The organism is Vreelandella hamiltonii (assembly GCF_014651795.1).
Taxonomy (GTDB): Bacteria; Pseudomonadota; Gammaproteobacteria; order Pseudomonadales; family Halomonadaceae; genus Vreelandella; species Vreelandella hamiltonii.
Genome location: NZ_BMXO01000002.1, coordinates 228,430 through 273,004, shown reverse-complemented (window position 1 = coordinate 273,004; position 44,575 = coordinate 228,430). Strand labels below are relative to the sequence as shown.

Annotated in this window: 40 protein-coding genes (1 of these 40 cut by a window edge); 16 read left to right on the top strand and 24 right to left on the bottom strand. The window is 59.8% G+C overall.

Features of this window, described 5'->3' with window-relative positions:
* Positions 1 to 109: 109 nt before the first annotated feature.
* Positions 110 to 244, top strand: a complete 135-nt coding sequence (locus IE061_RS18185; protein WP_268992385.1) for a hypothetical protein — start codon at positions 110 to 112, stop codon at positions 242 to 244.
* 39 nt (positions 245 to 283) lie between these two features.
* Here the strand turns inward: IE061_RS18185 and IE061_RS04625 are convergent, their stop codons facing one another.
* The 3 genes from IE061_RS04625 to IE061_RS04615 all read right to left on the bottom strand — a co-directional run bounded on the left by IE061_RS04625 (position 284) and on the right by IE061_RS04615 (position 3,237).
* A complete protein-coding gene (locus IE061_RS04625; RefSeq protein ID WP_081136178.1) occupies positions 284 to 934 on the bottom strand; it encodes a peroxiredoxin in 651 nt (216 codons plus the stop codon).
* A gap of 508 nt (positions 935 to 1,442) precedes the next feature.
* Positions 1,443 to 2,408: a CNNM domain-containing protein gene (locus tag IE061_RS04620; RefSeq protein WP_193461088.1), complete on the bottom strand. Its 966-nt coding sequence runs from the start codon at positions 2,406 to 2,408 to the stop codon at positions 1,443 to 1,445.
* 55 nt (positions 2,409 to 2,463) lie between these two features.
* A complete protein-coding gene (locus tag IE061_RS04615; RefSeq protein WP_230478375.1) occupies positions 2,464 to 3,237 on the bottom strand; it encodes a CobW family GTP-binding protein in 774 nt (257 codons plus the stop codon).
* A gap of 123 nt (positions 3,238 to 3,360) precedes the next feature.
* Here IE061_RS04615 and IE061_RS04610 point away from each other — a divergent pair, with 123 nt between their 5' ends.
* The gene (locus IE061_RS04610; protein WP_016916278.1) at positions 3,361 to 4,014 is read left to right on the top strand and encodes a DUF1826 domain-containing protein; all 654 of its coding nucleotides are present in this window, start codon (positions 3,361 to 3,363) and stop codon (positions 4,012 to 4,014) included.
* Positions 4,015 to 4,018: 4 nt separating this feature from the next.
* Here the strand turns inward: IE061_RS04610 and IE061_RS04605 are convergent, their stop codons facing one another.
* Positions 4,019 to 5,953, bottom strand: a complete 1,935-nt coding sequence (locus IE061_RS04605) for a diguanylate cyclase (protein ID WP_193461087.1) — start codon at positions 5,951 to 5,953, stop codon at positions 4,019 to 4,021.
* A gap of 356 nt (positions 5,954 to 6,309) precedes the next feature.
* Here IE061_RS04605 and IE061_RS04600 point away from each other — a divergent pair, with 356 nt between their 5' ends.
* Complete coding sequence (locus tag IE061_RS04600) at positions 6,310 to 7,581, top strand: methyl-accepting chemotaxis protein (RefSeq protein ID WP_039175558.1); 1,272 nt, start codon at positions 6,310 to 6,312, stop codon at positions 7,579 to 7,581.
* 79 nt (positions 7,582 to 7,660) lie between these two features.
* On the opposite strand, the gene IE061_RS04595 is transcribed toward IE061_RS04600, so the two are convergent.
* The 5 genes from IE061_RS04595 to IE061_RS04575 all read right to left on the bottom strand — a co-directional run bounded on the left by IE061_RS04595 (position 7,661) and on the right by IE061_RS04575 (position 12,526).
* Positions 7,661 to 8,128, bottom strand: a complete 468-nt coding sequence (locus IE061_RS04595; protein WP_039175540.1) for an S-ribosylhomocysteine lyase — start codon at positions 8,126 to 8,128, stop codon at positions 7,661 to 7,663.
* A 51-nt stretch (positions 8,129 to 8,179) separates the two neighbouring features.
* Positions 8,180 to 8,530 (bottom strand): putative quinol monooxygenase, encoded by a 351-nt coding sequence (locus IE061_RS04590; RefSeq protein WP_016916271.1) that lies wholly within the window; start codon positions 8,528 to 8,530, stop codon positions 8,180 to 8,182.
* 61 nt (positions 8,531 to 8,591) lie between these two features.
* The gene (locus IE061_RS04585) at positions 8,592 to 9,269 is read right to left on the bottom strand and encodes a haloacid dehalogenase type II (protein WP_096921391.1); all 678 of its coding nucleotides are present in this window, start codon (positions 9,267 to 9,269) and stop codon (positions 8,592 to 8,594) included.
* Between the two features lie 140 nt (positions 9,270 to 9,409).
* On the bottom strand, positions 9,410 to 10,843 hold the full coding sequence (locus IE061_RS04580) for an aspartate aminotransferase family protein (protein ID WP_039175536.1): 1,434 nt from the start codon (positions 10,841 to 10,843) through the stop codon (positions 9,410 to 9,412).
* Positions 10,844 to 11,029: 186 nt separating this feature from the next.
* Positions 11,030 to 12,526: an NAD-dependent succinate-semialdehyde dehydrogenase gene (locus tag IE061_RS04575; RefSeq protein ID WP_193461086.1), complete on the bottom strand. Its 1,497-nt coding sequence runs from the start codon at positions 12,524 to 12,526 to the stop codon at positions 11,030 to 11,032.
* Positions 12,527 to 12,890: 364 nt separating this feature from the next.
* Between IE061_RS04575 and IE061_RS04570 the strand changes: the two genes are divergently transcribed.
* On the top strand, positions 12,891 to 14,111 hold the full coding sequence (locus IE061_RS04570; RefSeq protein ID WP_193461085.1) for a GGDEF domain-containing protein: 1,221 nt from the start codon (positions 12,891 to 12,893) through the stop codon (positions 14,109 to 14,111).
* Here IE061_RS04570 and IE061_RS04565 read toward each other — a convergent pair.
* The 3 genes from IE061_RS04565 to doeA are packed head-to-tail and all read right to left on the bottom strand — an operon-like array spanning position 14,106 to position 16,855.
* Positions 14,106 to 14,588 carry an Lrp/AsnC family transcriptional regulator gene (locus IE061_RS04565; protein ID WP_096921394.1) on the bottom strand — a complete coding sequence of 161 codons (483 nt, stop codon included), beginning with the start codon at positions 14,586 to 14,588 and terminating at the stop codon, positions 14,106 to 14,108. The genes IE061_RS04570 and IE061_RS04565 overlap by 6 nt on opposite strands.
* A gap of 8 nt (positions 14,589 to 14,596) precedes the next feature.
* Positions 14,597 to 15,628, bottom strand: coding sequence for a N(2)-acetyl-L-2,4-diaminobutanoate deacetylase DoeB (gene doeB / locus IE061_RS04560; protein WP_039175530.1), 1,032 nt, complete (start codon positions 15,626 to 15,628; stop codon positions 14,597 to 14,599).
* Positions 15,629 to 15,655: 27 nt separating this feature from the next.
* Complete coding sequence (doeA, locus tag IE061_RS04555; protein WP_039175528.1) at positions 15,656 to 16,855, bottom strand: ectoine hydrolase DoeA; 1,200 nt, start codon at positions 16,853 to 16,855, stop codon at positions 15,656 to 15,658.
* A 296-nt stretch (positions 16,856 to 17,151) separates the two neighbouring features.
* On the opposite strand from doeA, the gene IE061_RS04550 reads away from it, so the two are divergent.
* The 4 genes from IE061_RS04550 (at position 17,152) to IE061_RS04535 (ending at position 21,166) form a co-directional block, all read left to right on the top strand.
* Positions 17,152 to 18,087 (top strand): 2-hydroxyacid dehydrogenase, encoded by a 936-nt coding sequence (locus tag IE061_RS04550; protein ID WP_193461084.1) that lies wholly within the window; start codon positions 17,152 to 17,154, stop codon positions 18,085 to 18,087.
* A 127-nt stretch (positions 18,088 to 18,214) separates the two neighbouring features.
* Positions 18,215 to 18,931 (top strand): hypothetical protein, encoded by a 717-nt coding sequence (locus tag IE061_RS04545; protein WP_373294941.1) that lies wholly within the window; start codon positions 18,215 to 18,217, stop codon positions 18,929 to 18,931.
* Positions 18,932 to 19,864, top strand: coding sequence for a LysO family transporter (locus tag IE061_RS04540; protein ID WP_096921398.1), 933 nt, complete (start codon positions 18,932 to 18,934; stop codon positions 19,862 to 19,864).
* Between the two features lie 72 nt (positions 19,865 to 19,936).
* Positions 19,937 to 21,166, top strand: coding sequence for a nucleoside recognition domain-containing protein (locus IE061_RS04535; protein ID WP_193461082.1), 1,230 nt, complete (start codon positions 19,937 to 19,939; stop codon positions 21,164 to 21,166).
* Between the two features lies 1 nt (position 21,167).
* Here IE061_RS04535 and IE061_RS04530 read toward each other — a convergent pair whose 3' ends face one another.
* The 5 genes from IE061_RS04530 to IE061_RS04510 all read right to left on the bottom strand — a co-directional run bounded on the left by IE061_RS04530 (position 21,168) and on the right by IE061_RS04510 (position 27,997).
* Positions 21,168 to 22,181: an asparaginase gene (locus IE061_RS04530; RefSeq protein WP_193461081.1), complete on the bottom strand. Its 1,014-nt coding sequence runs from the start codon at positions 22,179 to 22,181 to the stop codon at positions 21,168 to 21,170.
* A gap of 33 nt (positions 22,182 to 22,214) precedes the next feature.
* Positions 22,215 to 23,678, bottom strand: coding sequence for an alanine/glycine:cation symporter family protein (locus tag IE061_RS04525; protein WP_193461080.1), 1,464 nt, complete (start codon positions 23,676 to 23,678; stop codon positions 22,215 to 22,217).
* A gap of 227 nt (positions 23,679 to 23,905) precedes the next feature.
* Positions 23,906 to 26,089 (bottom strand): OsmC domain/YcaO domain-containing protein, encoded by a 2,184-nt coding sequence (locus tag IE061_RS04520; protein ID WP_193461079.1) that lies wholly within the window; start codon positions 26,087 to 26,089, stop codon positions 23,906 to 23,908.
* Positions 26,090 to 26,197: 108 nt separating this feature from the next.
* Positions 26,198 to 27,082: an alpha/beta fold hydrolase gene (locus IE061_RS04515; RefSeq protein WP_193461078.1), complete on the bottom strand. Its 885-nt coding sequence runs from the start codon at positions 27,080 to 27,082 to the stop codon at positions 26,198 to 26,200.
* Positions 27,083 to 27,112: 30 nt separating this feature from the next.
* A complete protein-coding gene (locus tag IE061_RS04510) occupies positions 27,113 to 27,997 on the bottom strand; it encodes a LysR family transcriptional regulator (RefSeq protein ID WP_193461077.1) in 885 nt (294 codons plus the stop codon).
* A gap of 119 nt (positions 27,998 to 28,116) precedes the next feature.
* On the opposite strand from IE061_RS04510, the gene IE061_RS04505 reads away from it, so the two are divergent.
* Positions 28,117 to 29,127 (top strand): zinc-binding alcohol dehydrogenase family protein, encoded by a 1,011-nt coding sequence (locus IE061_RS04505; RefSeq protein WP_193461076.1) that lies wholly within the window; start codon positions 28,117 to 28,119, stop codon positions 29,125 to 29,127.
* A gap of 106 nt (positions 29,128 to 29,233) precedes the next feature.
* A complete protein-coding gene (locus IE061_RS04500) occupies positions 29,234 to 30,037 on the top strand; it encodes a helix-turn-helix domain-containing protein (protein WP_193461075.1) in 804 nt (267 codons plus the stop codon).
* Here the strand turns inward: IE061_RS04500 and IE061_RS04495 are convergent.
* The gene (locus IE061_RS04495) at positions 30,034 to 30,636 is read right to left on the bottom strand and encodes a TetR/AcrR family transcriptional regulator (protein WP_081192566.1); all 603 of its coding nucleotides are present in this window, start codon (positions 30,634 to 30,636) and stop codon (positions 30,034 to 30,036) included. The genes IE061_RS04500 and IE061_RS04495 overlap by 4 nt on opposite strands.
* A gap of 191 nt (positions 30,637 to 30,827) precedes the next feature.
* Between IE061_RS04495 and IE061_RS04490 the strand changes: the two genes are divergently transcribed.
* From IE061_RS04490 to IE061_RS04465, 6 genes are read left to right on the top strand one after another with little or no spacing between them, the layout of a single operon-like run.
* A complete protein-coding gene (locus IE061_RS04490; protein WP_193461074.1) occupies positions 30,828 to 32,033 on the top strand; it encodes an efflux RND transporter periplasmic adaptor subunit in 1,206 nt (401 codons plus the stop codon).
* Positions 32,030 to 35,131: an efflux RND transporter permease subunit gene (locus IE061_RS04485; protein WP_193461073.1), complete on the top strand. Its 3,102-nt coding sequence runs from the start codon at positions 32,030 to 32,032 to the stop codon at positions 35,129 to 35,131. Before IE061_RS04490 ends, IE061_RS04485 begins: the two co-directional genes overlap by 4 nt.
* Complete coding sequence (locus tag IE061_RS04480; RefSeq protein WP_193461072.1) at positions 35,128 to 36,558, top strand: ATP-binding protein; 1,431 nt, start codon at positions 35,128 to 35,130, stop codon at positions 36,556 to 36,558. Before IE061_RS04485 ends, IE061_RS04480 begins: the two co-directional genes overlap by 4 nt.
* A gap of 13 nt (positions 36,559 to 36,571) precedes the next feature.
* Complete coding sequence (locus IE061_RS04475) at positions 36,572 to 37,276, top strand: response regulator (RefSeq protein ID WP_193461071.1); 705 nt, start codon at positions 36,572 to 36,574, stop codon at positions 37,274 to 37,276.
* 50 nt (positions 37,277 to 37,326) lie between these two features.
* Positions 37,327 to 38,010 (top strand): response regulator transcription factor, encoded by a 684-nt coding sequence (locus IE061_RS04470; RefSeq protein WP_193461070.1) that lies wholly within the window; start codon positions 37,327 to 37,329, stop codon positions 38,008 to 38,010.
* Positions 38,007 to 39,422 carry a sensor histidine kinase gene (locus tag IE061_RS04465; RefSeq protein WP_193461069.1) on the top strand — a complete coding sequence of 472 codons (1,416 nt, stop codon included), beginning with the start codon at positions 38,007 to 38,009 and terminating at the stop codon, positions 39,420 to 39,422. Before IE061_RS04470 ends, IE061_RS04465 begins: the two co-directional genes overlap by 4 nt.
* Here the strand turns inward: IE061_RS04465 and IE061_RS04460 are convergent.
* The 6 genes from IE061_RS04460 to IE061_RS04435 form a co-directional block, all read right to left on the bottom strand.
* Positions 39,364 to 40,383, bottom strand: coding sequence for an AbrB family transcriptional regulator (locus IE061_RS04460; protein WP_193461068.1), 1,020 nt, complete (start codon positions 40,381 to 40,383; stop codon positions 39,364 to 39,366). The two genes, IE061_RS04465 and IE061_RS04460, sit on opposite strands and share 59 nt — an antisense overlap.
* Before the next feature lie 19 nt (positions 40,384 to 40,402).
* The gene (locus tag IE061_RS04455; RefSeq protein WP_193461067.1) at positions 40,403 to 41,911 is read right to left on the bottom strand and encodes a tripartite tricarboxylate transporter permease; all 1,509 of its coding nucleotides are present in this window, start codon (positions 41,909 to 41,911) and stop codon (positions 40,403 to 40,405) included.
* Positions 41,912 to 41,930: 19 nt separating this feature from the next.
* Positions 41,931 to 42,383, bottom strand: a complete 453-nt coding sequence (locus tag IE061_RS04450) for a tripartite tricarboxylate transporter TctB family protein (RefSeq protein ID WP_193461066.1) — start codon at positions 42,381 to 42,383, stop codon at positions 41,931 to 41,933.
* Positions 42,384 to 42,450: 67 nt separating this feature from the next.
* On the bottom strand, positions 42,451 to 43,464 hold the full coding sequence (locus IE061_RS04445) for a Bug family tripartite tricarboxylate transporter substrate binding protein (protein ID WP_193461065.1): 1,014 nt from the start codon (positions 43,462 to 43,464) through the stop codon (positions 42,451 to 42,453).
* Between the two features lie 154 nt (positions 43,465 to 43,618).
* Complete coding sequence (locus IE061_RS04440; RefSeq protein WP_016916240.1) at positions 43,619 to 44,515, bottom strand: bile acid:sodium symporter family protein; 897 nt, start codon at positions 44,513 to 44,515, stop codon at positions 43,619 to 43,621.
* A 35-nt stretch (positions 44,516 to 44,550) separates the two neighbouring features.
* Positions 44,551 to 44,575: the final stretch of an AMP-binding protein gene (locus tag IE061_RS04435; protein WP_193461064.1), read on the bottom strand. It continues 1,727 nt past the right edge of the window; the window shows 25 of its 1,752 coding nt (coding positions 1,728–1,752); its start codon lies off the right edge, out of view; it ends in the stop codon at positions 44,551 to 44,553.

Below are 44,575 nucleotides of genomic sequence, written 5' to 3'. Positions count from 1 at the left end.
ACGACCGGGACGTGAATGCGGCCCGGAATATCCTCAGCCTCGGGGCAGGACGTTGCCCTCAAGAAGTTGGAATCCCCGTCCTTTAGGGCGGGGAGGACGTCAATAAAATATGCAGCAGGTGGTGGAACAGGGCCAGAATAGCCAGAACAGCGTGAAGGAGATCGAGGCGATCGTTAACGAGATATTGCAGGGAGCGCTAAGCGTATCTCACTCGATCGAGCGACTCGCGCTCGAAGCGAGCTGAGCTACCCCGCCAGCTCAGGCTGGCGGGGCGTGCTACGGTTTAGCGCAGTTTGGTTTTACGCAGGTACGGCAGTACCGCGTCGAATTCACCAAATTTCTGCTGAGCATCTTCATTGGAAACGCTGGGAGGAATGATGACATCCTGCCCTACACTCCAATCCGCAGGCGTGGCCACGCCGTGCTTGGCGGTGGTTTGCAGAGCATCCAGCGCGCGCAGGATCTCGGCAAAATTGCGTCCGACGGTCATCGGGTAGGTCATCGAGAGCTTCAGCTGCTTGTCCGGGCCAATGATGAAAACCGAGCGCACCGTCGCGCTATCGGCAGGCGTGCGGCCATCGGGCAAGTAGGCGTCTTCCGGCAGCATGTCGAACAGCTTGGAGACCTTGAGCCCTTCATCGGCGATGATAGGGAAGCTCACGGCACTGCCGCTGACGGTCTCGATATCGCCCGCCCAGCGCTTGTGATCCTCGACACCGTCCACGGACACCCCGATCACCTTGGTGCCACGCTTTTCCCATTCAGCGCTCAGGGTAGCCACCGCGCCAAATTCGGTGGTGCAGACAGGAGTGAAATCCTTGGGGTGGGAAAACAGAATCGCCCAGCTGTCGCCTATCCATTCATGAAAGCGAATCGGCCCCTGGCTGGTTTCCGCTTCGAAGTCAGGTACAACGGCATTGATACGTAGTGACATGGTGGCTCCTCAAGTAAGGGTATCCGGTTTTCATACCTTATATGACTTTACCGCCCTTCACTATAGAACTTTTTGAGCTAAGCAGGTAAACGGCGTTCATGATGGAAGCACACAAATGCCCGCGCTCACTTAGCTCTTTTGATCCAACGCTGCTTTGCGAAGTGGCGAAGGTTGGTAACGCTGTCTGTCTCATCCACAATATCCTGACCCAGGATAGTCTCGATGATGTCTTCTAATGTATTGACATCCTCCCCTCCCTCAGCTTGCGCTGCCGTCTAGCGACGGAAAGGAAGGGGATTCCCAGGTTGTTACCTTCCTGGTTTCTGCTTCCAAGACGATTGCCCGAGGGAATGGCTTGGTTATCGCCGTAAAAGTCCCACAGTGGGGATTTTTACGGTGGCGAACCAACTCATATCCCCCAGGTCTCACATCGTCTCCACAGACGTAACTTTCCGAGTGCCCCTCGGTAGGTCGTGTCGACGTGAGTAGTATAGCACTGTGCAAATCATCAGCAAGGGCATCCTGCGGATGCCGCGCTATCCATCCGCTCACTAAAAGTAAGCGGTTTTTCGCGCTGATTGATAAGACCCACGAACGTGCCATGCTCATCGTAAATCACACGCATGTGGAGGTGATCCTTGAGCATCGAGGTAAAGACCTGCTCCACGTTACTGGTGACATCAACGCTGCCAATGGGGCGCATGAGTTCACGCATCGTGCTGGCATCATCAGCATGGTACATGTCCGATTTATGTACATAGCCAAACGCCAGTTCACCTCCATCCATGACAGGAAAGCGAGTAAACGAAGACTTTCCATATTTCTTGTCGAATTCATGCACGGTCATACTTGGCGGCACGGTTTCACAGACCGTACGAGGCGTCATTGCTTGACTCACGGCAATATCATGCAAATTCAACATGTTGATAATTGTACGCGACTCATCGGCATCCAGTACCTTTTCTTCCAGCCCTATTTTAGCCAACACTTTAATCTCGTCGCGCAAATCGACATCATGTTCCGACTTGCCCAAGCGTCGTGTCATCAACTCCGACATCCAAATAAAAGGCAACAAGCCAACAATCATGACATTTAACAAACGAGGCAATAAAGGTGCGATATTGCGCCAATAAGTAGCGCCTATTGTTTTAGGGATGATTTCAGAAAGCACCAGGATCAGTAGCGTCATGACCGCCGAGACGACGGCGATGGATGCTTCACCAAACACGGTAGCTGCCTGAGCCCCTACGGCAGTGGCTCCAACGGTATGCGCTATGGTATTGAGCGTCAAAATAGCGGCAAGCGGGCGATCTATGTTGCCTTTTAACTTTACCAGCGCTGCATGCAAACGTGGTTTATGATCTTTTTGCTTGGCAATATAACTTGGTGTGATGGATAAAAGCGCAGCCTCTAGTATTGAACAAAGAAAAGAGACAGCAATCGCCAAGGTGGCGGTGATCAATAAGAGGAGCATGGCAGCCTGAGGCAGTGAGTGGTAGAGAACTTATATTCCCTCGAAGAGCAAGCTGTCAATAGATTAGCGTTTTTTGAGTCTCGGACTGGCGCCTAGCCCCGTATGCAATGTGATCGCCCTCAGTCTGCCCACTGGCCAGCAAGGTGATGTGATAGCTCGCCGACTTGAGCCAGCTTTCCACGTTATATCGACCTGTACCCGCCTGATAGAGCCCGGCGCCTACCAGCAGTTCAGGGTTCAGGTTGCCGGATAGCACCTGCCACTGCTCAGCCGCCGGATTTAGCGTGGCCAGCTGATTGGCCAGTGCCGAGAGATGATGTTCATCGACCAGATCGGTTTTGGTGATCAAGAGCCGATCAGCCACGGCCACTTGGCGCTGGGATTCGCGATGGGTGCGCAGCGTGGCATCACCGTTGGCGGCATCGATACAGCAGATCACGCTATCGAGCTGAAAGCGGTGCGCCAGCCAATGGTCCGTCATCATGAACTGCAATAACGGGGCAGGATCCGCAAGGCCAGTGGTTTCGATCACAACACGCTCAGGGGCAGGCTTGCCTTTTGCGGCCTGAGCATCGAGGGCCCGTTGCAGGGTTCGGCTCAAATCGCCCCGCAGCGTACAGCACAGGCAGCCGCTGCTCATCTCGACGACCGCCTGCTCATCACTATGGGTCAGCAACTGGTGGTCGAGCCCTATTTCTCCAAACTCATTGATCACCACCAGCGTATTGCGCATGGAGGCCTGACGAACCCAGCGATTGAGCAGCGTGGTCTTGCCACTGCCCAAAAAGCCCGTCAGGACGTTGACGGGGATCAGCGTCGTATCATGCATGGCAACCTCTTGCGTGTCTTGGCGGGCACCGAAGGGAAGCCCCTTGCCCTCTGTGGCCACTCATTAGAAATATGTTATAACATATCAACATGAGCACAAACAGATTTTACCGAGGAGCCCATCATGACGCCGTTGCTCTCAACGCCGACCCAGCCTCTACCCTCTCATGCCGCCCAAGGGCATGACATCAGCGTCCTGCCACAGATTTTTGAAGCACCTATCAATATTGCCATTTTTCAGCGCAAGCTACCCGCCGAGCTGGCAGTAAGCGCCAATGCACAGTCTCAGACCACCCGCGATTGGCACTATGCCTGGCTGGGAGCGCCGGAAGAAGCCTTCATGGCCGACCTAAAACGCAAGCTGCCCTCCCCTGAGGCAGGCGATGCGCTGGTGGAAGATGTGGCGACCATTGCCCAGGCCATTGCCTACCTGTTCGATACCGACAGCGTCGGTATTCGCCTGCGCCTGCTCACGGCGGCCATGTGCCCCCGCTTTCACTGCGATAACCTGGGGGTACGACTGGTGTGCACCTACTCAGGACCGGGCAGCGAGTGGCTGCCCAATGACGCGGTCAACCGACAAGGACTGGGCGCCCCGCACCCCGACCGCCCCGAGATCGTGCTGGATGAGAACGCCATACAGCGGCTGGAACCCGGCGATATTGCCTTGATCAAGGGCAGCGCCTGGGAAGGTTCAGAACAGCATGGCCTGGTGCATCGAAGCCCCGCCCTCCAAGAGGGTCAAAAACGGTTATTGCTGACCATCGACCCTGCCTGACCCATCAAGGGTTGATGACCGAAGAGGGCATGTGCCACTTCACTCGATTGCGGCCATCGCGTTTTGCACGATACAGGGCAAGGTCGGCGCTGCGCAGGTCGCTTTCCCACTGTGCAGGGGCGCTTTCAGGATTCACCTGACAGGCTCCAATGCTGACGGTGACGCTCACCAGGCCTTCACTGGTCACGATGGGTGTCAAGGCCACCGCTTTGCGCAAATGCTCCAGCGAACAGCCCTCTTTGGTATCGTACATCCCCACCCCAAACTCCTCTCCTCCCAGGCGTGCGACCAGATCGTCGGAGCGCACACTACTGCTCAGGCGGAAAGCAACTTCTTGAAGCACCTCATCGCCCACTTGGTGCCCATATTGATCGTTGATCGTCTTGAAATAGTCGATATCGATGACGGCAATGCAGAAGCTTCTGGCCACGCTGGCATCATGGGCATAGAACCCTTGGATACGTTCGATAAAAGCACGCCGATTAGGCAGTTTGGTCAACACGTCCGTTTCAGCCAGATAGCGCAACTTACGCTCGGCATCGAGTCGCGACTGCTCGACCTCCAAGGCGTAGAACAGAGCCCCTAACGTATCCAGAAGCGGCTGCAAGAAAAGCGCGTCCTCTTCGGAATAATCTTCTTCCTTGTTGGCCAGTCCAATCATGCCGACGGTCTCGTCACCGATCTTGATAGGAAGGCCCAGAAAGCGCTTGAGGGGAGGATGGCCAGCCGGCGTTCCCCGTGACGCATGGTGGCGTCTGGGCTGGTTGGCCATGACCACGTTACCCGACGTCACCACGTGGCCAAACAGGTTATCGAGATTATTGAAAAAAAGCTCGCTGCGCTGATAAGCACGGTACTGTTCATTGGTTTCTTCACTCCAGCTAATGTTCGTCAGCGCATGAATGAACAAAGTCTTGCCATGACCTTCCTGTTCCACGACTTGGCCAATCAGGCCGAACTGGCTCTCTGCCAAGGCAAGCAATTCATCGAACACCAGCTCGCAGGAGTGACGAATGTTTTTTTCCTGGAGGAAGACACTCTGCGCACGATTCATGAAATTCAGCAGTTGAACCTGCTTGTACTCGCGCAGCTCGATACGTTTCTTTTCGCTGATATCACGAATCACGCAGGTCATGCGCAGTGGACGGCCTGCACTGTCGTTGGCCACGGTACGTCCATAAGTGTTGACCCATAGCCAATGACCCTCCGCATGGCGCAGCCGATACTCCACATTCAAGACGGCGCTTTCATCTGCCAGATGGGTACGTATGGCATTGTTGAGCCGCGCATAGTCGTCACTATGTACCAAGCCTTTCCAGAAAGACGACCGGCTATCCACCTCATCGCGCTCAAGCCCTAGCAACTCGCACCAACGTTGATTGAAGACATTATGGTCATTGGGAATTTCCCAATCCCAGACGCCAACATCAGCGGCCTCGATCATCAATGAAAAATCTGCGCTGCTGACCTTGGCGCGCTGCTTGTCGATGAGACGGATGTAATCACTGATGAAAAAGCTGAGCGATTCTAAAAACTTGAGGTCTTTGGCGGTCAGCGTATTGGGCCGATCATCGATCAGGCACACGGCGCCGACCTCCCGCCCGCCCGCCACCAATGGCACACCTGCATAAAAGCGAATATACGGGCTGGAGAGCACGAGGGGGTTATCGCAAAAATCCGGGTGTTGGCTGGCATCCTCGATGACCAGCGGAGCGCGCAGTTCAACGACGTGGCGACAGAAAGCATCCTCGAGGGAAGTGAAATCCACGTCCAACCCCGCTTTGGCGATAAACCACTGCTTCTGGCCAAGCACCGAGATCAATGCAACGGGGAACTCGAAGAAGTCTGCCAAGGAGGCAATCAGATGATCCAGAGCATCCGACTCATTCTCCTGCGTGAGCTTGTACTTACTGATGTGCTGCCAACGTTGATTTAGCATGCTCGCCTCGTGTCACTGGCCCGCAATACGTTTCACTTACCGCTCCCAACGTAGACTAGCGACCCTTTGGCTTGGCGTCTTCCACCGGATTTTGAATAAACCTCAAGCAAAGCGTCACCATCTTTATTTATCAGCAACTTATAGAAAAACAATTCACTTTTTTTAACATTTATAATTGAACGAATATGAGACAAGCCCTGCTATATTGTCAAACATAACCTCATACCAATGAGTGAATGACAGGACAGCATGCGGCTAATATAAATTAGCTCAAAAGCAGTTGCTGTGCCATGGTTAGCTTAGGGCCTCCCCTTGCCCTCTCTTAAGCAAGCTAACAGTCTATAGAGAAGGAAAATATGGATACCCATTTTTTCAATGCACCGCTCTATCATGCGTTACTCGGCCATACCGCCTGCATTCTGTTCACGCCAGAGGGGATGATCAAACATGCAAGCCCTGCGTTTCTCAAGGTCATGGATTGCCAGTTGAGCGCGATCAAAGGGCAGCACCATCGCATCTTTTGTGACCCTACAGACGCTCAACAGCCAGCGTACCAGCAGTTCTGGCGTTCACTGGCATCGGGGGAGAGTTTCACCGGGCGATTCCGGCGTTTCAAAGACAGCGGTGAAGAAGTGTGGCTGGAAGCCATGTACGTGCCGATCACCAACTATCGCGGCACGGTCAAGAGCGTGCTCAAGATTGCCAACGATGTCACCGCAAGACATCAAAAGGCTCAGCGCCAGGAAGCCGTATTGAAAGCATTGAATGCCTCGATGGCCGTCATCGAGTTTACTCCTCAGGGAGAAATACTGGAGGCCAATGAAAACTTCGAAGCGGCTATTGGCTACCGTGCCAATCAATATGTGGGGCAACACCACCGCATGTTTTGCCACGACAACTTTTATCGTGAGCATCCAGACTTCTGGGCACGTTTGGCACAAGGTCATTTCACCAAGGGCCGATTCGAGCGCAAAACGGCGCAGGGCAAAAGCATTTGGTTGGAAGCCACGTACAACCCCGTCAGGGATAGCGATGGGAATGTCGTGGAAGTCGTCAAGTTTGCCAGCGACATCACCCCCTTGGTCGAGAAGGTCAATGCCACGTCGGGTACCATCAGTTCCGCTCAAAGCAGCACTTCGCAAATAGAGCGCACCGCGAAGGACAGCCTGGACCACCTGGATGAGATGGTCAAAGGCTCTGAGCAGGCAGCCCAGACGTTGGCACAGGCACAAGAGTTGATCGATGCTCTGCACAAACAATCACAGAGCATCAACAAGATCACGGAATCGATTGCCAGTATTGCCAGCCAAACCAACCTGCTCTCTTTGAACGCTGCCGTAGAGGCCGCCAGAGCTGGGGAGCAAGGTCGCGGGTTTGCCGTCGTAGCCAATGAAGTGCGTCAGCTAGCCAAAGGAGCCTCAGAAGCCGTCGAGCAGATCACCCGTGTCTTGAAAGAGAACAGCCATTTGGTGGAGCGCACGACGCAAGCCATGCAACAGGTGATTCAACAAGGCAAAGCCAGCCAATCCAGCGTCAGCGAAATCGATGCCATCGTGAACAAGATTCTGCAAGACGCCCGCCATGTCGCCCACTCCATCGAGCAACTGGCCGCTGACACACATATTTGAGCAGAACGTTTTCATGCACACGGACGTGTACCTATATTGCCGAACGCCCCGTCAATGGGGCGTTCGAAACAGCGACCGATTAAGCAAACACCTCAGTCCACTCACCGCGCTTGGCCAACAGGTTACGTGCCAGTTCCTGGGCACCTTCCAGGCTGTGGCTGGCGGCCCAGCCGCACTGCATTTCGTTGCAGGCAGGCACTTCGGTAGCGGTCAAGACGTCGTTGAGCGTCTGCTCAATGATCGACAGTACGTCGTCGTAATCGTCGTGGTTGATCAACGCGATGTAGAAGCCGGTCTGGCAGCCCATCGGGCTGATATCGACGACTTTATCGGTATGGTTGCGCGACAATTCCGCCATCAGGTGCTCCAGGGAGTGCAGCGCAGGCATCTCCATGTGCTCCTTGTTGGGTTGGCAGATACGCAGGTCGTATTTGTGGATACGGTCGCCGTGCTGGCCTTCCTTGATATCGGCCAGACGCACGTAGGGTGCCTTTACCTTGGTGTGATCCAGGTTAAAGCTTTCGACGTTCATCTTTTTTTCGGTCATGTTGACTCCGTAGTCGCTCTCGTTCGCGGGACTATTCTACACGTTGTGCACTCATGACACCTTGGGGGCGTCGAAATTCCACGGCTCATCGGTGTAGACACATACGTTGGCGTCTTCGATGTCACCATCCGGCGACTCGACGTGCTGGGCGAAGAATTCCTGGATCTCTTTACGCTGGCAATGCGCTTCGAACTCTTCACGGCTGGCCCAAATCTCGTGGAACACGATGGGGTAGCTGGTGCCTTGGGCAAACGGGTTATCGATCTGGCGAGTCACTGTGTACAACAGGCAAGCATCTTCACGATGGGCGTTGGGCTCAAGACTTTGCAGTGCCTTGAAGACCGCTTCTTCTTTGCCTGGCTTGGGTTTAAAGCTGGCAGTGCAATAGATTTTTTTCGACATGCTGTCTTCCAGATAGGGGGAATCACGACTCATTATGCGACCAGGATGTGCAGATACCAACCTATGGCACCATACGATCAGCCAACATTTCCAGATCAGACACCGTCATATCCGGCTCGCCACCCCAGGGGTCGAAGGGCGCATCCGATTGGCGGCGCACCCAAACACTGCGCAGGCCCGCTTGCGTGGCACCAATCACGTCAAAGGCGTTGCTTGAAATCAACCAGGTATTTTCTGGGCGCGCTTCAAGCTGACTGCGTAAATAAGCGTACACGGCGGGGTCGGGTTTGAAGCGTTTGATATCGTCCACACTCACCACCGCATCCATATGGCGCTGCACGCCTGCACGGCTCAAGAGCTGGTTCACTGCGTCTGATGTGCCGTTAGAAAACGCCACGCAGCGAATCCCTGCATCGCGCAGCTGGTCCAGCGCAGGCACTACATCGGGGAATGCGGGCAGTTCTGTATACACGGCCATCAAGTGGTCGTGATCGTTATCGGATAGCCCGGCTTGCAGCGCACGGTTCGTAAATACCAGCGCTTCGCGAGTACAGTCAGAAAACGGCACGTAGGCCCCCATTAACCCGCGGCGAAAGCTGTATTCCAGCTGTTTTTCGCGCCAACGCTTGGCGAACTCAAGCGCTTGTGAGGTATCTTTCAAGCGTCGTTCCAGCTCAACGGTGACGCCCTGAGTGTCAATCAACGTGCCGTATACATCAAAGGCGAGTACCGGTTGCATGGTGAGCGTCTCCTCAACGATCAACGTTCTATTGTCTATTTACACTGTCCAGCTATTCACACTGTTCAGCATAGACGCCACGATCAAAAACAAAAACGCCGCTGCATCGGCAGCGGCGCTTAAACGGATAAAGCAGGCGATTAAACGGTAAAGGCAGCTTCTTGCTGACCCGTTTTCAGATCACCCGAGCGCACCAGCTCATCGGTCACGCGGTCGATGGCACGCTTGGCACGGCCAATCATCTCGTCTACTTCTCCACGGTTGATGATCAGCGGCGGCGCAAAGCCGAGGATGTCGCCCTGGGGCATGGCGCGGGCAATCAGGTTCTCTTCCATGGCCGCAGCCGCGACGCGCGGGCCAACTTTCAGCACGGGGTCGAAGTGCAGGCGCTGCTTGGCATCCGGTGAGAACTCCAGCGCCGCCATCAGGCCAACGCCGCGCACGTCGCCCAGCAGCGGGTGACCTTCGAAGGTGGCTTTCAGCTGCTGCTGGAAGTAAGCGCCGGTTTCTGCCGCGTTGCCCACCAGATTCTCGCGCTCGATGATATCCAGATTGGCAAGGCCAGCAGCACAGCCCAGAGCGTGGCCGGAGTAGGTCCAGCCGTGGCCGATGGGGCCGAATTCGCCGGTGCCCTGCTCCAGCACTTTCCATACCTTGTCGCCGACGATGACGCCGGACAGCGGCTGGTAGGCACTGGTCAGGCCTTTGGCGATAGTGATCAGGTCAGGCTTCATATTGTAGTGGTGGCTACCGAAGTCGGAGCCGGTACGGCCAAATCCACACACCACTTCGTCGGCAATCAGCAGCACGTCGTACTTGTCCAGGATCGGCTGAATCGCTTCCCAATAGCCCTCCGGCGGCGGCACGATACCGCCAGTACCGAGCACCGGCTCGCCGATGAAGGCAGCCACGGTGTCCGGCCCTTCCTCCAGAATCATGGCTTCCAACTTGTCCGCGCAGTAGGCAGAAAATTCGAGCTCGGTCATGCCATGCTGCTCGGCGGCACGCAGGTAGTAGTGCGGCGCTTCGGTATGGCGAATGGTATCGATGGGCAGGTCGAAGTGATCGTGGAACGCCTTCAGACCAGTCAGCGAGCCAGACGCGATGCCTGAGCCGTGGTAACCGCGCATGCGCGAGATGACCTTTTTCTTCTGCGGGCGGCCCAGCACGTTGTTGTAGTAACGCACGATCTTGAGCTGGGTTTCGTTGGCATCAGAACCCGACATGCCGTAGTAGACCTTGGACATGTTGAGGCCTGCAATTTTCAGCACGCGCTCGGAAAGCTCGATTTGCGGCTCGTTGGAGTGGCCCACGTAGGTGTGATAATAGGAGAGTTCCAGCGCCTGCTTGTAGATCGCTTCCGCCACTTCGGTGCGGCCATAGCCGATGTTGACGCAGTAAAGGCCCGCAAAACCATCGATGAACTCGCGGCCATCCTTGTCCACGATGTGGATGCCTTTACCGCCGGTAATCACGCGGCCAGGCAAATCACCATGGGCAAAATCACGCAGGTGCGTAGAGGCGTGGAAGGTGACTTTGCGGTCGCGTTCGATCAGATCCTGATGCAAGCTCATAATGCTCTCTCTGTACGATAAACCTCCCCACAGTTGGGGAGGATATTTTATCTTTGGTGACTGACTTAATGATGGGCACCTCGCGGTGCCTTCGCCCGGCAAAGCCGGCCTCCCACAGGGCCAATTCAAGCGCCTAACGGGGGTTGTGGGAGGGCGCTTCAGCGCGCGATGCTGTGGCTCCCAAACCTAGCTACCCGACACCGATCCCAGCGCGCCCAGGCAGTAGTACTTCGTTTCCAGATACTCATCGATCCCCGTCGCGCCACCTTCACGGCCAAGGCCGGACTGTTTGACGCCGCCGAAAGGCACGGGCGGCCCGGTCATCTTCACGGAATTGACGCTCACCATGCCGTACTCCAGCGCGCGCATCAGCTTCCAGATGCGGCGTATATCATGGGTGTAGATATACGCCGCCAGGCCGTATTCGGTGTCGTTGGCCATGTCGATGACTTCGTCGTCGCTACTATAAGCGGTAATGCCGGCCACCGGGGCAAAGTTCTCTTCCCGCCATACCTTCATTTTTGGCGTCACACCGGTCAGCAGCACCGGCATGAAGAAGTTGTCGCCCGGCGCTTGGCTTTGGTCGCCCGCGATCAGGGTGGCCCCTTTTGAGATGGCATCATCGACAATCGCAGCCGCTTTTTCGACCGCCTGGCGGTGAATGAGCGGGCCAAGATCCACTTCGCCGTGCAGGCCGTTGCCTACGGTGAGTGCCGCCATGCGCTCGGTGAACTGGGCAACGAACTCATCGTGAATGGATTCGTGTACCAGAATACGATTCGCGGCAAGGCAATCCTGCCCGGCGGTTTGGAACTTCGCGGCCACGGCAGCGTAGGCCGCTTCTTTGGGGTCCATATCCGGCCCGACGATAAAGGGTGCGTTGCCGCCCAGCTCCAGCGAAAGCCGCTTCACGGTGTTGGCGCTCTGCTCGATGAGCAAGCGGCCAACACGGGTGGAACCAGTGAATGAAAGCGCCCGGATGCGCGGTTCGCTGCACAAAATCTTGGAGACTTCCGCAGGCTCGCCTAGCACTACGTTGAAGATGCCTTCGGGAATGCCCGCTCGCTCGGCGAGTTCTGCCAGCGCCAGCGCCGAGAACGGCGTTTCGTTGGCGGGCTTTACAATCACCGGGCAACCTGCGGCCAGCGCGGCGGCGGCCTTGCGGGTGATCATCGCCAGCGGAAAGTTCCACGGCGTAATCATCGCAGCAATGCCCACCGGCTCTTTAATCGTGCCGAGCGATGCATTGGGAATGTGGCTCGGGATGGTCTCGCCGTAGGTGCGCTTGCCCTCTTCCGCGAACCAGCGCACAAAGCTTGCGCCATACTCCACTTCGCCACGAGCATCGGGCAGTGGCTTGCCCTGCTCCAGGGTCATGATGGTAGCGAGGTCTTCGCGGTTGGCCTGAATCAGGTCGTACCACGCCAGCAGACGTTCGCAACGCTCATCGGCGCGCAGCGCCCGCCAGTGGACGAATGCCGCTTCAGCCGCATCCACCGCCGCCGTGATTTGATTCGCTTCCAGCAGCGGAATATGACCAATGGCTTCGTTGGTTGCCGGGTCGTACACGGCCTCTTCACGGCCACCTTCGCCATGGGTCCACTTGCCGTTCACATAAGCGTACTGACGGAACAAGCGTGGATCTTCCAGGCGTTTCACAAGGGCAGTGGATAGTGTGGTCATGACTCTTCTCCAGGAGGCTGCCACGACGCTGAGAGCAGGTAGTGGCAACGACCGTGACGCTACAAGAAAGGGGGTTCAGCTGCCGCTCTGCGGGCTTGCTGCAATGCCTGTAGCGTAAGGGAGATAGCCCACGAAGTGTTTTTGAAAGTGAACGTTTAAACGCGGGATTTTTTTGTGGAACGGGCATTTTCACGCGTTTTTTTTGGGTGACGCACGTCCTGCCATATAACTTGTACAAGAATATAAAATATTGTGGCAAATGATGGCTGCCGCCTTCTGTCAGGGCGATTCTGACGTAATATGAGATCTAGTCACGCACCTGAACTTGCCGCTGGCCTCTGCTTGCCGCTCAAGAGATAACGCCGTGTATCGACTTCCCTACTTTCAGCAGCTCTCCGAGCATATCGGCCACCTGACCGTTCGCGAACGCTACGATCAGGATCGCCATGAGACACGGCTGCGCTCGATAACAGTGCTCACGGGCTGGCTCGCGCTGTTTTATTTTTCGTACACGCTGGTGGATATCTACTTGCTCCCCGATATCGCCTTGCGCTCTTTGGCGATGCGCTTTCTGCTGATGGGGCCCGCCACCCTTCTGCTGTTTGCCTATTATCGACGTCCCGTGCCCATCCGCCATAAAGAGCTGGCCGGGGTACTGGTGGTCTGCTTGGGCACGGTGGTGTGGTGCGCCATTTTATTGGGTTCACAAGACCCGGACGTGCTGGGCTACTTCTACGCAGGGCTCGTCTTTTTGCTGGTGATTACCATCGTCTTCACTCCGCCCTTCGAATATAGCCTTTATGGTTCGCTGTTCATCTTTACCTGCCTGTACAGCACGATATTCTTCTTGCCTGGGGCCCACCCTGAGTACGTGATGAATCACCTCTCCGTAGGCGTTCCGGTGCTGGTACTCTCGCTCATGGCAAATTATCGCTTCTCGTCCGAATCGTTGCGGCTCTACCTTGAAAACACACGCGTAGAGCAGCTGCGTACCGAGTTGGCTGCCCGGAATGCCGAACTGGAGAAAATGACCTACCTGGATCCCCTGACCGGGCTTGCCAACCGTCGGGGCCTGGGGCGCTTCGCCTCCACCTTGACGCAGCCTGATACGCCACTGGCAGTCGCTGTCATCATCGTCGATGTGGATCACTTCAAAGCCTTCAACGACTTTTACGGTCATTCCGAGGGGGACCGCTGCCTCCGCGCGGTGGCAGGCGCGCTTCAGGCAGCCTGTCAGGGCAGCGGTATCGTCTGCCGGTTTGGTGGCGAAGAGTTTCTGGTATTGAGCTGCGAACACGCCACCGTGGCCAACGCCGTGGCGCTGGCCGAGCGCATTCGACTGAAAGTCGCTCATCTGGCAGTGCCTCATGCCCCGACCACCGAGGGTAAAGTGACCGTGAGCGTGGGAGTATGCGCAGGCCCTGTGGCCCCTGATGCACACATTGACAGGCTCATCAAAGCAGCCGACGACGCGCTGTACGAGGCCAAGCGTGAAGGCCGCAATCGCGTCAGGTCGGGCACGCTCGCAAACCCTGGCAGCAACGTCTCTCCTGACGAGACCATTGGAACCCAGCCAACCTTATAGTGGGCTGCACAAATCACTATCGATGGCGATGGACTGGCGTTTGACGGTCTTGGTGACGATATAGGTGAAATAGCGCTCGATCCCCGCCTCGGATACCAGCCACTTGTCCATCAGCCGCTGGTAGCTGTCGATGGTGCGGGCCTCGAACTTCACCAGATAATCAACGCCACCGCCCACGGCCACACATTCGGTGACCTCGGGGGTAGCCATCACGAGCGCTTCAAAACGGGCAAAGCTTTCAGCGTTGTGCTGCTTGAGCTCGATCTGCACCCATACGGGGTTGCGCGGCACCAATACCTCCGCATTGATGCGTGCCGTGTAGCCTTCGATCACACCCGCCTTCTCCAGGCGCTTCACCCGCTCCCAACAGGGGCTGACCGAGAGATTGATCGCCTCGGCCAGCTTCGACTTGGTGATCCGCCCGTCCCGGGAGAGGATATCGAGGATTTTTAAATCATAGCGATCCAGTTTCATCATGCCGGGGGCTATGCCTCCAGGCGTTCGACAACGTCGGCAATCACCGCCAGGGTGTCACCCATATTGATCAGCGAAGGGGCTCGACGCGCCATCAGAATGCCGTCGCGCTCGGCCTGGTACGCCACTGGCGCCGACCCGCTGCGGGTCATGTCATAAACATAGGCAATGGTCTGGCCCTTCTTCACTTCGTCGCCCAGTGCCACCAGCAGCTCCAACACACCGGCGTGCTGGCTCTGCACGTAGCAGCTGGCGTCCGGCATATCCAGGTACATCTGCCCGCCTTCGGGCATCTCCACGTTGCCTTCTACCAAACCGTAATGAATCAGGAAGTTGCGCACGCCGCGCTCGGCAATGGCGATGCTTTGCGGGGTGGAAGTACCGCCGCCGCCAAGCTCGGTGGCCACGAATACTTTGCCCTGACGTTCGCAGGCGGTATCGAAAAGCTTTTCGGCGTCCAGCTCGAACATCACCATGGCATAAGGCGCACCGAAGGCCTTGGCGCCTTCCAGCGCCGCCTGCTGCTGGTGTTTGTCATCCAGTAAGTGAGACGCACCAAACGGCAGGATATCCAGCGTGCGGCCACCAGAGTGCAGGTCGAGCACGACATCACTCATGGGCACCAGCACCCGGGTGAAGTAGTCGGCAATTTGTGAGGTCACCGTGCCGTTAGGGTCGCCGGGAAAGCTGCGGTTCAGGTTGCCTTTGTCCATCGGTGAGGTGCGCTTGCCAGCCATCACCGCCGGGGTGTTCATGCAGGGCACGATGATCACGCGGCCAGTGACCTCCTCGGCCTTGAGCGCCGAGGAGAGCTTGAGCAGCGACGTTATGCCTTCGTACTCGTCACCATGGTTGCCCCCCGTCAACAGGGCCGTGGGGCCTTCGCCATTCTTCACCACGGTCACGGGAATCATCACCGCCCCCCAGGCAGACTCATCAGTGGAGATCGGCAGCTTCAAAAAGCCGTGCTGCACGCCGTCGGCGTCGAAGTCGACGGTGGCAGAGATGGGGCTGGGCCGTAGTGAGTTCGGTTGAAGCGTCATGGTGAATCCTTTTTATTGAACGACCGGCTACTTCACGAACAGCTGGCGGGGGAAGTTTGCCAGCGTTTCGCAGCCGTCTTCGGTAATCAGTATGCTTTCGGTAATTTCCAGCCCCCAGTCATCGACCCACAGGCCCGGCATGAAGTGAAAGGTCATGCCCGGCTGCAGGATCGTCTCGTCCGAGGGACGCAGGCTCATGGTGCGCTCGCCCCAGTCGGGGGGGTAAGAGATGCCAATCGGATAGCCGCAGCGCGCGCCACCGCGGTCAAAACCGTACTTGTCCATGGCTGCGCCCAGCGCCATGGCGATATCGGCCGTGCGATTGCCGGGCTTGGCAACGGCCAAACCGTTTTCGATGCCTTCCAGCAAGGCCGATTCGGCGCGGATGAAGTCAGTGGGCGGCGTGCCGAGGAACACGGTGCGCGACATGGGCGCATGGTAGCGCTTGAACACCCCGGCAATTTCGAAGAAGGTGCCTTCACCATTGCGGAACGGCGTATCGTCCCAGGTCAGGTGTGGCGCCGCCGCATCCTTGCCCGTAGGCAGCATGGGCACGATGGCCGGGTAATCACCGCCAAACACCTTGCCGTTTTCGTCGATGAACCCTTCGATGCCCACGCGATAGATTTCAGACACCAGCTTGCTCTTGGGCAGCCCCGGCTCGATCACTTCCAGAATGCGCGAGTGCATGCCTTCTACGATCTTGGCGGCGACCCGCATATAGGCAATTTCCTGGGGAGACTTGATCGCCCGGCACCAGTTCACCAGCGCGTTGGCATCCATGAAGCGCGCGTGGGGAAGCTCCTTGAGCAGGCTTTGGTAGGCCTTGGCGGAAAAGTAGTAGTTGTCCATTTCCATGCCCACCACGCCGGTGTGCCAGCCACGGTCGGGCATGATCGACTGCGCCAGATACTCCATCGGGTGCATGTCAGGGTTCTGGACGTAGTAATCCGGGTAATAGGTGATGTTATCGGGGTGAATCCAGCAGGTGCGCAGCGCGCCATTGGCATCCATACGGCGACCAAACCACACCGGCTCACCCTCCAACCCCACCAGCACGCACTGGTGCACGTAAAATGACCAGCCGTCGTAGCCGGTCAGCCACGCCATGTTGGAAGGGTCGCTGACGATCAACACATCAATGCCGCGACCGGCCATTTCAGCACGCACTTTCCATAAACGGCTGGCGTACTCTTCACGGGTGAAAGGCAGGGAAACCTCTGTCATCGGGCAACTCGCCAATAAAAGATCACTTAGAACCAGCGCCCGCGGTAAGGCGCGCCACTGGGCCACAGGATCGACCTGGTCACCGCCGCTGCTGGCCCGCCAATGTCGCCTTGCCCCGATACTAGCACCCCTCCTTGGTCAGCGGTCAAAGCCTTTATGTCAAAAATTGCATAGACCGTTAACATCGCTTCTAACGAGGCGTTGGCCGTGAAGCGACGCGCTTGGCGTGGGTTGCGGTCTTCGGGTTCTCTCGCTCATGATAGAGCTTCCCCAAAAGCCGCAGCTAAGGAGCCTTCATGAAAATTGTCGTCCATATCGACAATGCAGCGCAGTGGCAGGCCGCTATTGCCGACGCATTGCCCCAGGCCACGGTATTGACCAGCGACGCCCCGGCCAGCGAGCGGCTCAATGCCGATTACCTGGCCGTCTGGAAGGCACCGGCACATTTGCTGCAGGAGCAAACGCACCTGAAAGGCATCATCAATCTCGGGGCTGGCGTCGACCACTTGCTCAATACGCCGGGCCTTCCTGAAGGCGTGCCCATCGTCAAACTGCGCGACGCGGGCATGAGCGAACTGATGGCCGACTACGTACTATACGGCGTGCTGCACTTCTACCGCAGCATGGACCGCTACCGCGAGCAGCAGGCCCACGCCCAGTGGGCGCCGCAGCCAGTCGCCGACAAGGCCGACTGGCCGGTGGGCGTGCTGGGGCTCGGGGCCATTGGTGGCTACGTGGCCAGTGCGCTACAGCAGGCAGGGTTTCCGGTCTTGGGGTGGAGCCGCTCTGCCAAACAGATCAGCGGGGTACGCTGCCTGCACGGTGACGAAGGCCTGGACCAGCTGTTAAGCAAGGTGCAAAGCGTCGTGACCATCCTGCCGGATACCCCGGCCACTCGGCATATCCTGAACGCCGCCCGGCTGGCGCAACTTCCGCCAGGGGCAAGTGTTATCAATCCGGGGCGCGGGAGTCTGATCGACGAACAAGCTCTGTTGAAAGCCCTTGGCACGGAACAGCAGCCAGGCCACCTGCGCGGTGCGCTGCTGGACGTCTTCCACGAAGAGCCGCTGCCTGCCAATCACCCGCTGTGGCAACACCCCAAAGTGATCGTGACGCCGCATATGGCGGCCCCGACTCCGCTGAACGACGCCATCGATCAGGTCATTTCCTATCTGCATGCCTTCGATGCCGGTGAGCCTCTCGCCACCGTCAACCCCGATGCGGGCTACTGACGCCCATGGCTCGGCACGTTATACTTTGCCAAGCGTGATCGTTTGCTGAGAACGGGCCAGCGACGCTGTGGAACCAAGGGCTGACACAAAGGTTCTGAGGATCATATATTCAATGGAGGAATGGCCTTTGCGTCACGTCAACGTAACTGCGGCTCGCCGCTGGCTGAGCATCACTGTGGGTGCCCTGAGCGTGTCTGGCATGACAGCCGCCCTCGCAGAGCAACCCATCGAAGACTCCCCGTGGGCAGCGCCCCAACCGTTCGAAGCTCAGTACCGGCTGGAGATTCGTGGTTGGCCCGGCGCGACCATCACCCACACCCTATCCAACGAAGGCCTGCACTGGCTCAGCGACATGAGCTTTTCAGTCGCCGTGGCGCGCGGGCAAGAGCGCAGCCGCTTTGCAGTGGACGATGACACCACACGCTCGCTACTCTACAACAGCAGCTACTCGCTGTTTGGCGTGGGCGACAGCTACCAGTTGAACGAAGCCGATATCCACTCGCTGGACCGCCAGACGGCTCTGTTCGACCTGTCACGGCGGGTCGGCCATGAAGACTGCACCCAAGAAGCACCTTGCGATATCTCGTTCGTGGACCACCGAGGTCGAGACGAGCACTTCCAGTACTACCTGAATCCCCCGGCCAGAGTCAGCGTCCCCGCTGGGGAGTTCGACGCTAAGCAGGTCACCTTGGTAGATGCCGAGAAACCCGACCGTCACCTGGTGATCAATTTTCACCCTGACTGGCCCGGGCTGATCCTCTCTGCGGAGTACCAGAAGGAAGGCAGTCGCCAGACCGCCATCACCATGACACGCTTCACGCCTGCCGAGGGTAAAGAACTCTAGATGCTCTCTGGCTTATTGATCGTACTGTTGCCGCTGTTTCTGGGCTATCTGGTTCGCGTTCGTTCCACGTGGTGGCTGAACCTCATCAACCGAGCCGTCAGCGGCTCGGTATACTTGATACTGCTGTTCATGGGAGTGAGCCTGGCGGGGCTTGAAAACCTGGGTAGCCAGCTGTCTCGCCTCGGGGGCAACGCCCTGCTGCTGTTCAGTATCACCACCCTCTTCAATCTTGCCGCCCTATGGTGGCTTTCCAGGCGCGTACGCCTGAGCGCGGGGAACTCTCCCGTGGTCAAGGACGCCCCCACCAGCAAACTGGCGGCCATGGGCGGCTCGCTGATGCTCGTTGCCGTGGTGGCGGGTGGCGTGGCGCTGGGGCTGCTGCTCGGCCCTGTGCTGGGGGAAACGCTGTATACCACGGCGGACTGGCTGGCAGAGTGGGTGCTCTACGTGCTGCTGGTGTTGATTGGCTGCCAGCTGCGCAATTCGGGCATGCCGCTCAAGCAGATTCTGCTCAACCGTCTGGGGCTCGCCATTGCGGTCACCCTGGCGCTCAGCTCGCTGTTGGCAGGCTTGGCCGCCGCCCCCTTGCTCTCGCTGCGCTGGAATGAAGGTCTGGCCATGGCCTCCGGGTTTGGCTGGTATTCGCTGTCGGCCATTCTGATTGGCGACCAGCTCGGCCCGCTGATGGGCGGCGTGGCGTTCTTCAACGACCTGACCCGCGAGCTGCTGGCATTCATACTGATTCCGTTGGTCATCCATCGCCACACCGCGCTGGCGATTGGCTATGGCGGGGCCACCTCCATGGACTTCACCCTGCCCGTGATTCAGCAGCATGGCGGCGTGGCCTGTGTGCCCATTGCCGTGGTCAGCGGCTTTATCCTCTCGTTACTCTCCCCGCCGCTGATTCTGTTCTTTCTTTCGCTGTCGGGTTAGCGTGAGCGGGCGCTCCTTGGGTAGGATACGCAGCTAGCGTATTGCTTCGATCATCAAGGACGCCCACCCACCATGCTCAACGGAATCTGGTTAAGCTTTTTCATTGCCGCCTTTGCGGCATCGCTCTGGCAATGGCTGGTGGGTGGCGACAGCGAGGTGTTTGCCCGCCTGGTGCAGTCGCTGTTCGATATGGCAAGGGTCAGCGTCGATATCATTCTGGTGCTGCTGGGCACCATGACGCTGTGGCTGGGATTTCTGGCCATTGCTGAAAAGGCGGGGTTAATCCGCCTGCTAGGGCGAGTGCTCGACCCGCTATTCAGCCGTTTGATGCCAGAGGTGCCCCGTGGCCACCCGGCCATGGGGCTGATTAGCATGAATTTTGCGGCCAATATTTTGGGCTTGGATAACGCCGCTACCCCTATTGGCATCAAGGCCATGCATTCGCTGCAAACCCTGAACCCCAGCCGCGATACCGCCAGCAATGCGCAAATCCTGTTTCTGGTACTGAATACCTCGTCGCTTACCCTACTGCCCGTCACGATCTTCATGTACCGCGCCCAGCAGGGGGCAGCGGAACCCACGCTGGTGTTTCTGCCGATTCTGCTGGCGACCAGTTCATCCAGCCTCGCCGGGCTGCTGGCGGTGGCCATCATGCAGCGTCTGAAGCTTTGGCAACCGGTGGTGCTGGGGTACTTGCTGGCCGCTGCGCTGGCCCTGGGGCTTTTGATCACCACGCTGGCGGGGATGTCGGCTCAAGCGCTGGCTGCGGCTTCCACGCTGGTTGGCAACCTCACGCTGTTCAGCATTGTGATCATGTTCCTGGTCGTGGGGGCACTGCGCGGCGTGAAGGTGTATGACGCCTTTATCGAGGGTGCCAAAGAAGGCCTGAGCTTTACCATCACCCTGCTGCCCTATCTGGTGGCCATGCTGGTGGCCGTCGGGGTGCTGCGCGCCAGCGGCGTGCTGGATGCCGGGCTTGGCGGCATTCGCTGGCTGGTAGAGGGCATCGGCTGGGATACTCGCTTTGTGGATGCGCTACCCACCGCCTTTGTGAAACCGCTCTCCGGCAGCGGCTCCCGCGCCATGATGATCGAGACCATGAACACCTTTGGTGTCGATAGCTTCCCAGGGCTACTGGCTGCCACGTTCCAGGGCAGCACCGAAACCACCTTTTATGTGCTGGCGGTCTACTTCGGCGCCATTGGCATTAGCCGCATTCGCCATGGGTTGGGATGCGCCTTGGTCGCCGATATAGCAGGCATCACCACCGCCATTCTGGTGTGTTACTGGTTCTTTGGCTGAATCAGCAAGACCGTTCGCCACGAATCGCTGTGCGGAGTGCTTTGCGCAGCGCTGGCCCGGAAAGCCCACGGCCAAGCAGAACGATGAGTTTGGCCACGGCGGCTTCCAGCGTGATGTCTCCTCCAGCGATCACGCCCGCCTGATTGAGCGCCGCCCCGGTGGCGTAGGCGCCTTGAATGACCTCCCCCTGAGCGCACTGCGTGACGTTGAGCAGCGCCACGCCCCGCTCTTGGGCTGCCTTCAAGGCATCGAGCAGTGCACCGTCAAAGCTGGGCGGGTTCCCCACGCCGTAGCTGTGCAGCACCACACCTTTCAGCGTGTCGTCTGCCAGTAGCGCTTTTGCGCGCGTTAGCGACATGCCTGGGTGTAGCGGCAGCACCGCTACCGCCTCGTCATCGAGTTCGATGGGAGCAAAGTTGGGCTCCCCGCTGAGCAGCGCCGAGGGCTGGGGAAAGGTGATGCCAATGCCGATCTCGGCCAGCCAAGGGAAGTTGAGGGAGTCGAAGGCATCCAGGCCTTGAGTACGCACCTTGCGGGCGCGGTTACCGCGCAGCAGCCGGTCATGGAAGACCAGGCTCACTTCGCAGGGTGTGGCCGGATGAGCCGCCAGCTGTAGCGCGCTGACCACGTTGTTAAGCGCGTCGCTTCTGGGCTCACCCAGCGGAATTTGAGAGCCGGTGAAGATCACCGGCTTGTTCAAGGCACCAAGCATGAACGACAGCGCCGACGCGCTGTAGGCCATGGTATCGGTGCCGTGCAGAATCACGAAGGCATCGTAAGCCTGCCAGTGGGTCGCCAGCGCCGCCACGAGACGATTCCACGCCTCCGGCATCAGCTCGGCGCTGTCGATCAGCGGCTGCATTTCCACTACGTCAAAGGCAGGCAGCCGATAAGGATCACCCAGTGCCAGGTGCGCTGCTAAGCGCTCGGCCAGCCCCGCGCAGGGCACATAACCTTGTGGCGATGGCTGCATGCCAATGGTGCCACCCGTGTAAAGCATGAGGACGCGGGGCATGGGGACTCCTTATCGAATTGAATACAAACGCACTTACTTCGCGGGCGCACTTTCCAGCCGCTGCTTCAGCGCATCAGCTTCTTCCGGCTCCAGCTCCCACGCTTTGGGGTCCAGATCGAGATCCGGGTGCTGGCTGGCATCGAAAATCGGCTGTTTGATGCCCTGACGGCGCTGGCTGTCGAAATCGTTCAGAATGCGCAGGCCGCACTTGAACAGCAGAATCAGTGCAACGAGGTTGACCACTGCCAAGAGGCCCATGGTCACGTCGGCAAAGCCAAACACGGTGCCTAGATCGGTGGTCGCGCCCCAGCATACCAGCAGTACGATCGCCACCCGGAAGGCGTTGAACAGGTTCTGGTTGTCACGGCTGAAGAAGTTCAGGCTGTTTTCGCCCAGGTAGTAGTTGTAGAGGATGGTGCTGAAGGCAAACAGCAGCAGCGCCAGGCTCACGAAGGTGCGGCCCCACTCGCCCACGTGGTCTGCCAAGGCAGCCTGGGTGAGCGCGATACCTTCGACACCTGCCCCAGCGGCTGGGTCGTATACGCCGCTGAGCAGAATCAGAAACGCCGTGGCCGAGCAGATGATCACCGTATCGATGAACACCGAGAATGCCTGCACGATGCCCTGGTTGGCCGGGTGTGGCACGTACGCCACGGCAGCCACGTTGGGCGCACTGCCCAGGCCTGCTTCGTTGGAGAACAGGCCGCGCTTCAAGCCCATCATGATGGCAGCGCCAATCCCGCCGCCTACCAGCGGCTCAAGGCCAAAGGCACTCTTGACAATCAGAGCAATCACCGCGGGGATCTCACCCAGGTTCATGGCAATCACCAACAGCGCCACGGCGATATAGCCCACGGCCATGAAGGGCACCAGGAATTCGGAAATGCGGGCAATCCGCTTGATGCCGCCGAAGATGATCAGCCCCACCAACATGGCCAGCGCAATACCGCTGTACAGCACCGGTACGCCGAAGGCATCGCCAAACGAAGTGGCAACGGCATAGGACTGCAGGGCGGTAAAGGCGAAACCAAAGGTAATCAGCAGCAGTACCGAGTAGAACGCTGCCAGCCAGCGCCACTGCTTGCCCAAACCTTTGACGATGTAGTACGCCGGACCACCGCGGTAAGTGCCGTCGCCTTCCGCCTGTTTGTAGGTTTGCGCCAGAGTGCACTCCAGGAAGCTGGTCGCCATACCCATCAAACCGACGATCCACATCCAGAAAATCGCCCCCGGGCCGCCCAGCGTAATCGCCACGGCCACGCCGGCGATGTTACCGCCGCCCACGCGCCCCGCCACCGACAGCACCAGTGCCTGAAACGAACTCAAGTGGCCGTGCTGATTACGCTTGAAGGCTTGGCCAGAACCCAGAATACGAAACATCTGACCAAAATAACGAAACTGTACGAAGCGGGAGGCAACGGTAAAACCGATACCAACGCCCACCAGTAAAACGAGCAGGACCTTCCCCCAGAGGAGGTCGTTGAGCATATCGAGCATGGGATAGTCTCCGCATTTTTATATTGGCGTTATGGTTGTGATCGCGTCTTTGTTTGCGATTGAGAGGCGCGGAAAGTGTTGTACCAAGCCAAACACGGGATGACGTTTGGCGCAGCGATGCAGTTGGTTGCACTCACTGCGCCAGCCACTGCACCAGAGTGCACCATATAAAAAACGGTGCGGGCCTTGGCAGGCCACGCACCGTTATGCTCAACCAGTAGCTACCGTCAGAGGCCCGCGTTTGCCGCCCTGGCCGCGTGAAGCTTCTTGTAGCTTTCGATCAGGCGCTGGTGGCGCTCCAGCCCCTCCAACTGCATGTTGGTGGGAGTAAGGCCGTGGAAGCGCACGCTGCCATCCACCGAGCCAACCACCGCCTCCATGGTGGCTTCGCCGAACATGCGCTGGAAGTTGGGCAGGTAGTCGTCCAACGCCAGCTCGTCGTCCAGGGCAATCTCCAGCACCGCGTTCACGGCTTGATAGAACAGGCCACGCTCGACGGTGTTGTCGTTGTACTGCAGGAACATCTGCACGCAGTCCAGCGCCTCTTCATGGCGGCCAAGCGCCAGGTAGACCAGCAGCTTCAGCTCAAGGATGGTCAGTTGCCCCCACACGGTGTTCTCGTCGAACTCGATACCGATCAGCGTGATGATATCAGCGTGGTCGTCCATCTGACTCTCTTCCAGCCGCTCGACCAGATCGGTCAGCTGTGCGTCGTCCAGGCGGTGCAGGTTGAGGATATCTTCGCGGTAATCCAGCGCCTTGTTGGTGTTATCCCAAATCAGGTCTTCGATGGGGTACACCTCGGAGTAGCCCGGCACCAGAATGCGGCACACCGGTGCGCCCAGGTCTTCGTGTACCGCCATGTACACTTCAGCCCCCAGCTCCTCGAAAATACCGAACAGGGTCTCGGCTTCTTCCTCGTTGCTGCCGGAGAAGTCCCACTCGCTGAACTCGAAGTCGGGCTTGGCACTGAAGAAGCGCCAGGAGACCACGCCCACCGAGTCGATGAAGTGCTCGACGAAGTTGTTCGGCTCAGAGACAGTCTGGGAATTGAAGGTCGGCAGCGGCAGGTCGTTCAGGCCTTCGAAACTGCGCCCCTGCAGCAGCTCGGTCAGGCTGCGCTCCAGCGCTACTTCAAAACTTGGGTGGGCACCAAAGGAAGCGAATACCCCGCCGGTACGCGGGTTCATCAGCGTCACGCACATCACCGGGAACTGCCCGCCCATGGAGGCATCCTTCACCAGCACCGGGAAGCCCTGGGCTTCCAGGGCATTGATGCCCTCGACAATGCTGGGGTACTTGGCCAGCACTTCTTGCGGTACGTCGGGCAGGGTCAGCTCCTGTTCGAGGATCTCCCGCTTCACCGCCCGCTCGAAAATCTCTGAAAGGCACTGCACCTGAGCTTCCACCAGGGTGTTGCCCGCGCTCATGCCGTTGCTGAGGAACAGGTTTTCGATCAGGTTGGAGGGGAAGTAGACCGTTTCGCCATTGCTTTGGCGCACAAAGGGCAGCGAAACGATGCCGCGATCTTCACGACCCGAGTTGGTATCGATCAGGTTGGAGCCACCCAGCTCGCCTTCCGGGTTGTAAATCGCCAGGCAGTGCTCGTCGAGAATGCCTTTCGGCAGCTCGTCATTCGGCCCCGGCTTGAACCACTTCTCGTTAGGGTAGTGAACGAATTCGCTGCCCGCGATCTCTTCACCAAAGAACTGATCGTTGTAGAAGAAGTTGCAGCTCAGGCGCTCGATAAACTCGCCCAGCGCTGAACAGAGCGCGCTCTCTTTGGTCGCGCCTTTGCCGTTGGTAAAGCACATGGGCGAAGCCGCATCGCGGATATGCAGCGACCACACGTGGGGCACGATATTGCGCCAGGAGGCGATCTCGATCTTCATGCCGAGGTCGGCAAGAATCGCGCTCATATTGGCAATAGTCTGCTCCAGCGGCAGGTCTTTGCCTTCGATGTAGGTGCTGCCACCTTCCGGCGCGCCCATCAACAGCGCTTGGGCGTCCTCGTCGATGTTCTCGACCACTTCGATCTGAAACTCGGGGCCGGTCTGGACGACCTTCTTCACCGTGCAGCGGTCGATGGAGCGCAGGATGCCTTCGCGATCCTTTTCCGAGATATCTTCCGGCAGCTCGACCTGGATTTTGAATATCTGCTTGTAGCGGTTTTCCGGGTCGACGATGTTGTTTTGCGACAGGCGAATGTTCTCGGTGGGAATATTACGCGCGTTGCAGTACACCTTAACGAAGTAGGCAGCACACATGGCCGATGACGCCAGGAAGTAGTCAAACGGGCCGGGAGCCGAGCCGTCGCCCTTGTAGCGAATCGGCTGGTCGGAGATGACCGTAAAATCGTCGAACTTGGACTCCAGGCGGAGGTTGTCGAGATAGTTAACTTTGATTTCCATAAGCGGGCGTCCGGAGTAATGAGTGTGCCTGAGCGCCAACGCATCAGGCGAATGGTGGCCATTATCCAGTTTTTTGCCCGCTTCGTCTTGGGCAGTCGCGTGAATCGCTTATTGCGGTTCCAGCAAGAACGGCAGCGCCTCCTCTAGCAGCACGTCAGGGATCTCTTCGGCGATATAGTGCCCGCAAGGCAGCGCCTTGCCCTCTACCTGTGTCGCTACCTTGCGCCACTCACTAAGAGCGTCGAAGCAGGCTTCAATCGCGCCTTGAGCACCCCACATCACGTTGATGGGGCAGGTCAGTTTCACACCCGCATCGATATCCGCTTGATCGTGTTCTAAATCGATAGTCGCGCTGGCGCGGTAGTCGCCGCAGATGCCGGTGGCCGTGCCGGGAAGCGCCAGGCAGCGCTCGTACTCTGCCAGCGCTTCCGGGGCGAACGGTGCCATACCTGCGCTGCGGGCGCCCATCACGCTTTTCAGGTACTGCTCGGGGTCGGCTTGAATCAGCATTTCCGGCAGCGGCTGAGGGCGAATCAGAAAAAACCAGTGCCAGTAGCTGCGGGCAAACGCCTCATTGGTGCCACGGTACATGGCCAGCGTGGGGGCGATATCCAAAAGCACCATGCGCTCGATCCGCTCGGCGTAATCAACGCCTAAACGATGCGCCACCCGCGCGCCGCGGTCGTGGGCCAGTACTTTAAACCGCTCAAAGCCCAGCGCGCTCATCAGTTCGGCCATATCGGCGGCCATGGTGCGCTTGGCGTAATTGAGATGCTCTGCGTCATCGTCCGGCTTGCCGCTGTCGCCGTAGCCGCGCAGGTCGGCGGCAATCACCGTGAAGTGCTGGGCAAGCGTGGCCGCCACTTTGTGCCAGATCATATGGGTCTGCGGGTGCCCATGAAGCAGCAGCAACGCCGGGCCACTGCCCCCCATGCGGCAGGCAATATCGACGCCGTTAACGCGGCGTGTCTGTTTTTCAAACCCTTCAAACATAACGAGCTCCTCGCGGATAGATGATGCTCTTCATTCGACGACTTCTTGTAACCGCTCGATCAGAAAGTCTTTCAGCGCGACCACGGCGGGCGTGAGCGACAGCCGATGCGGGCAGACGAGATACAGCGGCGCGGGCTCGGTAGGAAACGCAGCCAACAGCGCCACCAAGCGGCCTGCGCGGAGATCCGCCTGAACATCCAGGCGAGATTTATAGGCAATGCCCTCTCCCGCCAGCGCCCAGCGGCGCACACACTCGGCATCGTCGCTCACCCGATTGCCCTGCACGTTGATACGCTCACTGCCGAACTGCCACTGGTCATGCACCCGCTCACCAAGATTGAAGCAGAGGCAGTTGTGCTGGCGTAGTTCATCTGGCATGGCGGGCTCGCCGTGGCGCGCGATATAGCGAGGTGCGGCGCACACCACCCGTTGGTTATCACTTTTTAGCGGCAGGGCTACCAGGCTGGAATCCTCCGGCACGCCGTAACGCAGGGCAATCTCCACTGACTGGCGAAACAGATCGCTCACCCGATCGCTGACCCGAAGCCGCAGACGCAGCTGCGGATGCAGCGCCATAAAATGGTCCAGCCAGCCCAGCAGCACGTTGCGGCCCAGATCGGAAGGCATGGAGAGGCTGAGCTCTCCCGCGATCTCCTGGCGTTCGCGGTGCAGCTCTTTTTCCCCTTCGGCAAGGGCGCTCAATGCCGTTTTCGCATGCACTAAATAGTGCGCCCCGGCGGGTGTTAGCCGCAAGCTGCGGGTAGAGCGTACCAGTAGCCGCGTGCCCAACGCGTCTTCAAGCCGTTTGATCGCCACGCTAGCCACTGCCGGGGTAATCGCCAGCTCCCGCGCGGCGGCGGAAAGGCTGCCGTGCTCGGCGGCATAGACAAGCACGTTTAGGTCATCGGTAAGCATGGAGCGATAGCGCCCTTATTTTCAAAAAAAATTGGAAACTGTTAGCTACATTAGCCCTCTTTTTCATAAAACGACACCCAGGCATGATGTCGCCATTCATTATCGCTTGGAGAACGACCATGAAAGCATTCGCGTTTACCAAAAGCCTACCGACCGACCACCCAGAAGCCCTGCACGCCGTCGAGCTGCCGCTGCCCACACCCGAGCCCCACGATATTCGTGTCGCGGTCAGCGCAGTTTCCGTCAACCCGGTAGATGCCAAGGTGCGCAAAAGCGCGCTGCCCGAAGGCGGCGAGCCGCGGGTGCTGGGTTACGACGCGGTAGGCGTGGTCGATGCCGTGGGCAGTGCAGTCACTCGCTTTCAGCCGGGTGACCGGGTGTGGTACGCAGGCAGCATTGCGCGCCAAGGCTCCAATGCCGAGTACCAGCTGGTCGATGAGCGTATCGCCAGCCTGGCGCCGAAAAGTCTGTCTGACGTCCAGGCAGCGGCTCTCCCTCTCACCGCCATTACCGCCTGGGAGCTACTGTTTGACCGCCTGGAACTGGGCCTGCGCGACACCAAAGGCAAAACATTATTAGTGGTAGGTGCTGCCGGTGGCGTTGGCTCGATTCTGATTCAGCTGGCCAAGCAGCTCACCGATATCACCGTGATTGGGACGGCCTCACGCCCGGAAAGCCAAGCCTGGGTCACGTCGCTCGGCGCCGATGCGGTGATCGACCACCGCCAACCGCTGGATGAAGCGCTCAAAGCCGCAGGCTACGAGCAGGTGGATATGGTCATCAGCCTTAACCAAACCGATCACCACTTCGAGGCGATCATCAATGCCTTGAAGCCCCAGGGCAAATTGGCACTGATCGATGACCCGGAGCTGATCGACGTGCGTAAACTCAAGCTCAAGAGCCTGTCACTGCACTGGGAGCTGATGTTCACTCGGCCTTTGTTTACTACCGAGGACATTGCCAAGCAGCACGACCTATTGAGCGAAGTTGCCGCCATGGTGGATAGCGGCCGTTTGACCACGACGCTTGGCGAGGTACTTGGCCCCATCACTGCCGACAACCTGACGCGTGCCCACACGCTGATCGAGAGCAACCGCACCGTAGGCAAGCTGGTGCTAGCGGGGTTTTAAGCACACGCGCCGATCATTTCAAGCCAGCTTGAGGTATCAGCCGTTGCACTCTTGGGCGCAAGGCGGCACATTAGCCGCCACCGCCCAAGAGCCCCGAGTCACGCCCATGCACGATGAATTTGTGGCCAATTTGCGCCTGCTGTGCAGCTACTACCCGTCGATTGCCGACGTGTGCCGCCGCCTGCCGATGAACCGAGCGCAATTCAACCGCTACTTGAGCGGGCGCTACTACCCCAGTCATGCGGCGCTCCAACGAATATGCCATTTTTTTGGCGTCACCGCAGACGACATTGCCCTCCCCCACCAGGATTTTCGCGCCCTGGTACAGACCGGCCAATTGAGTGCTGATACGGCAAGCCCCACGCTGCCCTGGCCCAATGCGCTGGTGCAGCGGGGCAGTGAAGGGTTGGAGCGCTACCTGGGGCGTTACTTCGAGCTTTACCACTCCATGTCGCGCCCTGGTCATATCATGCGTACGCTGGTCTGCTTGGAAGAGCGCGACGGCGGCGTGGTGTATCAGCGCACCGAACGCATGCCGGTGGCCCCCGGCAAACGCCCCTGCCATAACCGCTATGTGGGAGCGGCAGTCAAACTCGCGGACCGACTGTTCTTGATCGACCACGAAACCCTGAACGGTCACGAGATCACCCAGACCATTCTGTTTCCCAGCTTTCAAAGTCAGGTAACGCGATTGACGGGGCTAAAGATGGGCGTGGCAGACAACAGCGAGCGCATGCCCTGCTGTGTGAGAGTGGTGTATCAGCGGCTGGATGAACAGACCAGCCTGCGCGAAGCGCTCGCCCAGTGCGGGCTACTGGCACTGGACGACCCATCCCTGGATGCGGCGCTACTGGCCGCCATTCAGAACGATATCACCGCGGGGGAGTATCATTTTCGTGCGCGCCATTAACGTGGCGGTGGCGTCGCAGTCGTCAGCACGTGGGAAAACAGAATGGCTTCGAACTGCTCCATGGGAGCCAGGGACTTGAGCGTCTTGGCGCGCAGGATAGCACCTTCCCACCCCGAGAGAATGAAGCTGGCCAGCGTGTCAGGTGACAACCCTTCCGGCACGCTGCCGTCTGCCTGCGCTTGGCTCAAGCACGTGACCAGGCGTTTTTCCCAGCGCTGGAAGACCACGTTGAGCGCATCGCGGAAGGTATCGTTTTGGCCCGCCAGCTCCTGCCCCAGGTTGCCGATCAGGCAGCCCGTGGAGTGGTCACAGTCGAGCATATGCGCCCTACCTGCCGCGAAGTAGCGACGCAGACGTTCGAGGGGCGGCACGGCCGAATCTTCCATCAAGGTAGCCAGATTGGCATCGTATTGGCTGGCAAACCGCTCGATCACCGCCAGACCAAAGTCCTCTTTACTGGCAAAATAGTGGTAAAACGAACCCTTGGGTACACCGCAGGTTTTTAAAACGGCATTGATACCCGTGGCGTTATAGCCCTGCTGGGCAATCAGCTCAGCGCCGGTATCAATCAACTTATCGCGCGTGGCGGTGTTTTTCATAGCGTCATGCAGACCAGGAAGTCTATGGTTTTTCACGTCAATGATGACAGGTATCGGAAACCGCGTCAGCGTTTGGGTTGCACGCTATTTGCACAATGCTTGCCTAATCGCTGCGTAGGAATCGGTGATGCTAGCATGATCTTGCCACTTCTCGGGCATTTTTGCCTTCAGCCAATGGATACCCCCCGGCCATGACTCCACCTCGCTCTTTTGCCTCCTCACAGCAAGGCCGCCTGGGCCTGGGTGCCCTGGCCGCCTTGCTGGTACTGGCAGGCGGCCTTGCCGTGGCCTGGTGGATCATCAGCCAGCCACCCAGAGTAGAGCGCAGGCCGCCGCCGCCGCCCGCGCCCCCGGTGGTCGACGTGATGACCGTCGAACAGCGCCTACAGTCGCCTACCCTGAGTGGCTTTGGTCGTGTCGAAGCGGAACAATCGACGCTGCTGGCCAGCCGCGTGGCCGGGCAGCTGGAACGTTTTGCCGAAGGCGTACTGCCCGGCCGTGTGGTCGAGCAGGGAGCACCGGTGGCTTACATCGACCAGGCCGACCTGCAGCTGGCGTTGGAGGATGCGCAGGCTCAACTGGCAAACGCTGAAGCCCAGCTGGCCCTGGAGCAGGCCGAACAGCAGCGCGCCCGCAGTGAGTACGAGTCGTTCGGCAGGCAGCTCAGCGCCGAACGGCGTGCGCTGGTGCTGCGCGAACCCCAGCTGCGTCAGGCCCAGGCGCAGTTGACCCAGGCGCGCGTGGTCCGCGACCAGGCGGCGCTAAACCTGGAACGAGCCACCCTCACGGCGCCCTGGCGCGCCATGGTTCAGGAGCGCCTGGTGGGGGCTGGCAGCCTGCTGAGCCAGGGCACCGAAGTGCTCAGCCTAGTGGGTGTCGAGCAGTTCTGGGTACGCGCGTCGCTGCCCGGCGATACGTTGGCCTGGCTGGAGAGTGGCGGTCGCGTCACGCTCACCAGCCAGGGCTGGCCCGACCAGGCCGAACGGGAAGGCGAGCTGCTCTCCGTGCTGCCCAATCTGGAAGAGAACGGCCTGCAGGCCCAGCTGCTGATTGCCGTGAACGACCCGTTGGCCCTGAATCATGAAGGTCCCGCCCTACGGCTGGGCGACGTCATGCGGCTCACCTTCCACACCCGGGCCCAGGAGCCGCTGATCAGGCTACCCTCTGCCGCGCTTCGCCCCGGCGAGCAGGCCTGGTGGGTGGACGACGACAACCGCTTGCGCAGTACCCGCGTCACTCTCGCTTATCGCGGCCAGGATGACGTACTGATCCGGGAGGGCCTGGAAGCGGGCCAGCGCGTGGTCGTTGCAGGCCTGGCGCAGCCCCGAGAGGGGCAGGAAGTTCGCCTGCGCCAACGCGGCGACACCCCGGCACGTGATCAGGAGAGCGCTCAATGATGCGTAAAGGCCCGTTGGCGTGGATGGTGGATCACGGCGTTGCCCCCAACTTGATGATGGTGCTGTTCATCGTGGGCGGCCTGATGGCCTCGATGGCCATCAAGAAAGAGGTCTTTCCGGAGTTCGAAACGGAAATCGTCCAGGTCTCCATCAGCTACCCAGGCGCCACCCCGGAAGATATCGAGCAAAGCCTGCTGCTGCCCATGGAAGCCGCCATCGCCAACGTGGAAGGCATCGACGAGATGACCGCCAGCGCCAGCGAAGGCAGCGGCGTGGTCAGCGCAACGCTGATCGACGGCGTGGATGTGATGCGCGCCTACCAGGACATTCAACAGGCCGTGAATGCCATCACTACCCTGCCCGCCGCTGCCGACCCGCCCCGCATTACCTTGGCAGGCCGCTCGCGCAGCGTCGTCAGCCTGCAGGTGTACGGCAGGGTGGGCCAGGAAGCCCTGCACGACGCCGCCGAGAACGTGCGGGCCGAGTTACAGGCCACCAGCGGCATCTCCCGGGCGGAGCTCTCCGGCAACCGGGACCGGGAAATCCAGGTGCACCTGGACGATGAAGCCATCGAGCGCTACGGGCTCGATCATCAGCAATTGGCCAGCCGCATCGCCGCCGAAGCACTGGACCTGGCCAGCGGCCAGTTGACCACCGCCGAGGGCGAATGGCTGATCCGCTATCAAGGGCGCCGCAATAGCGCCGAAGAGTTCGCCGAGCTGCCCATTCTGAACACGGCCCAGGGCTCTCCGGTGCTGTTGCGTGACATTGCCCAGGTCAGTGAAGGCTTTGCCGAAACCGATCGGGAGGAGTTCTACAACGGCCAGCCGGGCATCTCGGTGGATGTGTACCAGATTGGCGGCCAAACCCCCACCAGCATTTCCAACGCAGTGCGCGGCGAGCTGGAACGGCTGCGCGCCAACCTGCCCGACGGCGTGAGCCTGGACATCGCCAGGGACAGCTCGGAAGTCTACGAAGACCGACTCGGCCTGCTACTCAAGAACGCCTGGATGGGCCTGGCGCTGGTGCTGGTGCTGATGGCGCTGTTTCTCGAAGCGCGACTGGCGTTCTGGGTGACGTTGGGCATTCCCACGGCGTTTCTGGGGGCCATGCTGTTCCTGCCCTGGATTGGCGTCTCGCTCAACATGATGTCGATGTTCGCATTCATCATTGCGCTGGGTATCGTCGTCGATGACGCCATCATGGTGGGTGAGAACATCTACAGCTATCGCGAAGAGGGTTACTCGTTGCGCGATGCGGCGGTCAAGGGCGCCCAGGAAATTGCCACGCCGCTCACCTTTGCGATCCTGTCGAACATCGTGGCCTTCCTGCCCCTGCTGTTCCTGCCCGGCTTTTTGGGGCTGATCTTTGCCACGGTGCCGGTCGTGGTGATCACGGTCTTCGTGATCTCGCTGGTGGAGGCTCTGCTGATCCTGCCCGCTCACCTGGCCCACGCCAGCAAACCGAGGCAAACGCCAGCCTGGCAGCGCCCTCTGGAGGCCGTGCGGCTACGCATGCAGCAGGGGCTGCACCATTTCACCTACCGGCGCTTCGAGCCCTTTCTGCAGGGTGCACTGAACCAGCGCCTGCTGACCGTCTCGCTAGGCGTGGCGCTGCTGGCGATCACCCTGGCATGGGCCATGAGTGGTCGGCTCGGCTTCTCGCTGATGCCCCGGGTGGAATCCGACCAGGTGCAGGCCAGCGTCACCCTGCCGATTGGCAGCCACATCAGCGTCAGCCGCGAATTGAGCCAGCAATTGCTGGACGCCGCCACAGCCCTCAGCGAGCGTGAAGAGGGGTTGAGCTTCACCAGCACCCGTAGCCGTCTGGATGGCGAAAGCCTCTCCGTACGCCTCGACATCGCTTCGGAAAGCCTGGAGAGCTGGCCACCCTCACGCATTGCCCGCGAGTGGCGTGAACTGACCGGCGACCTGCTGGGCGCGCAATCGGTCCGCTTCGAATCCGACTTTGGCGGCCCCGGCAGCGGCGCCGCACTGAGCCTGCGGCTTTCGCACCCCAATACCCAGGTGCTGGAGGCTGCCGCCACGCGACTGGCCGAACAGCTGGCGGAGTACGGGCTGACGGACATCGACAGCGGCCTGGGCGACGGCAAGCCACAGCTGGAAATGCGCCTGTCGGCCGAAGGCCGCTCGCTGGGGCTGACCGGCAGTGACCTGGCACAGGCCCTGCGTGGACCGCTGCAAGGCGCCACCGCCGTCGAGCAGTTCATCGGCCGCCGAGAGGTCAGCGTCGAAGTGCGTTTACCGGAAGCCTCTCGCGATAGTCTCAGTGAGCTGTACCGGCTTCCCGTGCGCACCCCCGAGGGGCTCAGCGTGCCTCTATCGCGGGTGGCCGACATCACCCTCAGCCAGGCGTCCAGCAGCCTGCAACGCATCAACGGCCGACGCATCATCACCGTCACCGCCGACTCCGAGGGCGACCAGGCCATCAATCAGGTGCTCGCCACCTTGCAGGAGGATGTCTTCCCCACCCTCAGCAATACCTGGCCGGGCCTCGAAGTCAGCATGGGTGGCCGTCAGCAGGATACCGCCGACAACCTGGCCACGCTGCGCAAGGCCATGTGGCTGATGATTGCGGCGCTCTATGCCCTGCTGGCGATTCCCTTCCGAAGCTACTTGCAGCCGCTGCTGGTGATGGCCGCAATTCCGTTTGGTATCGTAGGGGCCATCGGGGGCCATCTGCTGATGGGCTTTGGCTTGTCGATCATCAGCCTGCTGGGCATGCTGGCGCTGTCCGGCGTGGTCATCAACGATGCCCTGGTGCTGATCGACTACGCCAACCGCAAGCGGCGCGAAGGCATGGCGCCTCGGGAAGCCATCGTGGCCGCTGCCACACGCCGGTTGCGGCCGATCATGATGACCACACTGACGACCTTCCTGGGGCTGGCACCGATGATTCTGGAAACCTCGCGACAGGCACGCTTCATGATTCCCATGGCCATCTCTCTGGGCTTTGGCATGCTGTTCGCCACGCTGATTCTGCTGATCATGGTGCCTTGCCTCTATCTCAGCCTGGAGAATCTGCGCGAACGCCTCAGCGCACCGCAGCCACCCGAACCCGAGAGAGCCAACCCATGAAGGCGTTTCATAGCCTGCGCCAGTGGCGCCCCTCACGGCTGGGCATGAAGCTGTTCGCGGCCATCCTGAGCGTCAATGTGGCCATTGCTGCCAGTGTGTTTCTGGCGGTCACCTACAGTATCGACCGCGGCTTTCTCGACTATCTGAACCAGGCCCAGGAGCGCCGTGCCACGCTGCTGGCCGACGGCCTCATTACCCGTTGGGAAACTCAGAACAGCTGGGCATGGCTGGAAGATGCCCCCGACCGCTGGCCCTACATCGTGCGCTTCGAGCTGGGCCAGGAGCATCGTGATCGGCCATCTCCCTTGGGGGAAGCGCAGGATTTCGCTCTGCAGGACGCCGATGGCCACGCCATCATTCCCCCCAGCGATACTCCACGGGGCTCCCGCAACTGGCACTGGATGACCCTCTATAGCGATCTGGCGCCCAATGGCCAGCGTGAAGCCATTGGCGCCCTCGGCTTTCGCCCGCCCCAAGAGATGATGGAGCGCATGGAGAGCCGCTTTCTGGAGCGCCAGCAGCGCAACCTGATCCTGATCGTGGTCTCGCTGGGCCTGGCCTCTCTGCTGCTGGCTGGCGGGCTCTCCTGGTGGCTGGGCCGACGCACGCGGGCGCTGGCCGGAGCTACCCTGCGCCTCACCGAAGGCGACTACCATACCCGCTTGCCCGAACGCGGCCGCGATGAGCTGTCTCGCCTGGCCCGGGATTTCAACGTGCTGGCAGCCACCTTGGAAGCCAGCCGCGAGGCCCGGGCACGCTGGGTGTCGGACACGGCCCATGAGCTGCGCACCCCGCTGGCCGTACTGCGAGGTGAAATCGAAGCCATGCAGGATGGTATTCGTCCGCTGAATCAGGAAAACCTGAGTTCGCTGGCCCAGGAAGTGGCTCAGTTGGAGCGCCTGGTCTCCGACTTGCGGTTGCTCTCGCAAAGCGATGCGGGAGCGCTGGACATCCAGCTGGCCCCGCTGAACCTGAGCGACAGCCTGGGCAGCCGCCTGACAGACGCCGACCGCTGGCTTGAGCAGAGCGGCTTGAGCCTCACCTGCCAGCTGGAAGAGGACATCATGATTCGCGGCGATGCCCAACGCCTGCGCCAGCTGTGGAGCAACCTGCTGGATAATAGCTGTGCCTATACGCAATCGCCCGGGGCGCTGCGCGTCACGCTCGGCTGCGAGCGCGGTCAGGCCGTCATCGTCTGGCAGGATAGCTCCCCCGGCGTCCCCGACAGCGAGCTGGGGCGGCTCACCGAGCGCCTGTATCGGGTCGAGGGGTCGCGTAACCGTGCCAGCGGCGGTAGCGGCCTGGGCCTGTCGATTGCCAGCGCCCTGGTGAGTGCTCACGGGGGCACCATGGAAGCCAGCGCCTCGACATTGGGCGGGCTGGCATGGACACTGCGCTTTCCGCTGATTTCTTCTGACCCTTACTGAATGCGAGTTGACCATGACCCAGGAAGCATCCCTGCTGATCGTCGAAGACGAGCCCAAAATTGCCAGGCTCATGGCGGACTACCTTGGCAGCCATAACTTCGACCCCACCATCATCGGCCATGGCAGCGACGTGATGCCCTGGCTCACCCAGCACTCCCCGGCGCTGGTACTGCTGGACGTCATGCTGCCCGGCAAGGATGGCCTCACCCTGTGCCGGGAAATACGCCAGCAGTGGCCGCTGCTGCCCATCATCATGGTGACGGCCAAGGTCGAGGAAGTGGACCGGCTGCTGGGTCTGGAACTGGGCGCCGATGACTACATCTGCAAACCGTTCAGCCCCCGCGAGGTAGTGGCCAGGGTCAAGGCCGTGCTGCGCCGCAGCCAGGCCATTGCCGAGGCCACCGGCCACACCCCGACCACACGGCAAGCGCCGGTCACCCTGGATGAAGAGGGCTGGCAGGCCCTCGTCAATGGCCAGGACCTGGGGCTCACCGCCGTGGAGTTTCAGCTATTACGCGTTATGATGCAGTCGCCGGGGCGTATTTTCAGCCGCGAGCAGTTGATGGACCACATGTATCGCGACAACCGCATCGTGTCCGAACGTACCGTCGACAGCCATATCAAGAAGCTGCGCAAAAAGATCACCGAAGCCCTGCCCGAGCAGGAAATCATTCGCTCGGTGTATGGTGTGGGTTACAAATATCAGCCCGAAGGGTAAGCTTGGCAGGTCGACAGGCTCACTTGGGCACCGCTACGGGTCAATGCACCATGAAAGCGCTCATCGTAGAAGATAACGACAATCTTGCGCGCTCGATTGCCTCGACGTTAGAAGAAGCCAGCTTCACCATCGACGTGGCCTGCGATGGTGAAAAAGCGCTGCTCATGCTGCAGCAAGGGGGGTATGACCTGCTGGTACTGGACCTGGGGCTGCCGCTGCTCGACGGCATGTCGTTGCTGCGCCTGTTGCGCCACCAGCAGAACACCATTCCCGTCTTGATCATCTCCGCCCGCGACACCCTGGACCAGCGCATTTTGGGGCTGGAAGTCGGTGCGGACGACTACCTGTGCAAGCCCTTCTCGCTGAACGAGGTAGCCGCCAGAGCCCGCGCGCTGGTCAGAAGAGCCAAGCATTTTGGCGGTGAGAGCCTGCGCTGCGGGCGCCTGGAGTTCTTTCCGGATGCCATGGAGCTGCGCGTGGACGGCCAGGCCCTCACGCTACACCGCCGTGAGCTGGAGGTCATCGAATACCTGCTGATCAATCAGAATCGGCTGGTCAGCAAGGACCAGATCATCGACCGGCTCTCCTCGACGGATGAAGCCATCAGCTACGCCGCCGTGGAAACCTACATTTCACGTATTCGCAAAAAGATCGGCCATGACTTCGGCCTGAAAACCGTGCGAGGGCTGGGCTATTACCTGGCCCCACCCGACTCGCAGGAAGGCGCGTCTTGACCCAGACACCCCGCTCCATCCGCAGTCGCCTGCTGCTGTGGATTGCCTTGCCGTTCACCGCCCTGGCCTTCCTGGCCCTGCTCTCCAGCTATCTGCTGCTGAGCAAGCAGATCAACGAAGCCTTCGACGCCATGCTGCTGAATGCCGCCCAGCGCCTGGAGCGTCGGGTATATACCTCCGATGGCCAACTACGCATCAACATGCACTACTTCAGCATCAGCACGCTGGGCAGTCGTGGGGAGGGCAAGATCTTCTACCGTATCCGGGAGGCCCAGGGGGGCATGATTGCCGGTTTTCAAGGGCTGGGCGATCCGCCCGACTCCCTCGAAGCGCCGCTGTTTTACGACGTGGCTTACGCAGGCAACGAGCTGCGGGCCGTGGCCTTGACCTTCCCTTTTCGCCGCGGGCGTGATGTCGTGGACATCGAAGTCATCGTGGCGGAATCAAAAGAGACCCGTCACTCATTGACCCACGACTTCATGGTCACCCTGGCCGGGCTCACGGCGGTGACCGGGCTGCTGGCGATCACGCTGGCGCTCCTCGCCATCCACCGTGGCCTTGCCCCCTTGAACGCCATCAGCCACGCACTGCGCCAGCGCTCGCCCCACGATCTGCAGCCCATTCGCGACAGCGTGCCCAGGGAAATACGTCCCCTGACGCAAAGCATCAATTCCCTGATGCAACGCATGCAAAGCAGCATTACCAGCACCCAACAGCTCAACGCCGACGTTTCCCACCAGCTACGCACGCCCATTTCAGAGATTCGGGCACTCACGGAAATGACCCTGAAGAGCGAGCAATCACCCGCCAACAGGGCCAACCTGCTGGAGATTCAGCGCATTGCCGAGCATGCCGGGCACACCGTGCAACAGCTGCTGAAATACGCCAAGACCCGCAGTGAGCTGTTCGAACTCACCCAGCTGCAGACCATCGACCTGATCGCGCTATGCCAGCAGGCTTGCCAGCAGGTCGCCACCGGCATTTACCAAAAGGGCCAGGAGCTGGCCTTCGAGCAGCCCGAGGCCCTGCCCTCCATCCATGGCGACCCCATTTTGCTGCAGTGGCTGGTGATCAACCTGATCGATAACGCCAGCCTCCACGCGGGCGGCGCGCTCCCTTACCAGGGCACCATTACCATTGGCCTCACCCATGACGCCGATACGGTACGACTCAGCGTGCACGATGACGGCGTGGGGGTGGACCCCGCCCGGCTGCCGCAGCTCACCGAACGGTTTTTCCGCGATAACGCCCATGCACCGGGCAGCGGCCTTGGCCTGGCCATCGTCGAACAGGTGGCCACTACCCACGGCGCCCAGCTTGCCGTGCGCAATCGCCCTCAGGGCGGGCTGGAAGTCACGGTGGCGTTTCCGGTGCTGCCAGCGTCGTCAGGCGGATCATCAGCGGCGTCATGAAGATCAGCAGCAGCAGCCGCAGAATATGGTGAGAGACCACGTAAACCGGGTCGATCCCCATGACCATGGCGATGACCGCCATCTCCCCGACGCCCCCCGGTATCAGCGCCAGCATCACCGCCACGAACGGCAATGACGTGACGCTGGCCACCAGCCAGGCCATCAACGCGGCCACCACCAGCGCAAAGAGCGCATACAGCATGCCGAACCGCCCTACCCGCACCACCTGTTTCCAGTGGGTGCCTGAAAAACGCGAGCCCACAGAAGATCCCAGCACCAGAAAGGTCACCAGCAGGATTTCATTGGGCAGCGTGTAGGCTACGCCCACATTGGCAATCAAGGCGCCTGCCGCCATCGGCCCCAGAAACTCCGGTAGCGGCAAGCGGATCAGGCGACCCAGCCACCAGCAAGCAGGAGCCAGCAGCAGTGGCAGCACCCCCATGAGCGACAGCGGCTCGGCAGAGGGCGGCAAGGCCACGCTGTCGACGAACAGGCTGGCCAGCAGCGCTGCGCCCGATACCACGGTGACCAGCCTCAGCGAGTGAGAAATGGCGATCCAGCGCAGGTCACCATGGGCACGCTCGGCCAGCACCAAGGCCGAGTTCATGCTGCCTGGATAGGCACAGAACATGGCGTTCAGGCTGCCGACGCGGGCACGAGCAAAGATCCAGTACCCTCCTGCCAGCATCAGCACCATGTAGACCAGCATGGCCAGCACGCTGGGGTACCACTGCACCAGGCTCACCAGCTCGTCCGCGTGGATACGACTGCCGATGAACAGTCCCAGTAGGGCAATGGCCACGCGATGCAAGCGCTTGTCTACCCCGGTGCGAACGCCTGCCAGCGAAACGCCCATGACCATGAACAGCGCCCCTAGCATCCACGCCAGCGGCAGCGAAAAAAGGGTGGCCACCAGGCCACCCAAACATCCCAAACCAATGGTTTTCAGCGTTTTCTTCACCCGCTCCCCCGTTGCTGCGCTACGCTTTTGCCGCCACGCGGCGTGCCTGAAAGCGCTTGACCAGCGGCTGGCCAAACAGCGAAATCAACAGCAGCGCCAGGATGGCCAGGGTCGCAGGCCGCTCCAGCACGTAGGTGATGTCCCCGCCACTGATCTGGTAGGAGTGCAGCAGCGACTTCTCCGCCAGAGCCCCCAGCAGCATGCCAATGACCGCCGCAGGCACCGAGTAACCGTAGTGGCGGAAGATCCAGCCGATCACGGCAAACACCAGCACCGTGGCAGGCCCGGTCATGTTGCCGGTGAGCCCGAACGACCCCATGACCGCCAATACCAGCACGGAAGGAATCAGATAGCGCATGGGCACCTTGACGATGTTGGCCAGCAGCGGAATGAACAAAATCCCCACGATGACCAGCAAGAATACCTGGGCGAAGTTGGCAAAGATGATCGCGTAGACCACGTCCGTTTGCTGGCGGATGAACTGCGGGCCACCGGTAATGTTGTGCATGGCAAACGCAGCCAGCATCACCGCCGTTGCCCCACCGCCAGGAATGCCCAGCGCCAGCAGGGTCGCCATGGAGCCACCCTCCGAGCTGCTGTTGGCGGCCTCGGACGCGACGACCCCTTTGGGGTTGCCCTTGCCGTAGGAGTCCGGGTCTTTATCCCGCCGCTTGGTCTCGATGTAGGAGAGCAGATTGGAAACCGATGACCCGACACCGGGCACCGCGCCCACCAGCACACCGATCAAGCCACCGCGAATCATCACCACAGGATGACGCAGCGCCATCTTGCAGCCCTGAAAAATTTCGCTGGCACGTACCTTGCGCGCATCCGCCGACTCGACGATGAACCCCTTGTTGGCCAGCTTGAACAGCTCGGACGCTGCAAACATGCCCATCATGGCAGGAATCACCGGCACCCCATCCAGCAGGTAGGTTTGCCCCATGGTGCCACGGGCCAGGCCAATTTCGTTGAACCCGATGGTGCCCACCAGCAGCCCCACGAAACCGGCCACCAGGCCTTTGAGCACCTGCTCACCCTTGAGGCTGGCGATCAGCGTCATGCCCCAGAGGATCACCACGAACATCTCGGCGGGCCCCAGGCGCAGCACCATGTAGGAGAGCGGCTGGATCATAAAAAACAGCACCACGTAGCCCATCAGCGAGCCGACCACCGAGGCGGCCAACGCCACCCCCAGCGCCTGATTGTGCTGCCCGCGTCGCGCCATCGGGTAGCCATCGAAGGCCGTGGCAATGGCCGAGGAAGTGCCGGGAATGTTCATCAGGATGGCCGGGATCCCTGCGCCAAACGAGCCGCCGGTAAAAATCGCCGTCAAGAACAGCATGGCCTGAATGAAGTCCATGTACATGGTCATGGGCAAGAAGATCGCCATGGCCATGGAGATCTGCAGGCCCGGCGTTGCCCCAAAAATCAGCCCCAGCACGATACCGGGAACCACTACCAACCAGGGCCCTGCGCTGGAAAAGAGCAGGTTCATACTCTGCTCGACGGCACCAAAATCAATCATGTTGCCTCCTTCGATGCGTTCAGTTGGGGATCAGCAGCAGCGTCATGGGATAAGGCAGCATGCGCGAAAAGAAGAACGCTGCACCAAGGCCAAACAGCGCGCTGAAACCGAACAACGCCAGCCAGTTGCGCTCACCCTTGAGAATCAGAAAAGACGCGATGAACGCCACCGTCGCCAGGTCGAAACCCAGGGTTTCCAACGACATCACGTAGGCGGCAAACAGGCCCACCACCGGCAGCGTACGCAGCAGGGGTTCCTCTTGCTGGTTCTGGGTCAGCAGCGTGCCTTTCTTCAGGCGCAGTACCACCTCCAGGGCAATCAGCGCCAGTACCAGCAGCGCCATGGGAAGAATCAGCAGTAAATTCTGGGGGGTCGCGGAGACGCGAATGGCATCCATCAGATACCACAGCGTAAAGCTCGCCAGACCGATGAGGACAAGCGCGTCCCCATAGTCACGTTTTTGTGCCGTCATGGGTAAACTCCTAGCAGGCACCCCTTGAGGGTGCCTGCCACTACAGGATCGTCAGACGATGGGGTGATCAGTTGAGCAGGTGGGCGTACTTCTCGAACACGTCGTAGTTTTCGCGCATCAGCTCATTGGAACGCTCGGGGCCTACCCATACGCCGCCCATTTCATTGCGCTCCAGATGCTCTTGCACGTCCTTGCGCGCTAGCGCGTTCTGGATGGCATCCGCGAGGGCTTCGTAACGGCCCGGATGCTGGCGCTCGACTTCGCTGGTCACCGCGAAGCCGCGCATGGAGCCTTGCAGCACAGGCACTTCCAGCTCCATGGGAGCAAGGGCCTCATTGATGGTCGGCGCATCCCACTGCTCGATACGCTCGTCGTTGACGATGGCCAGCGGCGTCAGGAACTCACGAATACCTTCGCTGCCCTGTGCACTGATGGAGACGAAATCCACCTGACCACCGGCCACCGCCGAACGCGCTTCACCACCGCTGTTGTAGGTCACCAGGTTGAGGTTTTCCTGGGGGATGCCCGCTTCTTCCAGCAGCAACCGCACCATCAGGTGGCCCGCCGAGCTTTGTACCACGGCACCGCGCACCTGGCCGCGCTGCTCACGAATCGCCTCCAAAAGCGAAGGCAGGTCGTCGTAACCGCTGTCCTTGTTGGCTGCGATCAGGTCGAGGTCGAACCACTGAAAATTGATGTAAGAGAAGTCATCCACGCTGAAATTGGCCCCACCCGTCAGAATCGAGTTGGTCAGGTAAGGGGCGAAGGTGGAGGCATAAACGGTGTAGGCGTCGTCCGGTACGTTCAGCACGTAGTTGGAAGCGACCTGAGTACCCGCCCCGGGGCGGTTGGTGACTTGAATGGGTACGCCAATCTCTTCGGAGATGTATCCCGACATCAAGCGGGCCAACCGATCGGCGCTGCCGCCGGTACCAAACCCGACGACCATGTTGAGCGGGCGTTCCGGGTAGCTGTCTGCCGCAGCAGGCAGCACCATGGCCAGTGACGCTACCGTGACGGTGGCGCCCACCAGCAGGGATTTGAGTGCGCGAGGAAACGAGCTGACAGGTTGCTTGAGCATAGCGATGTCTCTTGTTGTGCGTGTTATTAGAATCAGGCGGCTGCCTGTAGAGAACAACGCTATCCCACGAAACTGTCATCAACCTTGCACGGGGATCAAAACCAACTAAAGTCTAGTCCCCGCGCCTGCCCTCCGGCTGAACCTTCCGACCGACCTACGAAGGTTCGACCTTGGCTTGATCGCGGGCCAATTCCTCCTTTTTCGTTAGCTTGCGGTAAAACACCGCTACGGCCGTGGAATTCAGCACGATAAACAGCGAATACATGACGGGTATGAGCAGAATCAGCTGCTGTGTTTCGCCACTGAACGTCATGATGACGATCAATGCGGCCAGCGGGCCGTTTTGAATCCCCGTTTCAAGAGAGACCGTGCGGGCTTTTTGCGGGTTGAGTTTGAGCACGCGGGAGAATAAATAACCGAACAGAAAACCCACCAAACCGAGCAGAATCACCGCTGCATATACCTGCCAGCTGGTCTCCATCAGCAAGCGCCAGTTGCGCGGTGCCCACGTCACCACCAGGAACACGATCACGATAGCCCCCAACACGCCACCTACCAGCTCAATGACCGCGCCAAGGTTGGCATTTTTACGGCGTATCCACATGCCCAACAGCGTTGGAATCAGCAGTACGAACAGCAAGCGGCCAATTTGGTCGGGCGGTATGCGGAAGGCGTCATCAATCCCCTGGGTATAAAACGCCATCCACAGCGGCACCAGAACAAAGCCCGCCAGCGTGGAGCAGATGGTCATCATGATGCTGAGGCTGAGCAGGCTGCGTGAGAAGTAGGCAAAAATATTGGAGGTCGTACCGCCCGGCATGCACCCCATCAGCACTAGCCCCACGGTATGTTCAACCGACAGGTCGAGAAGGCGCGCCAGGGCAAAGGCGATAAAAGGCATCAGCAGATACTGCGATGAGAAGCCAACCCCAATGGCCTGGGGGTGGCGCATGGAGAGTTTGAAGTCCTTGAAGGTGAGCGATGCCCCCATGCCGAACATGATGATCACCATCATGATCGACAGTAAGCTTTCTTCCAATGGGCTTAGCATAGTGCTGTAACTCCGTAGCCTGCCGCTGTTTGCGGTTATTGTTGTTTAGTCTCGGCGTGA

Coding starts and splice junctions, on each gene's coding strand:
- IE061_RS18185 (WP_268992385.1), top strand. CDS start 110: ATGCAGCAGGTGGTGGAACAGGGCCAGAATAGCCAGAACAGCGTGAAG.
- IE061_RS04625 (WP_081136178.1), bottom strand. CDS start 934: ATGTCACTACGTATCAATGCCGTTGTACCTGACTTCGAAGCGGAAACC.
- IE061_RS04620 (WP_193461088.1), bottom strand. CDS start 2,408: ATGCTCCTCTTATTGATCACCGCCACCTTGGCGATTGCTGTCTCTTTT.
- IE061_RS04615 (WP_230478375.1), bottom strand. CDS start 3,237: ATGCATGATACGACGCTGATCCCCGTCAACGTCCTGACGGGCTTTTTG.
- IE061_RS04610 (WP_016916278.1), top strand. CDS start 3,361: ATGACGCCGTTGCTCTCAACGCCGACCCAGCCTCTACCCTCTCATGCC.
- IE061_RS04605 (WP_193461087.1), bottom strand. CDS start 5,953: ATGCTAAATCAACGTTGGCAGCACATCAGTAAGTACAAGCTCACGCAG.
- IE061_RS04600 (WP_039175558.1), top strand. CDS start 6,310: ATGGATACCCATTTTTTCAATGCACCGCTCTATCATGCGTTACTCGGC.
- IE061_RS04595 (WP_039175540.1), bottom strand. CDS start 8,128: ATGACCGAAAAAAAGATGAACGTCGAAAGCTTTAACCTGGATCACACC.
- IE061_RS04590 (WP_016916271.1), bottom strand. CDS start 8,530: ATGTCGAAAAAAATCTATTGCACTGCCAGCTTTAAACCCAAGCCAGGC.
- IE061_RS04585 (WP_096921391.1), bottom strand. CDS start 9,269: ATGCAACCGGTACTCGCCTTTGATGTATACGGCACGTTGATTGACACT.
- IE061_RS04580 (WP_039175536.1), bottom strand. CDS start 10,843: ATGAGCTTGCATCAGGATCTGATCGAACGCGACCGCAAAGTCACCTTC.
- IE061_RS04575 (WP_193461086.1), bottom strand. CDS start 12,526: ATGACCACACTATCCACTGCCCTTGTGAAACGCCTGGAAGATCCACGC.
- IE061_RS04565 (WP_096921394.1), bottom strand. CDS start 14,588: ATGATGAAACTGGATCGCTATGATTTAAAAATCCTCGATATCCTCTCC.
- doeB (WP_039175530.1), bottom strand. CDS start 15,628: ATGACGCTTCAACCGAACTCACTACGGCCCAGCCCCATCTCTGCCACC.
- doeA (WP_039175528.1), bottom strand. CDS start 16,855: ATGACAGAGGTTTCCCTGCCTTTCACCCGTGAAGAGTACGCCAGCCGT.
- IE061_RS04550 (WP_193461084.1), top strand. CDS start 17,152: ATGAAAATTGTCGTCCATATCGACAATGCAGCGCAGTGGCAGGCCGCT.
- IE061_RS04540 (WP_096921398.1), top strand. CDS start 18,932: ATGCTCTCTGGCTTATTGATCGTACTGTTGCCGCTGTTTCTGGGCTAT.
- IE061_RS04535 (WP_193461082.1), top strand. CDS start 19,937: ATGCTCAACGGAATCTGGTTAAGCTTTTTCATTGCCGCCTTTGCGGCA.
- IE061_RS04530 (WP_193461081.1), bottom strand. CDS start 22,181: ATGCCCCGCGTCCTCATGCTTTACACGGGTGGCACCATTGGCATGCAG.
- IE061_RS04525 (WP_193461080.1), bottom strand. CDS start 23,678: ATGCTCGATATGCTCAACGACCTCCTCTGGGGGAAGGTCCTGCTCGTT.
- IE061_RS04520 (WP_193461079.1), bottom strand. CDS start 26,089: ATGGAAATCAAAGTTAACTATCTCGACAACCTCCGCCTGGAGTCCAAG.
- IE061_RS04515 (WP_193461078.1), bottom strand. CDS start 27,082: ATGTTTGAAGGGTTTGAAAAACAGACACGCCGCGTTAACGGCGTCGAT.
- IE061_RS04510 (WP_193461077.1), bottom strand. CDS start 27,997: ATGCTTACCGATGACCTAAACGTGCTTGTCTATGCCGCCGAGCACGGC.
- IE061_RS04505 (WP_193461076.1), top strand. CDS start 28,117: ATGAAAGCATTCGCGTTTACCAAAAGCCTACCGACCGACCACCCAGAA.
- IE061_RS04500 (WP_193461075.1), top strand. CDS start 29,234: ATGCACGATGAATTTGTGGCCAATTTGCGCCTGCTGTGCAGCTACTAC.
- IE061_RS04495 (WP_081192566.1), bottom strand. CDS start 30,636: ATGAAAAACACCGCCACGCGCGATAAGTTGATTGATACCGGCGCTGAG.
- IE061_RS04490 (WP_193461074.1), top strand. CDS start 30,828: ATGACTCCACCTCGCTCTTTTGCCTCCTCACAGCAAGGCCGCCTGGGC.
- IE061_RS04485 (WP_193461073.1), top strand. CDS start 32,030: ATGATGCGTAAAGGCCCGTTGGCGTGGATGGTGGATCACGGCGTTGCC.
- IE061_RS04480 (WP_193461072.1), top strand. CDS start 35,128: ATGAAGGCGTTTCATAGCCTGCGCCAGTGGCGCCCCTCACGGCTGGGC.
- IE061_RS04475 (WP_193461071.1), top strand. CDS start 36,572: ATGACCCAGGAAGCATCCCTGCTGATCGTCGAAGACGAGCCCAAAATT.
- IE061_RS04470 (WP_193461070.1), top strand. CDS start 37,327: ATGAAAGCGCTCATCGTAGAAGATAACGACAATCTTGCGCGCTCGATT.
- IE061_RS04455 (WP_193461067.1), bottom strand. CDS start 41,911: ATGATTGATTTTGGTGCCGTCGAGCAGAGTATGAACCTGCTCTTTTCC.
- IE061_RS04450 (WP_193461066.1), bottom strand. CDS start 42,383: ATGACGGCACAAAAACGTGACTATGGGGACGCGCTTGTCCTCATCGGT.
- IE061_RS04445 (WP_193461065.1), bottom strand. CDS start 43,464: ATGCTCAAGCAACCTGTCAGCTCGTTTCCTCGCGCACTCAAATCCCTG.
- IE061_RS04440 (WP_016916240.1), bottom strand. CDS start 44,515: ATGCTAAGCCCATTGGAAGAAAGCTTACTGTCGATCATGATGGTGATC.